Annotated in this window: 55 protein-coding genes (1 of these 55 only partly in view); 38 read left to right on the top strand and 17 right to left on the bottom strand. The window is 72.7% G+C overall.

What is annotated here, in order from left to right:
* On the bottom strand, positions 1–153 hold the start of the coding sequence (locus AAT21_RS31975) for a TDT family transporter (protein WP_046780451.1). Its footprint begins 1014 nt before the window's first position; 153 of the gene's 1167 nt are visible here — the first part of the coding sequence; its start codon is at positions 151–153; the stop codon falls past the left edge of the window.
* Positions 154–223: 70 nt separating this feature from the next.
* On the opposite strand from AAT21_RS31975, the gene AAT21_RS31970 reads away from it, so the two are divergent.
* Positions 224–1147 (top strand): LysR family transcriptional regulator, encoded by a 924-nt coding sequence (locus tag AAT21_RS31970; protein WP_046780450.1) that lies wholly within the window; start codon positions 224–226, stop codon positions 1145–1147.
* A gap of 98 nt (positions 1148–1245) precedes the next feature.
* On the opposite strand, the gene AAT21_RS31965 is transcribed toward AAT21_RS31970, so the two are convergent.
* The 4 genes from AAT21_RS31965 to AAT21_RS31950 form a co-directional block, all read right to left on the bottom strand.
* Positions 1246–2052: a hypothetical protein gene (locus AAT21_RS31965; protein WP_046780449.1), complete on the bottom strand. Its 807-nt coding sequence runs from the start codon at positions 2050–2052 to the stop codon at positions 1246–1248.
* 99 nt (positions 2053–2151) lie between these two features.
* Entirely contained in the window at positions 2152–2859 is a 708-nt protein-coding gene (locus AAT21_RS31960) for a gamma-glutamyl-gamma-aminobutyrate hydrolase family protein (protein ID WP_046780448.1), read from the bottom strand.
* Positions 2860–2904: 45 nt separating this feature from the next.
* A complete protein-coding gene (eat, locus tag AAT21_RS31955; protein WP_046780447.1) occupies positions 2905–4386 on the bottom strand; it encodes an ethanolamine permease in 1482 nt (493 codons plus the stop codon).
* A gap of 135 nt (positions 4387–4521) precedes the next feature.
* Positions 4522–5268, bottom strand: coding sequence for a FadR/GntR family transcriptional regulator (locus tag AAT21_RS31950; RefSeq protein WP_046780446.1), 747 nt, complete (start codon positions 5266–5268; stop codon positions 4522–4524).
* 77 nt (positions 5269–5345) lie between these two features.
* On the opposite strand from AAT21_RS31950, the gene AAT21_RS31945 reads away from it, so the two are divergent.
* The 4 genes from AAT21_RS31945 (at position 5346) to AAT21_RS31930 (ending at position 10337) form a co-directional block, all read left to right on the top strand.
* Positions 5346–6716, top strand: coding sequence for a glutamine synthetase family protein (locus tag AAT21_RS31945; RefSeq protein ID WP_046780445.1), 1371 nt, complete (start codon positions 5346–5348; stop codon positions 6714–6716).
* A 37-nt stretch (positions 6717–6753) separates the two neighbouring features.
* On the top strand, positions 6754–8133 hold the full coding sequence (locus AAT21_RS31940) for an aldehyde dehydrogenase family protein (protein WP_046780444.1): 1380 nt from the start codon (positions 6754–6756) through the stop codon (positions 8131–8133).
* Positions 8134–8138: 5 nt separating this feature from the next.
* A complete protein-coding gene (locus AAT21_RS31935; RefSeq protein ID WP_046780443.1) occupies positions 8139–8930 on the top strand; it encodes a 3-oxoacyl-ACP reductase in 792 nt (263 codons plus the stop codon).
* 111 nt (positions 8931–9041) lie between these two features.
* Positions 9042–10337 carry a haloacid dehalogenase-like hydrolase gene (locus AAT21_RS31930; protein ID WP_046780442.1) on the top strand — a complete coding sequence of 432 codons (1296 nt, stop codon included), beginning with the start codon at positions 9042–9044 and terminating at the stop codon, positions 10335–10337.
* A 16-nt stretch (positions 10338–10353) separates the two neighbouring features.
* On the opposite strand, the gene AAT21_RS31925 is transcribed toward AAT21_RS31930, so the two are convergent.
* Positions 10354–11556, bottom strand: coding sequence for an amino acid deaminase/aldolase (locus tag AAT21_RS31925; protein WP_046780441.1), 1203 nt, complete (start codon positions 11554–11556; stop codon positions 10354–10356).
* Positions 11557–11793: 237 nt separating this feature from the next.
* On the opposite strand from AAT21_RS31925, the gene AAT21_RS31920 reads away from it, so the two are divergent.
* Genes AAT21_RS31920 through AAT21_RS31910 form a run of 3 tightly spaced genes read left to right on the top strand, consistent with a single transcriptional unit; the run spans position 11794 to position 14627 of the window.
* The gene (locus AAT21_RS31920; protein WP_052758080.1) at positions 11794–12618 is read left to right on the top strand and encodes a hypothetical protein; all 825 of its coding nucleotides are present in this window, start codon (positions 11794–11796) and stop codon (positions 12616–12618) included.
* Positions 12615–13865 carry a type VII secretion-associated serine protease mycosin gene (gene mycP / locus AAT21_RS31915; protein ID WP_079026092.1) on the top strand — a complete coding sequence of 417 codons (1251 nt, stop codon included), beginning with the start codon at positions 12615–12617 and terminating at the stop codon, positions 13863–13865. Before AAT21_RS31920 ends, mycP begins: the two co-directional genes overlap by 4 nt.
* 21 nt (positions 13866–13886) lie before the next feature.
* On the top strand, positions 13887–14627 hold the full coding sequence (locus tag AAT21_RS31910) for an SseB family protein (RefSeq protein WP_046780440.1): 741 nt from the start codon (positions 13887–13889) through the stop codon (positions 14625–14627).
* A 96-nt stretch (positions 14628–14723) separates the two neighbouring features.
* Here the strand turns inward: AAT21_RS31910 and AAT21_RS31905 are convergent, their stop codons facing one another.
* Positions 14724–15107: a DUF1844 domain-containing protein gene (locus AAT21_RS31905; RefSeq protein WP_030963249.1), complete on the bottom strand. Its 384-nt coding sequence runs from the start codon at positions 15105–15107 to the stop codon at positions 14724–14726.
* A 325-nt stretch (positions 15108–15432) separates the two neighbouring features.
* On the opposite strand from AAT21_RS31905, the gene infC reads away from it, so the two are divergent.
* The 10 genes from infC to AAT21_RS31855 all read left to right on the top strand — a co-directional run bounded on the left by infC (position 15433) and on the right by AAT21_RS31855 (position 26651).
* Positions 15433–16146, top strand: a complete 714-nt coding sequence (gene infC, locus AAT21_RS31900; protein ID WP_046780439.1) for a translation initiation factor IF-3 — start codon at positions 15433–15435, stop codon at positions 16144–16146.
* A 104-nt stretch (positions 16147–16250) separates the two neighbouring features.
* The gene (gene rpmI, locus AAT21_RS31895; RefSeq protein WP_030012385.1) at positions 16251–16445 is read left to right on the top strand and encodes a 50S ribosomal protein L35; all 195 of its coding nucleotides are present in this window, start codon (positions 16251–16253) and stop codon (positions 16443–16445) included.
* Between the two features lie 106 nt (positions 16446–16551).
* Entirely contained in the window at positions 16552–16938 is a 387-nt protein-coding gene (gene rplT, locus AAT21_RS31890) for a 50S ribosomal protein L20 (protein WP_007263143.1), read from the top strand.
* A 199-nt stretch (positions 16939–17137) separates the two neighbouring features.
* The gene (locus AAT21_RS31885; protein ID WP_046780495.1) at positions 17138–17998 is read left to right on the top strand and encodes a TrmH family RNA methyltransferase; all 861 of its coding nucleotides are present in this window, start codon (positions 17138–17140) and stop codon (positions 17996–17998) included.
* A 57-nt stretch (positions 17999–18055) separates the two neighbouring features.
* Entirely contained in the window at positions 18056–19300 is a 1245-nt protein-coding gene (locus AAT21_RS31880; RefSeq protein ID WP_046780494.1) for a sensor histidine kinase, read from the top strand.
* A gap of 152 nt (positions 19301–19452) precedes the next feature.
* Positions 19453–20580 carry a phenylalanine--tRNA ligase subunit alpha gene (gene pheS / locus AAT21_RS31875; protein ID WP_046780438.1) on the top strand — a complete coding sequence of 376 codons (1128 nt, stop codon included), beginning with the start codon at positions 19453–19455 and terminating at the stop codon, positions 20578–20580.
* Positions 20580–23108 carry a phenylalanine--tRNA ligase subunit beta gene (gene pheT, locus AAT21_RS31870; RefSeq protein WP_046780437.1) on the top strand — a complete coding sequence of 843 codons (2529 nt, stop codon included), beginning with the start codon at positions 20580–20582 and terminating at the stop codon, positions 23106–23108. Before pheS ends, pheT begins: the two co-directional genes overlap by 1 nt.
* A gap of 151 nt (positions 23109–23259) precedes the next feature.
* Positions 23260–24297: a PP2C family protein-serine/threonine phosphatase gene (locus tag AAT21_RS31865; RefSeq protein ID WP_046780436.1), complete on the top strand. Its 1038-nt coding sequence runs from the start codon at positions 23260–23262 to the stop codon at positions 24295–24297.
* Between the two features lie 426 nt (positions 24298–24723).
* Entirely contained in the window at positions 24724–26064 is a 1341-nt protein-coding gene (locus tag AAT21_RS31860; RefSeq protein ID WP_046780435.1) for a hypothetical protein, read from the top strand.
* Between the two features lie 53 nt (positions 26065–26117).
* Entirely contained in the window at positions 26118–26651 is a 534-nt protein-coding gene (locus AAT21_RS31855) for an NUDIX hydrolase (RefSeq protein WP_046780434.1), read from the top strand.
* 19 nt (positions 26652–26670) lie between these two features.
* Here the strand turns inward: AAT21_RS31855 and AAT21_RS31850 are convergent, their stop codons facing one another.
* Positions 26671–27564 carry a 3-hydroxybutyryl-CoA dehydrogenase gene (locus tag AAT21_RS31850; RefSeq protein ID WP_046780433.1) on the bottom strand — a complete coding sequence of 298 codons (894 nt, stop codon included), beginning with the start codon at positions 27562–27564 and terminating at the stop codon, positions 26671–26673.
* 139 nt (positions 27565–27703) lie between these two features.
* Between AAT21_RS31850 and AAT21_RS31845 the strand changes: the two genes are divergently transcribed.
* On the top strand, positions 27704–28945 hold the full coding sequence (locus tag AAT21_RS31845) for a glycoside hydrolase family 10 protein (protein ID WP_079026091.1): 1242 nt from the start codon (positions 27704–27706) through the stop codon (positions 28943–28945).
* A 31-nt stretch (positions 28946–28976) separates the two neighbouring features.
* Here AAT21_RS31845 and AAT21_RS31840 read toward each other — a convergent pair whose 3' ends face one another.
* Positions 28977–29174 carry a DUF1918 domain-containing protein gene (locus AAT21_RS31840; RefSeq protein WP_046780432.1) on the bottom strand — a complete coding sequence of 66 codons (198 nt, stop codon included), beginning with the start codon at positions 29172–29174 and terminating at the stop codon, positions 28977–28979.
* Between the two features lie 33 nt (positions 29175–29207).
* Positions 29208–30137 (bottom strand): DMT family transporter, encoded by a 930-nt coding sequence (locus AAT21_RS31835; RefSeq protein WP_046780431.1) that lies wholly within the window; start codon positions 30135–30137, stop codon positions 29208–29210.
* On the opposite strand from AAT21_RS31835, the gene AAT21_RS31830 reads away from it, so the two are divergent.
* The 8 genes from AAT21_RS31830 (at position 30136) to AAT21_RS31795 (ending at position 38403) form a co-directional block, all read left to right on the top strand.
* Positions 30136–31593, top strand: coding sequence for an aminotransferase-like domain-containing protein (locus AAT21_RS31830; protein ID WP_046780430.1), 1458 nt, complete (start codon positions 30136–30138; stop codon positions 31591–31593). The two genes, AAT21_RS31835 and AAT21_RS31830, sit on opposite strands and share 2 nt — an antisense overlap.
* Before the next feature lie 32 nt (positions 31594–31625).
* A complete protein-coding gene (locus AAT21_RS31825) occupies positions 31626–32201 on the top strand; it encodes a histidine phosphatase family protein (RefSeq protein ID WP_046780492.1) in 576 nt (191 codons plus the stop codon).
* 278 nt (positions 32202–32479) lie between these two features.
* A complete protein-coding gene (gene argC / locus AAT21_RS31820) occupies positions 32480–33508 on the top strand; it encodes an N-acetyl-gamma-glutamyl-phosphate reductase (RefSeq protein ID WP_046780429.1) in 1029 nt (342 codons plus the stop codon).
* Positions 33505–34677, top strand: coding sequence for a bifunctional glutamate N-acetyltransferase/amino-acid acetyltransferase ArgJ (gene argJ / locus AAT21_RS31815; protein WP_046780428.1), 1173 nt, complete (start codon positions 33505–33507; stop codon positions 34675–34677). The genes argC and argJ overlap by 4 nt, the downstream gene beginning before the upstream one ends.
* A complete protein-coding gene (gene argB / locus AAT21_RS31810; protein WP_046780427.1) occupies positions 34674–35606 on the top strand; it encodes an acetylglutamate kinase in 933 nt (310 codons plus the stop codon). The genes argJ and argB overlap by 4 nt, the downstream gene beginning before the upstream one ends.
* Positions 35603–36808: an acetylornithine transaminase gene (locus AAT21_RS31805; RefSeq protein ID WP_046780426.1), complete on the top strand. Its 1206-nt coding sequence runs from the start codon at positions 35603–35605 to the stop codon at positions 36806–36808. The genes argB and AAT21_RS31805 overlap by 4 nt, the downstream gene beginning before the upstream one ends.
* Before the next feature lie 7 nt (positions 36809–36815).
* Complete coding sequence (locus AAT21_RS31800; protein WP_037925941.1) at positions 36816–37352, top strand: arginine repressor; 537 nt, start codon at positions 36816–36818, stop codon at positions 37350–37352.
* Positions 37353–37455: 103 nt separating this feature from the next.
* Positions 37456–38403, top strand: a complete 948-nt coding sequence (locus tag AAT21_RS31795) for a hypothetical protein (RefSeq protein ID WP_046780425.1) — start codon at positions 37456–37458, stop codon at positions 38401–38403.
* Here AAT21_RS31795 and AAT21_RS31790 read toward each other — a convergent pair.
* Both AAT21_RS31790 and AAT21_RS31785 read right to left on the bottom strand, forming a co-directional pair.
* The gene (locus tag AAT21_RS31790) at positions 38390–39091 is read right to left on the bottom strand and encodes a L,D-transpeptidase family protein (RefSeq protein ID WP_167350638.1); all 702 of its coding nucleotides are present in this window, start codon (positions 39089–39091) and stop codon (positions 38390–38392) included. The genes AAT21_RS31795 and AAT21_RS31790 overlap by 14 nt on opposite strands.
* 84 nt (positions 39092–39175) lie before the next feature.
* Complete coding sequence (locus AAT21_RS31785) at positions 39176–40642, bottom strand: hypothetical protein (RefSeq protein WP_052758079.1); 1467 nt, start codon at positions 40640–40642, stop codon at positions 39176–39178.
* A gap of 243 nt (positions 40643–40885) precedes the next feature.
* Between AAT21_RS31785 and argH the strand changes: the two genes are divergently transcribed.
* Positions 40886–42316: an argininosuccinate lyase gene (gene argH, locus AAT21_RS31780; protein ID WP_046780424.1), complete on the top strand. Its 1431-nt coding sequence runs from the start codon at positions 40886–40888 to the stop codon at positions 42314–42316.
* A gap of 143 nt (positions 42317–42459) precedes the next feature.
* On the opposite strand, the gene AAT21_RS34795 is transcribed toward argH, so the two are convergent.
* Positions 42460–43632: a hypothetical protein gene (locus AAT21_RS34795; protein WP_052758078.1), complete on the bottom strand. Its 1173-nt coding sequence runs from the start codon at positions 43630–43632 to the stop codon at positions 42460–42462.
* A 103-nt stretch (positions 43633–43735) separates the two neighbouring features.
* On the bottom strand, positions 43736–44245 hold the full coding sequence (locus AAT21_RS31770; protein ID WP_046780423.1) for an HAD domain-containing protein: 510 nt from the start codon (positions 44243–44245) through the stop codon (positions 43736–43738).
* A gap of 89 nt (positions 44246–44334) precedes the next feature.
* Between AAT21_RS31770 and AAT21_RS31765 the strand changes: the two genes are divergently transcribed.
* The 4 genes from AAT21_RS31765 to AAT21_RS31750 all read left to right on the top strand — a co-directional run bounded on the left by AAT21_RS31765 (position 44335) and on the right by AAT21_RS31750 (position 48592).
* Positions 44335–44886, top strand: coding sequence for a TetR/AcrR family transcriptional regulator (locus tag AAT21_RS31765; protein WP_046780422.1), 552 nt, complete (start codon positions 44335–44337; stop codon positions 44884–44886).
* A complete protein-coding gene (locus AAT21_RS31760; RefSeq protein ID WP_046780421.1) occupies positions 44883–46427 on the top strand; it encodes an MFS transporter in 1545 nt (514 codons plus the stop codon). The genes AAT21_RS31765 and AAT21_RS31760 overlap by 4 nt, the downstream gene beginning before the upstream one ends.
* Positions 46428–46666: 239 nt before the next feature.
* Complete coding sequence (locus tag AAT21_RS31755; protein ID WP_046780420.1) at positions 46667–46966, top strand: DUF6342 family protein; 300 nt, start codon at positions 46667–46669, stop codon at positions 46964–46966.
* A gap of 150 nt (positions 46967–47116) precedes the next feature.
* A complete protein-coding gene (locus AAT21_RS31750; protein ID WP_046780419.1) occupies positions 47117–48592 on the top strand; it encodes a hypothetical protein in 1476 nt (491 codons plus the stop codon).
* Positions 48593–48667: 75 nt separating this feature from the next.
* On the opposite strand, the gene AAT21_RS31745 is transcribed toward AAT21_RS31750, so the two are convergent.
* Positions 48668–49297, bottom strand: coding sequence for a lysophospholipid acyltransferase family protein (locus AAT21_RS31745; protein WP_037696105.1), 630 nt, complete (start codon positions 49295–49297; stop codon positions 48668–48670).
* A gap of 304 nt (positions 49298–49601) precedes the next feature.
* Between AAT21_RS31745 and AAT21_RS31740 the strand changes: the two genes are divergently transcribed.
* The 3 genes from AAT21_RS31740 (at position 49602) to AAT21_RS31730 (ending at position 52003) form a co-directional block, all read left to right on the top strand.
* Positions 49602–50798, top strand: coding sequence for a glycerophosphodiester phosphodiesterase (locus tag AAT21_RS31740; protein WP_046780418.1), 1197 nt, complete (start codon positions 49602–49604; stop codon positions 50796–50798).
* A 73-nt stretch (positions 50799–50871) separates the two neighbouring features.
* Positions 50872–51459 (top strand): RNA polymerase sigma factor, encoded by a 588-nt coding sequence (locus tag AAT21_RS36300; RefSeq protein WP_079026090.1) that lies wholly within the window; start codon positions 50872–50874, stop codon positions 51457–51459.
* A gap of 37 nt (positions 51460–51496) precedes the next feature.
* Entirely contained in the window at positions 51497–52003 is a 507-nt protein-coding gene (locus AAT21_RS31730; protein ID WP_046780416.1) for a GNAT family N-acetyltransferase, read from the top strand.
* 57 nt (positions 52004–52060) lie between these two features.
* On the opposite strand, the gene AAT21_RS31725 is transcribed toward AAT21_RS31730, so the two are convergent.
* Positions 52061–52480 carry a hypothetical protein gene (locus AAT21_RS31725; RefSeq protein ID WP_046780415.1) on the bottom strand — a complete coding sequence of 140 codons (420 nt, stop codon included), beginning with the start codon at positions 52478–52480 and terminating at the stop codon, positions 52061–52063.
* Positions 52473–52841 carry a hypothetical protein gene (locus AAT21_RS31720; protein WP_046780414.1) on the bottom strand — a complete coding sequence of 123 codons (369 nt, stop codon included), beginning with the start codon at positions 52839–52841 and terminating at the stop codon, positions 52473–52475. Before AAT21_RS31720 ends, AAT21_RS31725 begins: the two co-directional genes overlap by 8 nt.
* Before the next feature lie 566 nt (positions 52842–53407).
* Here AAT21_RS31720 and AAT21_RS31715 point away from each other — a divergent pair.
* From AAT21_RS31715 to AAT21_RS31705, 3 genes are all read left to right on the top strand, one after another.
* Entirely contained in the window at positions 53408–54493 is a 1086-nt protein-coding gene (locus AAT21_RS31715) for a methionine ABC transporter ATP-binding protein (protein WP_046780413.1), read from the top strand.
* Positions 54490–55158 (top strand): methionine ABC transporter permease, encoded by a 669-nt coding sequence (locus tag AAT21_RS31710; RefSeq protein WP_046780412.1) that lies wholly within the window; start codon positions 54490–54492, stop codon positions 55156–55158. Before AAT21_RS31715 ends, AAT21_RS31710 begins: the two co-directional genes overlap by 4 nt.
* A gap of 145 nt (positions 55159–55303) precedes the next feature.
* Positions 55304–56167, top strand: a complete 864-nt coding sequence (locus tag AAT21_RS31705; RefSeq protein ID WP_046780411.1) for a MetQ/NlpA family ABC transporter substrate-binding protein — start codon at positions 55304–55306, stop codon at positions 56165–56167.
* The last annotated feature ends 8 nt before the right edge of the window (positions 56168–56175 follow it).

Raw genomic sequence — 56175 nt, 5'->3', positions numbered from 1 at the left:
CTGGTACGGGAGGGCCGCGCCGGCGGTGGCGACGATCGCGGTGCCCATGACGGAGGCGTACCAGTTGGGGCCGAGGTGTCGCAGCGCCGGTGCCTTGTGGGCGGTGGGCGCGGGCTCGGTGAGGGTGCGGGGTCGCACGAGGGTGGTGGCCATGGGTCCAGCGTCATGCGGGGGCGGGCCGAACGGCAGGGATCATCTGTCTATAAGGCCATAAACTGATGTTATGGGTGAGGAGAACTTGGTTCCGCTGGCGCACCGCGTACCGGACCTGGGCGCGCTGGAGCTGCTGCTGGCGGTGGCCCGTGTCGGGAGTCTGAGCGGGGCTGCCCGGCGGCTGGGCATCACCCAGCCCGCGGCGAGCAGCCGGATCCGGGCGATGGAGACCCGGCTCGGTGTGGCGCTGGTGGACCGGTCCCCGCGGGGGTCGACGCTGACAGCCGAGGGTGCGCTGGTCACCGACTGGGCCCGGCGGGTGGTGGAGGCGGCGGAGGCCTTCGACGCGGGGGCGCAGGCGCTGCGGGGGCGGCGGGACTCGCGGCTGCGGGTGGCGGCCAGTATGACCATCGCCGAGTACCTGATGCCGGGGTGGCTGATCGCGCTGCGCGGGCAGCGGCCGGACACGGCGGTGTCGCTGCACGCGGGCAATTCGGCGGTGGTCGTGCAGCGGGTGCTCACGCACGAGGCTGACCTGGGCTTCGTGGAGGGGCTGTCGGTGCCCGAGGGGCTGGACTCGGCGGTGATCGCGCAGGACCGGCTGGTCGTGGCGGTGGCGCCGGTCCATCCGTGGGCGCGGCGTTCGCGGGGGGTGGAGGCGGCGGAGCTGGCCGCGACCCCGCTGATCCTGCGGGAGCGGGGATCGGGCACGCGCCAGGTGCTGGACGCGGCGCTCGCCGGGCACGGCGGGCTGGCCGCGCCGCTGCTGGAGCTGGCTTCGACGACGGCGGTGAAGGCGGCCGCGCTGGGCGGCGCGGGGCCGTGCGTGCTGTCGGAGCTGGCGGTGGTGGACGAGCTGGCGGCGCGCCGTCTGGTGGAGGTGCCGGTGACGGGCGCCGAGCTGGGCCGGGCCCTGCGGGCGGTCTGGCCGGCGGGAGCCCGCCCGGCGGGCCCGGCCCGGGACCTGCTCTCCCTGACCCGCGGGACCCCCTAGCAGGAAAGCGTGCGACGACGCCGGTGGTCACGGGATCGGTCTCCCGGGCGGACATGGGTGCATCGATCACGCAGCGTAGGAGGCGGGACCGGCAGGAGTCAGCCCGGGGCCTGGGAGCGGGACCGGAGGGTCTTCGTCAGCAGGGAGCCCGCGACGATCAGGGCCACGCCCAGCCACCACATGTTGTCGAAGATCAGGACGGCGATGCCGACCGGTACGAGCGTGCCCGCCAGCGGTACCAGGAACCCCGCCCACGGCGTGGGCTCGGGAGGCAGGCCGGCGGCTTCGCGGACCGCCCGGGCGCGGGCGACGTCCGGGTACCAGACGGTGAACTTCACCGCGGCGACGATCGCCAGGATCTGGATGATCCAGCCGGTCCAGATGTTGCTCGGGTCGTGCAGGACCAGGTCCCCGTACGCTCCTGCGGCGGCCGCGATCAGGAAGGCGATGCCCCACGCCCCCGTGATCATGTAGTTGGTGCGCAGGAAGCCGCGGGTGTGCCAGAGCGACGGATCGACCTGCTCGCGGGCGTACTGGAGGGTGAACGGCATCCGCACGGCCATCGAGCCGAAGGCGATCACCGCCAGCGCGATGTTGGCGACTTCGCCCGCGTACGTCTCCAGCCAGTTCAGGGTGCCCTCGCTCGCCAGGGCCCCGATCACGGCCATCGCGGCGAAGAAGACGATGTCGGCCAGCTCCAGAAGCTTCCAGGAACTGCCGCGGTTGACCACGTGGCTCAGCACGGTCAGGGCGACCGACGCGGCCAGGGCCAGTCCCACGGCCAGTTCGAACCGTCCCGGGCCGACCAGCAGCGAGAAGATGATCCACGGCGCCATGCCCACGACCGGGTTGTCCAGGAACCCGGCCACCGGCCCCTTCGTCGTGCTGTGCGCGTCGGTGCTCACCCGTCCAGCGTGCGCGCGTGCGGGGTCCGGGGCCAATCGGACGGTACGGGTCCGCCCCCGGCCCTTCCGCGGGACCGGGGGCGGGGGAGGAGGCGGCGGTCAGGCCACCGGTACCGCGCTGCGTGCCGTGGCCGCCTCGATCAGGGACGCCATCACCCGGGTGTCCTTGTCCCGCTCCGGGTGCCACTGGACGCCCAGCACCCAGCGCGCCGGGTCGGGCAGTTCGATCGCCTCCACCGTGCCGTCGAGCGCGTGCGCCGAGACGACCAGGCCGCGGCCCAGGCGTTCGACCGCCTGGTGGTGGTAGGTCGGGACCTGCGCCTCCTCCGGGACCAGGTCCGCGTACCGGGTACCGGGGACCGGGCGGACCGGGTGCCAGGACATGACGCCCGGGGTGTCGACGTGGCCGTCGATGTGCTGGACCAGCGTGCCGCCCAGGGCCACGTTCAGCGCCTGCATGCCGCGGCAGATGCCGAGCACGGGCACGTCCGCCTCCAGCGCGGCGTCGATCAGGGCCAGTTCCCACTGGTCGCGGACCGTCGCGGGGGCGCCCGTACGGGGGTCGCGTGCGGCGCCGTAGTGGACCGGGTCCACGTCCGGGCCGCCCGCGACGACCAGGCCGTCCACCCTGCTCAGCACCTCCGCCGCCGCACCGGGCGCGTCCGGGGGCAGCAGTACGGCCGCGCCGCCCGCCGCCTGGACGAGTTCGTGGTACCCGGTCGGTACGAGGGACGTCGGGACGTCCCACACGCCGTAGCGGGTGGATTCCTCGACGTAGGTGGTGATGCCGATGAGCGGCCTGGGCACGTTCGATACCTCCGGAAAGGGGCGGGGACGGACGGTGACAGGGTTTCAGTCGCGGGCCAGTTCCGCCTCGGCTTCCGCGAGGGCCGCGAACTCCTCCTCGGGGGCCGAGGCCACGAGGTGGTGCCGGCTGTAGAAGGCGAAGTACGCCAGCGCGACGGCGTACACGGCCAGCGCGATGAACGCCGCGTCCTTGTCCACCAGGAAGGTGGCGACCAGGGCCGAGAGGGCGAGGACGAAGGCCACCGAGGAGGTCAGGATGCCGCCCGGGGTGCGGTACGGGCGCTCCAGCTGTGGCTCCCGGCGGCGCAGCACGATGTGGGAGAGCGCCATCAGGGCGTAGGAGATGGTGGCGCCGAAGACCGCGATGTTGAGCATGCGGGCGCCGTTGCCGGTGGCCGCGGCCAGGGCGAAGCCGATCGCGCCGGGGATGATCAGCCCCAGGTACGGGGCCTTGCGCTTCGAGGTGAGCGAGAGGAAGCGGGGCAGGTAGCCGGCGCGGGAGAGGGCGAAGAGCTGGCGGGAGCCCGCGTAGATGAGGGAGAAGAAGGAGGCGACGAGGCCGGCCAGGCCCGCGTAGTTCACGAACCGGCTGAGGGCGGTCGGGCCGCCGTCCCCCTCCAGCGCCACGACCAGCGGGTTGCCGGCCGACTTGACGGCGTCGGCGCCCTGCGCGCCGGTCGCCGCGAAGAAGGTGATCAGGGCCAGCAGGGCGAGGACGCCCATGGAGATGGCCAGCGCCTTCGGCATGGAGCGGACCGGGTCCTTGGCCTCTTCGGCCGCCAGCGGTACGCCTTCCACACCGAGGAAGAACCACATGCCGAAGGGGAAGGCGGCCCAGATGCCGAGCAGGCCCAGCGGCAGCCAGGAGTTCGAGCCGAAGGCGTCCGGGTCGACCGGGATGTCGTTCAGGCCGTCGGCGCTGAATTCGGTGAAGGCGCCGACCGCGAAGATCAGCAGTGCGGCGACGGCCACCGCGGTGACGACGAGGCTGAAGCGCAGGGCCTCGCCGACGCCCCACAGGTGCACCCCGATGAAGATCACGAAGCAGCCGAGGTAGACGGGCCAGCTGGAGGTCAGGCCGAAGAGGCCGAGGGACTCCACGTAGTCGCCGATGAAGATGACGATCGCCGCCGGGGCCAGGATGTACTCGATGAGGATGGCGGTGCCGGTGAGGAAGCCGCCCCAGGGGCCCAGCGCGCGGCGGGCGAAGCCGTAGCCGCCGCCCGCCGTCGGCAGGATGGTGGACAGCTCCGCGAGGGAGAAGACCAGGCAGGCGTACATGGCGCCCATGAGGACGGTGGCGATGGCGAGACCGCCGAAGCCGCCCTTGTCGAGGCCGACGTTCCAGCCGGAGAAGTCACCGGAGACGACGTAGGCGACGCCGAGTCCGGTCAGCAGCAGCCAGCCGGCGCTGCCGCGGCGCAGGGTGCGGCGCTCCAGGTAGTTGTCCGGGCCGTCGCCGCCGCCGGCGGGTGACGTGGTGGGTGCGGGCACGGCTGTCAGCCGTGCCTCGATGTCGTCGGCCATCGTGCGCTCCTGCCTCAGGGCAATGGTTGTGGGGCGTACCTTTGTCCTAGTGGAGCGGAGCGCGCAAGACCTCTGCGTAAAACAGAAGTTACGAAAACCTCTCGGACACCCCCCGACCCGCCGTCCCCGTCCGCCTCAGGCGAGGAATCCGCGCAGCAGCGCGGCCGTGCCGCAGCAGTGCTCGCGCATGGTCTCGCGGGCCCCGGCCGCGTCCCGTTCCAGCACCGACTCCACCAGTGCGGTGTGCTGCTGCTGCGAGTGCTCCAGGTTGCGGACCAGCAGCGGTATGCAGTCGAGCAGGTCGTTGACGGTGGCCCGGACAGCCGCGTACTGGGCGGTCAGGGTGGCGGACCCGGCGAGCTCGCACAGGGTGAGGTGGAAGAGCGTGTCCTGGCGGCGGTAGTCGGCGAGCGGGGCGTCGTGGGTGGCCCCCAGCGCGGCCAGCAGCCGTTCGGTGTCCTCCTCGGTCAGCCCCTGCGAGGCGCACAGCCCGGCCGCCCCCACCTCCAGCACCTCGCGGAAGCGCAGGACGTCCTCGATGTCCACGCCCGCCACCCGCCTGCGCAGCTCCTCCTCGGTGCCGCCGGCCGGGGTGTCGGGGCGGGGGCGTACGAAGGTCCCGCCGTACCGGCCGCGCCGCGCCTCCACCAGGCCCTGGTCCTGCAGCACCTTCAGGACCTCGCGCAGGGTGACCCGGCTGATCCCCATCCGCTCCGCCAGCTCGCGCTCGGGCGGCAGTCGCTCGCCGCCGGGCACCAGGCCCAGGCGGACCACCTGGAGGATCTGCTCCAGCGCCTCCTCGAACCCGTTGCCCGCCCGCACCTGGCGCAGCACCGGGTTCAGGCGCCGGGCGGCGTCGCCTTCGCTCGCCGTATCGGTCATCTCGGCTCCTCCCCTTCCCAAGCAATGGTTCTATTCAATACCTTAGGCCTCCTCGGCTCACCGAAGGAGAGATTCCCGTGGTAGACCGCAAGCCGCCGCTCGCGCCCGAGGAGCTCCGTGCCCTCGTCGCCAGCGGTGAGATCGACACAGTCGTCCTGGCCTTCCCCGACATGCAGGGGCGGCTCCAGGGCAAGCGGTTCGCCGCACAGTTCTTCCTGGACGAGGTCCTCGCGCACGGCACCGAGGGCTGCAACTACCTCCTCGCCGTCGACACCGACATGAACACCGTCGACGGGTACGAGATGTCCTCCTGGGACCGGGGCTACGGCGACTTCGCCATGCACCCCGACACCGCCACCCTGCGCCGCATCCCCTGGAACCCCGGCAGCGCCTTCATCCTGGCCGACCTGGCCTGGAACGACGGCACCCCCGTCGTGGCCGCCCCCCGGCAGATCCTGCGCCGCCAGCTGGAACGCCTCGCCGAGCACGGATACACCGCGATGGTCGGCACCGAGCTGGAGTTCATGGTCTTCCAGGACACCTACGAACAGGCCTGGAACGCGGGCTACCGCGGCCTGACCCCCGCCAACCAGTACAACATCGACTACTCGATCCTCGGGACCGGCCGCATCGAACCCCTGCTGCGCCGGATCCGCAACGAGATGCAGACCGCCGGGCTGACCGTCGAGTCGGCCAAGGGAGAGTGCAACCTCGGCCAGCACGAGATCGCCTTCCGCTACGACGAGGCGCTCACCACCTGCGACCAGCACTCCGTCTACAAGACCGGCGCCAAGGAGATCGCCGCCCAGGAGGGTGTCTCGCTCACCTTCATGGCCAAGTACGACGAGCGCGAGGGCAACTCCTGTCACATCCACCTCTCACTCACCGACACCGACGGACGCAACGTGATGGCCGGGGAGGGCCACGGGGAACACGGCATGTCCCCCGTGATGCGGCACTTCCTGGCCGGCCAGCTCGCCGCGCTGCGCGACTTCTCCCTTCTCTACGCCCCGAACGTCAACTCGTACAAGCGTTTCCGGCCGGGATCCTTCGCACCGACCGCCGTCGCCTGGGGCCTCGACAACCGCACCTGCGCCCTGCGCGTCGTCGGCCACGGCCGCTCCATGCGCTTCGAGAACCGCCTCCCCGGCGGCGACGTCAACCCCTACCTCGCCGTCGCCGGCCTGGTCGCGGCCGGCCTCTACGGCATCGAGAACCGCCTGGAACTGCCGCCGATCTGCACCGGCAACGCCTACACCGGCGACTACGCCCACGTCCCCGCCACCCTGCGCGAGGCCGCCGAACTCTGGGAGAACAGCGAGATCGCCAAGGCCGCCTTCGGCCCCGAGGTCGTCGCCCACTACCGGAACATGGCCCGCGTGGAACTCGACGCCTACGACTCCGCGGTCACCGACTGGGAGCTGCGCCGCTCCTTCGAACGCCTGTAGCCCCGCACACCACCGAACCGAAACTGTGAGGCACCACGTGTCCGATGCGAAGGCCCTTTCCCAGCTGAGTGTGCTGAATCCGGCCACCGAGGAACTCGTCGCCGTCGTCCCGGCCGCCACACGGGACGACGTCGACGCCGCCGTCGCCCGGGCCGCCGCGGCCCAGCGCGCCTGGGCGGCGGCCGCCCCCGCCGACCGGGCCCGCCTGCTGCGCCGCTTCGCCGCGGTCGTCGACGGGCACATCGAGGAACTGGCCCTGCTGGAGGTCCGCGAAGCCGGCCACACCATCGGCAACGCCCGCTGGGAAGCCGGCAACGTACGCGACCTGCTCGACTTCGCCGCCGGGGGAGTGGAACGGCTCTCCGGCCGCCAGATCCCCGTCGCCGGCGGCATCGACGTCACCTTCCTCGAACCCCTCGGCGTCATCGGTGTGATCGCCCCCTGGAACTTCCCCATGCCGATCGCCGCCTGGGGCCTCGCCCCGGCGCTCGCCGCCGGCAACGCCGTCATCCTCAAGCCCGCCGAGACCACCCCGCTCACCGCGCTGCGCCTCGCCGAACTCGCCCTCGAAGCCGGGATCCCCGAGCACCTCTTCCAGGTGCTCCCCGGCCGCGGGGACACCGCCGGCGACGCGCTCGTCGAACACCCCGGCGTCGCGAAGATCGTCTTCACCGGCTCCACACGCGTCGGCAAGCAGATCATGGCCAAGTGCGCCGACCGGGTGAAGCGCGTCACTCTCGAACTCGGCGGCAAGAGCCCCAACATCGTCTTCGCCGACGCCGACCTGGAGGCCGCCGCGGCAGCCGCCCCCATGGCCTTCCTCGACAACACCGGCCAGGACTGCTGCGCCCGCACCCGCATCCTCGTACAACGCTCCGCCTACGACCGCTTCCTCGACCTCCTCGCCCCCGGCATCGCGGCCGTCGCCGTCGGCGACCCGCTCGACGAGAAGACGCAGGTAGGCCCGCTGATCTCCCGGGCCCAGCTGGACCGCGTACGGTCCTTCGTCACCGACGCCCTCACCACCGTCCGCGGCACCGCCCCCGAAGGCCCCGGCTTCTGGTACCCGCCGACCCTCGTCACGGACGTCGCCCCCACCGCGCCCGTCGCCGCCGAGGAGGTCTTCGGCCCCGTCGCCGTCGTCCTGCCCTTCGACGACGAGGAGGACGCCGTACGCCTGGCCAACGCCACCGAATACGGCCTCTCCGGCTCCCTGTGGACCCGCGACATCGGCCGCGCCCTGCGCGTCTCGCGCGCCGTCGCCGCCGGCAACCTGTCCGTCAACTCCCACAGCAGCGTCCGCTACTGGACCCCGTTCGGCGGCTACAAGCAGTCCGGACTCGGCCGCGAGCTCGGACCCGACGCCCTCACCGCTTTCACCGAGACCAAGAACGTCTTCATCAGTACGGAGGCCTGAACCACATGTCCGTAGAGCCCACCGAGATCATCTGCCGCCGCCTCGTCGGCCGCACCGCCGTCATCACCGGAGCCGGCAGCGGCATCGGCCTCGCCACCGCCCGCCGCCTCGCCTCCGAAGGCGCCAACGTCGTCTGCGCCGACATCGACGAGACGGCCGGCAAGGCCGCCGCCGAGGAGGTCGCAGGCCTCTTCGTCAAGGTCGACGTCACCGACAAGGAGGACGTCGAAGCCCTCTTCAAGACGGCCTTCGACACCTACGGCTCCGTCGACATCGCCTTCAACAACGCGGGCATCTCGCCCCCGGACGACGACTCCATCCTCACCACCGAACTCGACGCCTGGCGCCGCGTCCAGGACGTCAACCTCACCTCCGTCTACCTCTGCTGCAAGGCCGCCCTGCCCTACATGCAGCGCCAGGGCCGCGGCTCCATCATCAACACCGCCTCCTTCGTCGCCATCATGGGCGCGGCCACCTCCCAGATCTCCTACACCGCCTCCAAGGGCGGCGTCCTGGCCATGTCCCGCGAGCTCGGCGTCCAGTTCGCCCGCGAGGGCATCCGCGTCAACGCCCTGTGCCCCGGGCCCGTCAACACCCCGCTCCTGCAGGAGCTGTTCGCCAAGGACCCCGAACGCGCCGCCCGCCGGCTCGTGCACATCCCGCTGGGCCGGTTCGCGGAGCCCACCGAGATCGCCGCCGCCGTCGCCTTCCTCGCCAGCGACGACTCCTCCTTCATCAACGCCACCGACTTCCTCGTCGACGGCGGTATCTCCGGCGCGTACGTCACCCCCCTCTAGACACGCGCCACCCCCCCCAGCTCCCCCCACCCGACAGCCGGGCGTCAGCACGACGCCCGGCTGTCGTGCTCCACCACCCGTGACGCCTTCACCGCCAAGGAGCGCTCACCCATGTCCCCACGCGCCACCACCCGCCGCCTCCAGGCGCTCGCCGCCGCCGCGATCACCGTCGCGGCCCTCGTCGCCGTCGCACCCACCGCGGAAGCCGCGCACCCCGGAGCACCCTGCACCACCCCGCAGCTGAAGACCGGCTGGTACGGCGACAACCGGGCGCGCCTCCAGCAGCTCATCGACCGCTACGGCCGCTGCACCCCGTACCGGCCCGCCCGCACCCGACCCGTCGCCGTCTTCGACTGGGACAACACCGTCGTCAAGAACGACGTCGGCGACGCCACCATGTTCTGGCTGCTCCGCAACTCCAGGATCCGCCAGCCCGCCCACGGCGACTGGAGCGCCACCAGCCGCTTCCTCACCCCCGCCGCGGCCGGCGCCCTCACCGACGCGTGCGGAGCCCTCGCCCGTCCCGGCACCCCGCTGCCCACCGCAGCACCCACCGGAGCCGGCTGCGCGGACGAGATCAACGCCGTCTACGGCACCGCGGCGACCCGCACCGGAGCCGCCGCCTTCACCGGCTGGGACCGCCGCACCATGGAACCCGGATACGCCTGGCTGGCCCAGCTCATGCACGGCTGGACCGCCCGCGAGATCCGCGGCTTCGCCGCTGCCGCCCGCACCGAGAACCTCGCCGCGCCCCTCGGCGCCACCCAGCAGGTCGGCACCGGCCGGGCCACCGGCTGGGTCCGCTACTACGACCAGCAGCGGGACCTGATCGACAGCCTCCGCAAGGCCGGCTTCGACGTCTGGATCAGCTCCGCCTCCCCGCAACCGGTCGTCGAGGTCTGGGCCGAGGGCGTCGGAATCGACGCCGGCCACGTCATCGGCATCCGCAACACCACGACCCGCGGCGGGACGTACACCAGCCGCCTCCAGGGCTGCGGATCCGTCGCGGACGACGCCGACACGATGATCAACTACATCGACGGCAAACGCTGCTGGATCAACGAGGAGATCTTCGGGGTGCGCGGCCCCGCCGCCGAGAGGATCCAGCCGGCCGCCCGCCGCCAGGTGTTCGCGGCAGGCGACTCCGACACCGACATCTCGTTCCTGCGGGACGCCACCGCCCTGCGGCTCGTCGTGAACCGGAACAAGAACGAAGTGATGTGCCGGGCCTACGACGACAGCGACGGCAAGTGGATCGTGAACCCGATGTTCATCGAGCCGAAGAAACAGCGGACCAGCCCCTACCCCTGCTCCACCACCGGCTACGTCGACCACGACGGCACGGCCGGCCCGGTCCGCCGCGGCGACACCACCGTCATCCCGGACCAGACGGACACCGTGTACTAGACCAAGGTGCGGCGTACTAGAGGAAGGTGCGGCCCTCACCCCGGTACGTCGGCACGCTGTCCGTGACCCGGTCGCCCTCGACGAGGTGCAGGGTGTCGAACCGTTCGCACAGCTCGCCCGCCTTGGCATGGCGGAACCAGACCCGGTCGCCGATCAGCAGATCGTCGGCCGGGCCCCCCAGCAGCGGGGTCTGCACCTCGCCGGCCCCCTCCTGCGGGTCGTAGCGCAGCCCCTGCGGCAGGTACGGCACCGGCAGCCGGTCCGGCCCCGCCGCACCGGAGGCCGGATAACCGCCGCCGAGCACCGTCACCACCCCGACACCGGGCCTGCGCACCACAGGCTGCGCGAACAGCGCCGCCGGACGCCCCCGGAACGAGGTGTAGTTGTCGAAGAGCCGCGGCACGTACAGCCCCGACCCGGCGGCGATCTCCGTCACCGCGTCCTCGGCCGCGGTCTGCTGCACGCTGCCGGTACCGCCGCCGTTGACGAACTCCAGGTCCGGTACGACGGCCCGTACGGCCGCCACCACCTCGGCCCGCCGCGCCGCCAGCTCCCTGCGGGCCGCGCCCTGCATCAGCCGGATCGCCCGGGACCGCAGCGGGCGCCCCGCCAGCGCGTCCCCGACCCCGGCGACATGGCCCTCGTACGCCATCAGCCCCACCACCCGGAAGCCGGGCCGGGCGGCGACCGTACGGGCCAGCGCGGCCAGTTGCGCGGGCTCACGCAGCGGAGAGCGGCGCGCCCCGACCCGGATCCGGCCGCCCATAAGGTGCAGGGCGGTGTCCAGCTCCAGGCAGACCCGGATCTCCTCGGCGCCGCCGTCCCGGGCCGCGTCGATCAGCTCCAGCTGCGCGGGGTCGTCCACCAGTACGGTCACGGCGCCGGCCAGCTTGGCGTCGCCGGCCAGCTCCGCGAAACCGGCCCGGTCGGCGGAGGGGTACGCGAGGAGCACGTCCCCGAACCCGGACCGGGCCAGCCACAGCGACTCGGCGAGCGTGTACGACATGATCCCGGCGAACCCGGGCCGGGCCAGCACCCGTTCCAGCAGGGCGCGGCACCGGACCGACTTGCTGGCGACCCTGACCGGCTTGCCGCCGGCCCGGCGCACGAGGTCGTCGGCGTTGGCGTCGAAGGCCTCGAGATCCACGATGGCCAGCGGCGCGTCCAGGTGCGCGGTCGCCCGGTCGTACCGGGCGCGGTCGGCGGCGGGGGAGTTCATGGTCGGCAGCTTGCCAGAGGTCTGTACCGGTGGGTAGGGGTCGGGCGGTCTCCCCCGAGGCTCCGCCCCGGACCCCGCGCCTCAAACGCCGACGGGGCTGAAATCCAGCCGGTGGCCCCGCCCCGGCCCGGCCCGTCCCGCCGGGACCGGCGGGGCGGCCGTCTCGGCAGGGCGTTCTCGGGGACCACGTAGAGTACGGACAGGCAGCCGTACGGAACGGGGGGGCGGAGCCGCCGGATGACCACGACGACACCGCGGACCACGATCCCGGGCGAGCCCGACCCCTGGTCCCCGCCGCCCCAGCCCGCCCACGCACCACCGCGCCGCCACCCCGGCCGCGTCGCGGCCGCCACCCTCTGCCTCCTCCTCGGCGGCGGCCTCCTCGGCGGCGCCGCCCTCACCACCTGGTCCGAACACCGCGCCGCGCACCGCCCCCTGCCCGCCGACGCCGCCCACCGCAAGGCCGGCTCGCTCTGGCGCTCGGCCCCCGTGGACAGCCTCTTCCCGCCCGTCCTCGCCGGCCCCTCGGCCGGCCCGGGCGGCGCCGACCGCACCTGGACCCGCATCGCCCTAGCCCCCGACGCCGACTGTCCGGCCGCCCTCGCGGCGGACTGGCAGGCCCTGCTGGCCCCCACCGGCTGCACCCGCGTCCTGCGCGCCACCTACACCGACGCCACCCGCAGCTCCCTGATCGCCGTCGGCATGGTCTTCACCCCCGCCGACGGGCCCACGATGAAGACGCTCGACGGACGCCTCACCGCCCCGCCCGGCTACGGGTTCGACGACAGCCGGCGGGCCGCCTGGGCGGCCTCCGTACGCACCGAGGCTCCCGTCGTCGTCTACGCCGTCTCCGCCTTCGCCGACGGCCGCGCCCAGGACGCCCCCCGCCCCGCCGAGGACCTCGTCAAGAAGGACGCCAAGGGCGCGGCCGCCCAGGCCGGCCTCGGCCACGACGCCAAGGCCCTCGCCGAACGCCTCGGGCACGGCCTGGCGACCCTCGCCGCACCACCCGCAACGGACGCCACCGCGCGCGCCACACCCGCCTCGAAGGCCGCACGATGACCCCCGCCCCCGACACCGCCTCCGCCCGCGTACGAACCCCCGCCTCCGCCCGCGCACGAACCCCCGCCCGCGGCGCGGCCGTGCTCGCCGCCGTCGCGCTGCTCGCGACCGCCACCGCCGCCCCGGCCGCCGCCGACACCATCCGCGACCGCCAGTGGGGACTGCTGGCCCTGCGCGCCGAGGAGGCCTGGGGGACCACCCGCGGCGACGGCGTGACCGTCGCCGTCCTCGACACCGGCGTCGACGAGTCCCACCCGGACCTGTCCGGGCAGGTCCTCGCCGGCACCGACCTCATCGGCATGGGCGCCGGCCCCGGCGACCGCGCCTGGGCCCGCCACGGGACGGCCATGGCGAGCATCATCGCCGGGCACGGCCACGGCCCCAGCCGGAGCCAGGGCGTCCTCGGCATCGCCCCCCAGGCACGGATCCTGCCGGTACGGGTGATTCTCGAAGAGGGGGACCCGGGCCGCGCCAAGGCCCGCGAGAGCAAAGGCGGCGCCCTGGCCGAAGGCATCCGCTGGGCCGTGGACCACGGGGCCGACGTCATCAACCTGTCCCTCGGCGACGACAGCGACTCCGCCCACCACGAGGCGGGCGAGGACGAGGCCGTCCAGTACGCCCTCTCCAAGGGCGTGGTCGTCGTCGCCTCGGCGGGCAACGGCGGCGAGTCCGGCGACCGCGTCTCCTACCCGGCCGCCTATCCGGGGGTCATCGCCGTGACCGCCGTCGACCGCCGCGGCCGGAAGGCCAAGTTCTCCACGCGCAACTGGTACGCCACCGTGAGCGCCCCCGGCGTCGACGTCGTCATCGCCGACCCCGACCGCTCCTACTACGAGGGCTGGGGCACCAGCGCGGCGGCCGCCTTCGTCTCCGGGGCGGCGGCCCTCGTCAAGGCCGCGCACCCCGGCCTGTCCCCGGCCCAGGTCAAGAAGCTGCTGGAGGACACCGCCTCCGACTCCCCGGCGGGTGGCCGAGACGACGCCCGCGGCCACGGCATGGTGGATCCGGCCGCCGCCCTGCAGGTCGCGGAGGCGATGCGGCCGGAGCCCGCGGTACCCGCCCCGGCCGCGGCCGGGAGCACGTACTTCGGCCCGGGTCCCGAGCGGGTCCGCCCGCCCGAGCGGTCCGCCCGGCTCGGCGCCCCCGCCGCCGCGGTCGCCGGAGCGGCGCTGCTCGTCCTGGCCGCCGTACTGGCCCGGCGGCCGCGACGGGGTACCCGGGGCGGCGACGCGCACCCGGCACAGTAGGGTCGGGTAACTGTGGCGAACATGGCGAACAAGAACATTCCCGACCCGGGCTTCTCCGACGACGACGGCTCCGCCGATCCCGAGCTGACCGCGGCCCTCGCCGCGTGGGCCGAGGACCGCACCCAGGAGCCGCGGGTGCTGGCCGCACTCAAGGGCGCCCGGCTGCTGGTCCCGGTGGTCGCCGTGCTCGGCGAGGTGGAGACCGACCCGGAGACCGGCCTCAAGCGGGAGAAGACCAGCGACATGGCCGTCCCGACGCTGCGGGCGGGCGACCGCCGGGCCCTGCCCGCCTTCACCTCCATCGCCTCGCTCGCGCTGTGGGACCCTGCCGCCCGGCCGGTGGCCGTCCCGCTGCACCAGGCCCTGGCGGCCGCCGCGCACGAGAAGGCCGACACCGTGGTGCTGGACCTGGCCGGCCCGGTCGCCTACCAGCTGACCGGCCCCGCGCTGCTGGCGCTCGCCGAGGGCCGCACGGACACCGACCCGCTGGCCGACCCGGCGGTACGGGAGGCCGTACGGGCCGCCGTGTCCGGCGAGCCGGCCGTGCTGCGTGCCCACCTCGGCCCGGGCGGGGCCGACGCCGACGGAATCCTCGCGATCGTGCTGGCCGCCGACGCGCAGGCGCCTGCCGCGGCCCGCCGCGTCGCCGAGGCCCTGGCGGCGGACACCACCCTGCGGGCCCGCCTGGTGCGCGGTCTGAATCTGGCGCTGCTGCCGGCGGACGCCCCGGTCCCGCCCGGCGAGGCGCTCTTCACCCGCTGAACGCCGAAGGAGGGGCGGGCCGCGATACACGGCCCGCCCCTCCTTCGTCGTTCCCGGTACGGGACTTCGTCGTTCCCGGTACGGGACGGCCGGTGATCAGCCGAAGACCGGGCCGGTGAACTTCTCGCCCGGGCCCTGGCCCGGCTCGTCCGGGACGATCGAGGCCTCGCGGAAGGCCAGCTGCAGCGACTTCAGGCCGTCGCGCAGCGGGGCGGCGTGGAAGGAGCTGATCTCGGTGGCGCTCGCGGTGACCAGGCCGGCGAGAGCCGTGATCAGCTTGCGGGCCTCGTCGAGGTCCTTGTGCTCGGAGTCCGGCTTGTCCAGGCCAAGGTTGACCGCCGCGGCGCTCAGCAGGTGCACGGCCACCGTGGTGATCACCTCGACGGCGGGCACGTCCGCGATGTCGCGGGTCATGGCGTCGTAGTCGGGGGCGCCGTCGGCAGCGGAATCGGTGGGGGTGGAGGGTGTCGCGTCAGTCATGCGCCCCACGATATGCCGTGCGGCGGGCTTGCAACGCGGGTGCTAGTATGTACATCGACCGGCCGGATGCTGTGGTGTCCGGCCCACAAGTGGAGGCTCCGTTCTCCCACCTGACCGCCTTCCGGGGCGGCGGGTCACCGGTCAGGCGGCATCCATCGTTCCGTACGGACGATGGAAAGCCGCCCGAGTCTGCGCCCCGCGTCTCGCATGCGGCGGTGCTCCGGTCGTATTGGAGCCCCTGCCTGTGCCCGGCGGGGCTTTTTTCATTCTCCCGCTGTGGTCGGTCTGACGGAAATACACGTCAGCGGCTGTCTGCCAGGCAGTCGTGTGGTGCTACCGAGGAGGATCCATCAGCACCGAGCCCCGCATCAACGACCGGATTCGCGTTCCCGAGGTACGACTCGTCGGTCCCAGCGGCGAGCAGGTCGGCATCGTGCCGCTTGCCAAGGCGCTTGAGCTCGCACAGGAGTACGACCTCGACCTGGTCGAGGTCGCGGCGTCCGCACGCCCGCCGGTCTGCAAGCTCATGGACTACGGCAAGTTCAAGTACGAGTCGGCCATGAAGGCCCGTGAGGCGCGCAAGAACCAGGCGCACACGGTCATCAAGGAAATGAAGCTCCGGCCGAAGATCGACCCGCACGACTATGACACCAAGAAGGGTCACGTCGTTCGGTTCCTCAAGCAGGGCGACAAGGTCAAGATCACGATCATGTTCCGTGGTCGCGAGCAGTCCCGGCCGGAACTCGGCTACCGACTGCTGCAGCGTCTCGCTTCGGACGTCGAGGAGCTCGGCTTCATCGAGTCGAACCCGAAGCAGGACGGCCGAAACATGATCATGGTCCTCGGTCCGCACAAGAAGAAGACCGAGGCGATGGCCGAAGCCCGCGAGGCGCAGGCCGCCCGCAAGGCCGAGCGCCAGGGTGCCGCCGCTGCCGACGAGGCGACTCCTTCCAAGGAGGCCGCCCCGGTCGAGGCGACGGACACCAAGGATGCCGAGGTCACCGAGGCCGACGCCGGTGAGGCGAACGCCGAGGCCTGATTTCGAGGCACCTGTCTCGAATCACCTACACACCATGACGCTCCCCACAGCCGGTCCGGTCCGGACCGGCGCGGGAGCGCCACCGACGAGGAGATAACGGCGCCATGCCGAAGAACAAGACGCACAGCGGTACCAAGAAGCGCTTCAAGGTCACCGGCTCCGGCAAGGTGCTCCGCGAGCGCGCCGGCAAGCGCCACCTGCTCGAGCACAAGTCGTCCCGTGTCACCCGCCGCCTCACCGGCAACGCGGAGATGGCTCCCGGCGACGCCGCGAAGATCAAGAAGCTTCTCGGCATCTGACATCCACCGCTCCCCTGCCGGGAGCGGATGCATGTCGAGACCGGGACCCCATCGAATTTCCGGGTCGTGTGAAGACACCCACGGCCCCGCTACAAGGAGTTAAAAAGTGGCACGCGTCAAGCGGGCAGTAAACGCCCACAAGAAGCGCCGGGCGATCCTCGAGGCGGCCTCCGGCTACCGCGGTCAGCGTTCGCGCCTGTACCGCAAGGCCAAGGAGCAGGTCACCCACTCGCTGGTCTACAACTTCAACGACCGCAAGAAGCGCAAGGGCGACTTCCGTCAGCTGTGGATCCAGCGCATCAACGCCGCTGCCCGCCAGAACGGCATGACGTACAACCGCCTCATCCAGGGTCTGAAGGCCGCCAACATCGAGGTGGACCGCAAGATCCTCGCGGAGCTGGCCGTCAACGACGCCAACGCGTTCGCCGCGCTCGTCGAGGTCGCGCAGAAGGCGCTCCCGGCCGACGTCAACGCCCCCAAGGCCGCCGCGTAAGGCCTGGCCGGCCGCTCGATCGGCCGGCACCCTCGGACCCGCAGGCGAACCGCCTGCGGGTCCGAGTGCTTTCCCCGCCCCGCAGGTGGGCGTACCGCCCGCGCTCCGCGCGTGGCGCGCGCCCCGCACCCCTGGGCCCCGCACCACCGCGCCCTGGGCGCCCGCACCCCGAGAGAGAACCGCAGAGACCATGGCTGACCTGGGTCACCCCGCCGAGCTGATCTCCCCCCGATCCCCGCGGGTGGCCGCCGCCAGGCGACTGGCGCGGCGCAACTTCCGCACCAAGGAGCGCCGGTTCATCGCCGAGGGCCCCCAGGCGGTCCGCGAGGCCGTCGAGCACCGCGGTCCCACGGGCGCCCCGACCCTGATCGAGCTGTTCGCCACGGTCGAGGCCGCCGAGCGCTACTCCGAGATCGTCGGTGCGGCCCTGGACGCGGGCGCCCGCGTGCACTACGCCTCCGACGAGGTGCTCGCGGAGGTCTCCCAGACCGTCACCCCGCAGGGACTCGTCGGTGTCTGCCACTTCCTCGACTCGCCCTTCGAGGAGATCCTCAAGGCCGGGCCCAAGCTCGTCGCGGTCCTCGCGCACGTCCGGGACCCCGGCAACGCGGGTACGGTGCTGCGCTGCGCGGACGCCGCCGGCGCCGACGCGGTGGTGCTGACCGACGCCTCCGTCGACCTCTACAACCCCAAGTCCGTACGGGCCTCCGTGGGCTCCCTCTTCCACCTCCCGGTCGCCGTCGGCGTCCCGGTGGAACAGGCCGTCGAGGGGCTGCGCGCGGCCGGCGTACGGATCCTGGCGGCCGACGGAGCCGGCGAGGACGACCTCGACGCCGAACTGGACGCGGGCACCATGGGCGGCCCCTCCGCCTGGGTCTTCGGCAACGAGGCCTGGGGCCTGCCGGAGGAGACCAGGGCCCTCGCGGACGCCGTCGTACGGGTCCCGATCCACGGGAAGGCGGAGAGCCTGAACCTGGCGACGGCCGCCGCCGTGTGTCTCTACGCATCCGCGCGTGCACAGCGGGCGCCCGGAGGGTGCCGCTCCGTGACCCCCAGCTAGTAGTGTGGCGGCCCGGAGGGGCCCACTGCGCTACTCGGAGATGTGGGGTACGGGGACATGACCGTCGGTACGAACAGCTCACCCGGAGCCGCTGACGCGGCCGAGGAGCGGTTCCGGGACGCCCCCGCAGTCCCGGCCGCGGCCGTCGACGGGCTGTGCGGAGTGCCGCCGCAGGCCGTGGACTCGGGCCGGGCGCGCGGCGCCCGGCCGCCGGTCCGGAGGACCGACCGGGCGGCCGTCGAGGCCCCGTCCGGCGGCCTCGGCTTCGCGGTGGACCCCGACAGCCTGCCCGACGGGCTCGTCGTCGCCGACGAGCGGGGCCGGGTGGTCTGCTTCAACGCGGCCGCCGCCCGGATCACCCAGCTCGCGCCGGAGCGGGCGCTCGGCGCCCCCATCGACCGGGCCCTTCCGCTGGAGGACCTCGAAGGCCGCCGCTGGTGGGCGCTGACGGACCCGTACGGGGGCCTCGCCACCCGCCGCGGGCAGCCCGAGCGCAACCTGCTGCTCCCCGGGGGCCGCGAGGTGCTCGTCTCCGCGAGCTATGTCCGCACCCACCCCACCGGCCCGGTGCGCCGCCTCGTGGTCACCCTGCGCGGCACCGAGGCCCGCCGCCGCACCGAGCGCAGCCACGCCGAGCTGATCGCCACCGTCGCCCACGAGCTGCGCTCCCCGCTGACCTCCGTCAAGGGGTTCACCGCGACCCTGCTCGCCAAGTGGGAACGGTTCACGGACGACCAGAAGCGGCTGATGCTGGAGACCGTCGACGCCGACGCCAACCGCGTCACCCGCCTCATCGCGGAGCTCCTGGACATCTCACGCATCGACTCCGGCCGGCTGGAAGTGCGCCGGCAGCCGGTGGACATCGCCACCGCCGTGGGCCGGCACGTCCAGGCGCTCACCGCGAACGGCCAGGACCCCGCACGCTTCCTCGTCAGCGTCAGCCGCCCGCTGCCCGACCTGTGGGCCGATCCGGACAAGATCGACCAGATCCTGGGCAACCTCCTCGAAAATGCGGTGCGCCACGGCGAAGGAACGGTCACCATCGGGGTGTCGCCGCATGAGAAGGGAACCGCCGTCACCGTGTCCGACGAAGGCCCCGGGATCCCCGAGGAGTCGATGGCCCGCGTCTTCACCCGCTTCTGGCGGGGAAGCAAGCGCGGCGGCACCGGCCTGGGCCTGTACATCGTCAAGGGCATCGTGGAGGCGCACGGCGGCACCATCACGGTCGGCCGCGGCCCCGGCGGCGGCGCCGAGTTCCGATTTATCCTGCCCGTGAGCGCCCCGGCCTATCTCACGCAGTAGTCCTGCGGAGGGTCTCGCCGGGCGGCCCACGGGCTCCTTCACCCCCAGCGACCTTTAGACTCGTCCTTTGGCACCTTTGTGTCCTTGTGCCGAGCGCGTCCTGCGCGTCGCGCGGGGGACCCACCAGCCAGCCATCGGAAGTACGGGAAGAGATGTCGGCACCGAACAAGTCGTACGACCCTGTCGAGGTCGAGGCACTGAAACCGGAAGAGATCGAGCGCATGCGGGACGAGGCGCTCGCCGCCTTCGCGGCCGCCGGCGACCTCGACGCGCTGCGCGAGGCGAAGACCGCGCACATGGGCGACCGCTCGCCCCTGGCGCTCGCCAACCGCGAGATCGGCGCCCTGCCCCCGCAGGCCAAGGCGGATGCGGGCAAGCGCGTGGGCCAGGCCCGCGGCGCCGTGAACAAGGCCTTCGGGGCCCGTACCGTCGAGCTCGAGGCCGAGCGTGACGAGCGGGTGCTGGTCGAGGAGGCGGTGGACGTCACGCTGCCCTATGACCGCACGCCCGCCGGCGCCCGCCACCCCCTGACCACGCTGATGGACCGCGTCGCGGACATCTTCGTCGCCATGGGCTACGAGGTCGCGGAGGGTCCCGAGGTCGAGGCGGAGTGGTTCAACTTCGACGCCCTCAACTTCACGCCCGACCACCCGGCGCGCCAGATGCAGGACACCTTCTTCGTCAAGGGGCCCGAGGGCACCGAGGGCGACGAGTCCGGCGTCGTGCTGCGCACCCACACCTCCCCGGTGCAGGCGCGCTCGCTGCTGGAGCGCAAGCCCCCCGTCTACATCGTCTGCCCGGGCCGCGTGTACCGCACCGACGAGCTCGACGCGACGCACACCCCGGTCTTCCACCAGGTCGAGCTGCTCGCCGTGGACGAGGGCCTGACCATGGCCGACCTGCGCGGCACCATCGACCACATGGTCAAGGAGCTGTTCGGCGAGGAGACCACCACCCGGCTGCGCCCGCACTTCTTCCCGTTCACCGAGCCGTCCGCCGAGATGGACATGCAGTGCTACGTGTGCCGCGGCGAGTCGGTGGGCAACCCCGACCGCCCCTGCCGTACCTGCTCCAGCGAGGGCTGGATCGAGCTCGGCGGCTGCGGCATGGTCAACCCCAAGGTGCTGACCGCCTGCGGTGTGGACCCGGAGAAGTACAGCGGGTTCGCCTTCGGCTTCGGCATCGAGCGGATGCTGATGTTCCGTCACAACGTTGAAGACATGCGAGACATGGTCGAGGGTGACGTTCGTTTCACCCGGCCTTTCGGGATGGAGATCTGATGCGGGTCCCGCTTTCGTGGCTGCGGGAGTACGTCGACCTCCCCGCCGGTGAATCCGGTCGCGACGTCGCGGCCAAGCTCGTCGACGCCGGCCTGGAGGTCGAGACGGTCGAGCAGCTCGGCGCCGGCCTCAAGGGCCCCCTCGTCGTCGGCCAGGTGCTGACCATCGAGGAGCTTGAGGGCTTCCGCAAGCCGATCCGGTTCTGCACCGTCGATGTCGGCTCCGCCAACGGCACCGGCGAGCCGCAGGAGATCGTCTGCGGCGCCCGGAACTTCTCCGTCGGCGACAAGGTCGTCGTGGTCCTGCCCGGCGCGGTCCTGCCCGGCGACTTCGCGATCGCCGCGCGCAAGACGTACGGCAGGACCTCGCACGGCATGATCTGCTCCGGCGAGGAGCTCGGCATGGGCGACGACGGCACGCACGGCATCATCGTGCTGCCGCCGGAGCACGAGACCGGCACCGACGCGATCGAGCTGCTCCAGCTCGTCGACGAGGTGCTGCACATCGACGTCACCCCGGACCGCGGCTACTGCATGTCCCTGCGCGGCATCGCCCGCGAGGTGGCCACCGCCTACGGCCTGCCGCTGCGCGACCCGGCGCTGCTCGACGTGCCCGGACCGAACTCGTACGGCTACCCGGTCAAGATCGACGACCCGGCTGGCTGCGACCGCTTCACCGCCCGCACCGTCACCGGCCTCGACCCCGAGGCCCGCTCCCCGATCTGGCTCCAGCGCCGCCTGCAGAAGGCGGGCATGCGCCCGATCTCGCTCGCCGTCGACATCACCAACTACGTGATGCTCGAACTGGGCCAGCCGCTGCACGCCTACGACCGCTCGCGGATCGACGGCACCATCGGTGTCCGCCGCGCCGAGCAGGGCGAGAAGTTCACCACCCTCGACGGCGTCAAGCGCACGCTCGACGCCGAGGACCTGGTGATCACCGACAACAGCGGGCCGATCGGTCTCGCCGGTGTCATGGGCGGCGCCAACACCGAGATCGCCGACTCCGTCACCGACCCGGAGACCGGCGCCGTCACCGGGACCACCGACGTGGTCATCGAGGCCGCGCACTTCGACTCCGTGTCGATCTCGCGCACCGCGCGCCGCATGAAGCTCTCCTCCGAGGCCTCCAAGCGCTTCGAGCGGGGCGTCGACCCGCTGGCCGCCGCCGCGGCCGCCCAGCGGACCGTCGACCTGCTCGTGCTCCTCGCGGGCGGCACCGCCGAGGCCGGCGTCACCGAGGTCATCGCCCCGGGCGCGCCGCGCACCATCGCGATGGCCGCCGACCACCCGGACCGGGTCGCGGGCATGGACTACGGGCGTGAGACCGTCGTGCGCCGCCTCCAGGAGATCGGCTGCGACGTCTACGGCCAGGACGAGCTCGTCGTCACGCTGCCGTCGTGGCGGCCCGACCTCGCCGCGCCCAACGACCTCGCCGAAGAGGTCATCCGGCTGGAGGGCTACGGGAACCTCCCGTCGACCCTGCCCCAGGTGCCCTCCGGCCGCGGCCTGACCGCCCGCCAGCAGTTGCACCGCCGGGTCGGCCGCGCGCTGGCCGGCGCCGGCTACGTCGAGGCGCTCAGCTACCCCTTCCTCGGGGAGGGCGTCTTCGACCAGCTGCAGCTGCCGGCCCACGACGCCGCCCGCCAGGTCGTCACGCTGGTCAACCCGCTCTCCGACGAGGAGCCGGCGCTGCGCACCACGCTGCTGCCGGGTCTGCTCGGCGCGCTGCGCCGCAACGACAGCCGGGGCAGCCACGACCTCGCGCTCTTCGAGACCGGTTCGGTCTTCCGGGCCGCCGCGCAACCGGGTGTCGCCGTACGGCTGCCCGTCGACCGGCGTCCCACCGACGAGGAGATCGCCACCCTGGACGCGGCGCTGCCCGCGCAGCCGCGGTACGCCGCGGTCGTGCTGGCCGGTGCCCGCGAGCAGGCCGGCTGGTGGGGCAAGGGCCGCCCGGCCGACTGGGCGGACGCCGTCCAGGCGGCCCGCGCGCTGGCCGTCGAGGCCGGTGCCGAGCTCGTCGTCCGCCAGGGCCAGTACGGCCCGTGGCACCCGGGCCGCTGCGCCGAGCTGGTCGTCACCGTCGGCGGTGTGGAGCAGGTCATCGGCCACGCCGGTGAGCTGCACCCGCGCGTGGTCAAGGCCATGGGCCTGCCGGCCCGCACCAGCGCGATGGAGCTCGACCTGGACCGCCTCGCGGCGGCCGGCGGTCAGGCCGTCCAGGCGCCCCGGATCTCCTCCTTCCCGGTGGCGACCCAGGACGTCGCGCTGATCGTGGACGCGTCCGTCCCGGCGTCCTCGGTGGAGGCCGCGCTGCGCAAGGGCGCGGGTGAACTCCTGGAGTCGCTGCGCCTGTTCGACGTGTTCACCGGTGAGCAGGTCGGCGAGGGCAAGAAGTCCCTCGCGTACGCGCTGCGCTTCCGCGCGGCGGACCGGACGCTGACCGCCGAGGAGTCCACGGCCGCGCGCGACGCGGCGGTGGCGCTCGCCGGGGAGCGGACCGGGGCGGTCCTCCGGGGCGCGTAGCCGTACGGCCTCGGACCCGTTCGAGGCCTGGTGAGGGGCCTGTCCGCCATTGGACAGGCCCCTCACTCATTCGGGTGAGAAGCTCCGCGGCCCATGTCGGGGCCCGCCGTCCGGTCGACACAATCGACCCGGCCGGAGGGGAGTCCTACGGATGATCACGCGCAGGGAGATGACCCGGGTGCGCCGGGTGTGCGTCGCCGCCTGGGGCGGTGCCGCGGTGTCCTGGGAGCTGGCCACGCCGGGGCTGCTGCTGCCGAGCCTGGCCACCTGTGCGGCGTTCCTGCTGCTGGCCACCGGGTGCGCGCTGCACACCCGGCGCGGGCTGCTGGCCGAGCTGCGCCGGTCGCAGGAGATCGCGGGCGCCGCGCAGCGGGCCCTGCTGCGGCCGCTGCCGGGCCGCGTCGACGGTGTGACCCTGGCCGCGGCGCAGCTCTCCGCGAGCCGGGGCGCCGCGGTGGGCGGTGATCTGTACGAGGCCGTGCCGACGGCGCACGGGATCCGCGTGGTCATCGGGGACGTACGCGGCCACGGGCTGCCGGCGTTGGGTGCGGCGGCCGCCGTCCTCGGCGCCTTCCGTGAGGCCGCGTACGACGAGCCGTCGCTCGGCGGCGTCCTGCTGCGGATGGAACGGGCCCTGGGCCGGCACGTACGGGACCGGGCCCGAGCGGAGCATCCGGCCGTGTGCGCGGGTGAGCCGGAGTCCCCGGCGGCCGAGGAGTTCGTGACGGTCCTGCTGCTCCAGATCGCCCCGGACGACACCCTGACGGCCCTGAACTGCGGCCACCCGTGGCCGTATGTGATCAGACCGGCCCCGGAGCCCTGCGGGGTGCGCAGCGGGGGCTCCGCCCCGGACCCCGTGTCCTGGTCGTCGCCCCGGTCGCCGGCGGGGCTCGCATGGCTCGCCGGGGAGACCCTGCCGCCGCTCGGCGTGGTGCCCTTACCGCCGGACCCGCGGCCGCAGGTGTGCGGGGAACTGCGGCCCGGGGAGACGCTGTTCCTGCACACCGACGGGGCCGAGGACGCACGGGACGCCGCCGGGCGGTTCTTCCCGCTGCGGAGCGTCCTCGCCGAGGCACCGCTCACGCCCGCGCGGCTGGTCGCAGGCGTGCACGCGGCCCTGCTGCGGCACACCGGCGGGAGACTCGCCGACGACGTCGCCCTGCTGGTGCTCCGCAACGACCGGCACTGACGACCGGCACCAAGCACGGGCACCGAGCACGGGCACCGAGCACCGGCACCGAGCACGGGCACCGACCACGCGCGCCGGGTCCGGTGGATGGGCCCGGCGCGCGTCCGGTCCGGTCCGCCGCCGGGGCCCGGCGACCAACCGGGCGCCGGCGGAACCGGAAGGCGCCGCCCGCCTGCCATGGAGTGTCGGGCAGACAGCAGGACGGGCGGCGCGGTGACGGGTCGTCGCACTGTACGAGGGGGAGCCGACGACCCGAGCTCCTCTTGGCGAGGGTCTTCAGTCAAGCGCCTCCAGGGGGCCGTGCGGCAGAGTGCGGAACGCATTTATGCGCGTACTTACTTCACACCCTGTGTGAATCGAATGCAGTACACCCCGTGTGAACCCTGCACCCACTAGCCTGATACCGACGAGCTCCGGGAGCGGCCCATGCAGCCCAATGTCCTGCTCGACGCCCTCCTCGCCGAGGCGGGCATGTCCCACGCCGGGCTCGCCGCCCACGTGAACCAGGCGGGGCGTACCCGCGGGCTGGCCCTGCGCTACGAACACACCGCCGTGACCAGGTGGTTGAAGGGGCAGCGGCCGCGCGGCCAGGTCCCCGACCTGATCTGCGAGGTGCTCGGCGGCCGGCTGCGGCGGCCCCTCGGGCTGGACGACATCGGCCTCGGCGTGCCGGACCGGCCGGTCTCACTGCACGCCTCCCCGCTCAGCGGGTTCGTGGACCGGGCCGCCGCCCTGTGGCGCTCCGACGGCCAGGCCCGGCCCCAACTGCTCACCGCCGAGGCGGTCACCGGCACCCCGGCCGTCATCCCGGTCTGGGAATGGGAGAACCCGCCCGAGGACGCCGACGTTTCCCGCGACGGGCCCCTGCGGATCGGTCCCGAGCACGTCGAGATGCTGAAGGCCGCCCGCGTCCACTACGAGCTGATGTACCGCCGGGCCGGCGGCATGGCCACCCGTGACCGGATCGTCCGCTTCCTCGGCGCCGAGACCGCGCCGATGCTGCGCGGGAGTTACCCCGACGACCTCGGCCGGCGGCTGCACCGGGCCACCGGCTCGCTGGTGGCGGTGGCGGGGATCTGCGCGTACGACTCGGACGCGCACGGGCTGGCCCAGCGCTACTTCCACCAGGCGCTGCGGCTGGCCAAGGCGAGCGGCGACCGGGGGCTCGGGGCGTATGTGATCGCCCTGATCGTCAACCAGTCCCTGCACCTGAGGGAGTACCGCCAGGCCGTCGCGTTCGCCGAGGCCGCCCTGCGGGCCGCGGGCCGGCACACCACCCCGGCGCTCGCCGCCGACCTGCACGCCATGCAGGCCAAGGCGTACGCCCAACTCGGCGACGGGCAGGCCGCACTGGCCTGCATCCGGGGCGCCGAGGCGGCCGCCGCGCGGATCCGCCCGGGCAGCGAGCCGGACGAGACCGGCTACGTGCAGCCCGGCCTCGTCAACGTGCAGGTCGCCGAGGCACTGCTCAGTCTGGGGGATCTGGAAGCCGCGCGGGTCCAGGCGGCCGCAGCCGTCGGGACCCCCGCGCACGACCGCGGCCGGGTGCACCGGCTGGCGATGCTCTGCGAGATCCAGCTCCGGCAGGGGGAGGCGGACCGGGCCGCGGCGGGTGCGGCCGAGATGGCCGAGCGGGCCCGGGGGATGGAGTCGCTGCGGCTGCGCGACCGGCTGTGGGCGGTCCGTGAACAGCTGCTGACCAGCGGTTGTTCGGACGCGCAGGAGACCGTGCGGCTCATCGACGGGGCGCTGCGCGTTCCGCTGTGACAGGGCAACTGCTGCGATGTTTGCCACCTACTCGAACGGAAGGTGGCACAGCCGTGCAGTGGACGAACCTGAGTGAGCAGACTGTGTACAAGAACCGCTGGTTCGATGTGAATCTCGCCGATGTGGAACTTCCCGACGGCCGGCACCTGGACCACTTCGTGATCCGGCTGCGCCCGGTGGCCGTGGCCACGGCCGTCAACGAGGCCAACGAGGTGCTGCTGCTCTGGCGGCACCGTTTCATCACCGACAGCTGGGGCTGGGAGCTGCCGGCGGGGGTGGTCGAGGACGGCGAGGACATCGCCGCCGCGGCGGCCCGCGAGATGGAGGAGGAGTCGGGCTGGCGGCCCGGCCCCCTCCACCACCTGATGACCGTCGAGCCGTCCAACGGTCTGACCGACGCCCGCCATCACCTGTACTGGGCGGACGGGGCCACCTACACCGGCCACCCCGAGGACGACTTCGAGTCCTCGCGCCGGGAGTGGGTCCCCCTGGGGCTCGTGCCGGAAATGATCGCGCACGGGGAGATCCCGGCCGCCAACATGGCGGCCGGGCTGCTCCTGCTGCACCACCTGCGGCTCGGCCGGTAGCCGCGGCTCACCCGGGCGGTCAGCCGTACGGGTAGAAGCCCGCGCCCGTCTTGCGGCCCAGGCGGCCGGCGTCGACCATCCGCTGGAGCAGCGGGGGTGCGGCGTACAGCGGCTCCTTGTACTCCGCGTACATCGAGTCGGCGATCGAGGCGATGGTGTCCAGACCGATGAGGTCGGACAGCTTCAGCGGGCCCATCGGGTGGGCGCAGCCCAGCTCCATGCCGTTGTCGATGTCCTCGCGGCTCGCGATCCCCGACTCGAACATCCGGATCGCGGACAGCAGGTACGGGACGAGGAGGGCGTTGACGACGAAGCCGGAGCGGTCCTGGGCGCGGACCGCGTGCTTGCCGAGCACGTCCCGCACCAGGGCCTCTGCCCGCTTGATCGTCTCCTCGCCCGTGGTCAGCGCCGGGATCAGCTCGACGAGCTTCTGCACCGGGGCCGGGTTGAAGAAGTGGATGCCGATGACCTGGTCGGGCCGCGAGGTCGCGACGGCCAGCTTGACCAGCGGGATCGAGGAGGTGTTGGAGGCGAGGATCGCGTCCGGGCGGGTGATCACCTGGTCGAGGACCTGGAAGATCTCCGTCTTGACCTGCTCGTTCTCGACGACCGCCTCGATGACGAGGTCGCGGTCGGCGAACTCGCCGAGGTCGGTGGTGAAGGTGAGGCGGGCCAGGGTGGCGTCCCGCTCCTCCTCAGTGATCTTGCCGCGCTCGGCGGCCTTGGTCAGGGAGTTCTGAAGCCGGGTACGGCCGATCTCCAGGGCTTCGCCGGTGGTCTCGGCGACCTTGACCTCAAGGCCGCTTCGGGCGCACACCTCGGCGATACCCGCGCCCATCTGGCCACAGCCCACTACGCCGACGCGTGTGATGTCGGAAGGGAGGTCAGTCACTTCGTGCCTTTCGCAGCTCATCCGTCGGCGGGTCCCCCGTGTGATTCCGGCGCCCGCCACGCCCCCCGACGTTACTCCCGACCTTGCGCGGCACGGCGGGCCGGGGCGGGCATGCTGGGCGGACACCGCGCATCGTCACTCAACGAAACGGAGGCGTCACATGGCGCACATCGGCCGACGGGCACTGCTGGCAGGAGCGGCGGGGGTGATCGCCGCCGCGACGGGGGGACCGGCGTTCGCCGGGCCGCGCAGGTCCGGCCCGCTCCCCGCGGGGGGCGCCGGCACCCCCGAGTTCCGGGGGATGTGGATCGCGACCGTCTCGAACGTCGACTGGCCCTCGCGCAGCGGGCTGTCCGCCGCGACCCAGCGCAGGGAGCTGCTCGCCCTGCTCGACACCGCCGTCCGTCGCCGGCTCAACGCCGTGATCCTCCAGGTCCGCCCGGCGGCCGACGCGCTGTGGCCGTCCTCCTTCGAGCCCTGGTCGCAGTGGCTGACGGGGCGGCAGGGGGTCCATCCGGGCTGGGACCCCCTCGGCACGGCCGTCGCCGAGGCGCACGCCCGCGGTCTGGAGCTGCACGCGTGGTTCAACCCGTACCGGGTGGCCAACCACACCGACTTCGACCGGCTGGTGCCCGAGCACCCGGCGCGGCAGGACGGCTGGACGGTCGAGTACGGCGGGAAGCTCTACTACAACCCCGGGGTGCCCGAGGTGCGCCGGTTCGTGCAGGAGGCCATGCTCGACGCGGTGACCCGCTACCCGCTGGACGCGGTCCACTGGGACGACTACTTCTACCCCTATCCGGTCCAGGGCGAGTACTTCGACGACGACGCCGCCTACGAGGAGTACGGCGGCGGCTTCTCGTCGCGGGCGGCCTGGCGCCGCGGCAACACCGACACCCTGGTCCGCGAGATGTCGCAGCGGCTGCGCGCCCTGCGGCCCGCGGTCAGGTTCGGCATCAGCCCCTTCGGGATCTGGCGCAACTCCGACCGGGACCCGGCCGGCTCGAAGACCCGGGGCCTCTCGGCGTACGACGACCTGTACGCGGACACCCGCAAGTGGGTCCGCCAGGGCTGGATCGACTACGTGGTGCCGCAGGCCTACTGGCACATCGGACATCCGACGGCCGACTACGCGGCGCTCGTCCCCTGGTGGGCCCGGACCGTCGCGGGTACCGGTGTGGACCTGTACGTGGGGGAGGGGCTGTACCGCTGCGACGCGAACAGCCCCACCGCCGCCTGGCGGGATCCGGCGGAGCTGTCCGAGCACGTGCGGTTCGCCCGCGGATACCCGGAGGTCCGCGGCCATGTCTACTTCTCGGCGAAGCAGGTGGCCGCGGACCCCAACGGGGCGATGGCCCGTGTGGTCGCCGACCATTACGGCTCGGCCGTGCCGCCGCGGTGACTCAGTGCCTGTCGGTGCCCGCCAGGACTCGTCAGTGGGTGGGCTCTGCGGGGTGGCGGACCACGCAGTCGGGTCCGGGAGCCATCAGCGCTTCGTGTCCGTCCTGGAAGCGGACCCGGTACGGGGGCGTCCCGTTCTCGCCGAGCACCTGGGTGATCTCGCCTACTTTGTCGGGTTGTCCGACGATCCTGCCGTGCTGCACCAGCTGGTCGCCCTCGGTAGCTCGCATGTCTGACCTCCTCGGTGGCGCTCCGATCCGGTGCTAGCAGTTTAGGTCGTTCCGGGGTTGTTTGACCCGTTGGGTCACCACGATGCAGACGAGAACCGCGCAGGCCGCAGCCGGTGCGGCGGGGGCGAGGTGCTCTCCGAGGAGCGCCACGGACCAGACCAGGGTCAGCAGCGGCTGCGCGAGCTGGAGCTGGCTGGCCCGGGGCGCTCCGATCTCGGCCATGCCCCGGTACCAGACGTACAGGCCGAGGAAGGTCGAGCCGGCCGCCGCCCAGACCAGCCCGGCCAGACCGTGGCCGGTGAGGTGTACCGGTTCGTACACGAGCCCGAGCACCGAGCCGGCCACGCTGAGCGGCAGGCACAGCACCAGGGCCCAGCCGATCACCTGCCAGCCCGGCAGGACGCGGGCCAGCCGGCCGCCCTCGGTGTACCCGGCCGCACACACCAGCAGCGCGGCGAACAGGTAGCCGTCGCCGGCGGAGAGGGAGCCGCCGCTCTGCGCCAGGGTGAAGCCGAGCACCACCACGGCCCCGGCCACGGCGGCGGCCCAGAAGGCCCGCGGGGGCCGGGTACCGGTGCGCAGTGCGGACAGTGCGGCCGTGGTCAGCGGAAGCAGGCCGACGACGACGGCGGCGTGCGAGGTGGTGGACGTCCGCAGCGCCAGGGTCGTCAGCAGCGGGAAGCCGACGACCACCCCGCCGGCCACGACGGCGAGCCCCGCCCAGTGCTCGCGGGCCGGCGGCGCGACCCGGCGGGCCAGCAGGAAGACGCCCGCGATCGCGGCCGCCAGGACGCTGCGCAGGGCCACGAGCGACCACGGGCCGAAGCTCTCCAGGCCCCACGCGGTGGCGGGGAAGGTCAGCGAGAAGGCGACGACGCCGAGCGAGGCGAGAGCCGTACCCCGCAGCAGCGGATTCTTCACCGCTATCGCGTTCGGGAGAGTAGCGCTATTCTGTGCTGTCATGTATGAGCGTAGCAGTGTCGCGGAACTGGCGGATTCACTGCGGTCCGAACTGAACCGCTACTCGATAGGTGGAAAGCTGCCGTCGAGCCGCGCCCTGGTCGAGCGCTACCGGGTCAGCCCTGTCACCGTCTCCCGGGCCCTCGCCCAGCTCGCCGCCGACGGGCTCGTCGTCACCAGGCCCGGAGCCGGTGTCTTCCGCGCCGCGCCCCGTACGCCGCTGCCGGCGGCCGGGGACACCTCCTGGCAGGAGGTCGCCCTCAGCGCCGAGGGGGCCGGTGACATCGTCCCGCGCTCGGTGGACGCCTCCGGGGTGCTGGCCTGCCTGGCCGCGCCGCCGCCGTCGGTGATCGCCCTCAACAGCGGATACCTGCACTCCTCCATCCAGCCCGAGCGGGCCATGGCCGCCGCGCTCGCCCGGGCCGGGCGACGCCCCGGGGCCTGGGACCGGCCGCCCATGGAGGGGCTGCCGGAGCTACGCGACTGGTTCGCCCGCGAGATCGGCGGCGCGGTCGCGGCCGCCGACGTCCTGGTGACCGCGGGCGGGCAGAGCGCGCTGGCCACCGCCCTGCGGGCGCTGGCCCCGCCCGGGGCGCCGGTCCTCGTGGAGTCCCCGACCTACCCCGGGCTGCTGGCCATCGCCCGCGCCTCCGGGTGCCGGCCGGTGCCCGTGCCGGTGGACGCCGACGGGGTCCGGCCGGAACTGCTGGCCGCCGCCTTCGAGGCGACCGGGGCGCGGGTGTTCGTCTGCCAGCCGCTCTTCCAGAACCCCACCGGCGCCGTCCTGGCCCCCGGGCGGCGCCCGGAGGTGCTGCGGATCGCCCGGGCCGCCGGGGCCTTCGTGGTCGAGGACGACTACGCCCGCGCGCTGGCCCACGACGACTCCGGGCCGCTGCCCGCGACCCTGGCCGCCGAGGACCACGACGGCGTCGTCGTGCACGTCAGGTCCCTGACCAAGGCCACCTCGCCCAGCCTGCGGGTCGGCGCACTGGCCGGCCGCGGCCCCGTGGTGGAGCGGCTGCGCGCCGTCCAGGTCGTGGACAGCTTCTTCGTGCCCCGCCCGCTCCAGGAGGCGGCCCTGGAACTGGTCGGCGCGCCCGCCTGGCCGCGCCACCTGCGCACGGTGGCCGCCGAACTGCGCCACCGCCGCGAGGTGCTCGCCGGCGCGCTGCGCCGGGAGCTGCCCGGCTTGACGGTGCCCCATCCGCCCACCGGCGGCTACCAGCTGTGGGCCAGGATGACCGGGGGCGGCGACGACGCGTCCTTCGCGGCCGCGGCCCTGCGCGCCGGTGTCGCGGTGGCCCCCGGACGCCCCTACTTCTGCGCCGAACCGCCCGCTCCGTACGTCCGGCTGAGCTTCGCCGGGGTCTCCGGCCCGGGCGAACTGGTCGAGGCCGTCCAGCGGCTGAGGGCGGGCCTGGGCGGGGAGCCGGGCGGCGGCCTCACCTCCGATGCTTGACCCACCGCCACCGCGCGGCCCACCATCACCAGATGCATGTTCGGGTCTCGCTCGTCGCCGCAGCCCGCAGTTCCTCGCTGCTCGCCGAGCGCTTCGACGACGACCGCCCGCTGGACGGAGCCGGCTGGCGGTCGGTGGAGTCCGCCGCGCAGGGCCTGGTCCCCCTGGCGGCGGCCGAGTTGCGCTACTGCTCGCCCACGCCGCGCAGCCGGGCCACCGGCGAGGCCCTCGGGTACGCGCCCCTGGCCCAGCCGGCGCTGCGCGAGTGCGACATGGGCCGCTGGCGGGGGCTGACCCTCGGCGAGGTGGCCGCGCAGGAGCCCGACGCGGTCGACCAGTGGCTCAGCGACCCGCTGGCCGCCCCGCACGGCGGGGAGTCGCTGCTCGCCTTCATCGCGCGGATCGGCGGCTGGCTCGACACCCGGCCGGCCGAGGACGGCGGCGCGATCGTGGCGGTGGCGGAGCCCTCGGTGGTCCGCGCCGCCCTGGTCTACGCCCTGCAGGCGCCCCCGCTGACCTACTGGAACGTGGACGTCCGGCCGCTGTCGACGATGACCCTCACGGGCTGCCCCGGCCAGTGGCACCTCTGCCTGCAGGCCCCGGCCTGACCAGCCCCCTGCGAACGCCCCTCGGGAACGGCCCCGAACGGCCCCTCGCGAACGGCCCGGCGCCCGGTGCGGCACCGGGCGGTCCGGTGCGGTCCAACTCCAAGGCCGGCTCCCGGCGCCACCGGCTGATGCGCCGCCGGTCCGGGACCTTTCCTGCTAGACATCTTCCGTGGGCGTGTGCCGCGCCCCGTTCCGTGCGTGACCCTCCTGCCGAGATCGAAGACATTGCATAAACGTGCGGACGTACGTATAGTCATGCCATCGATGAGGAGGGTCCGATGGTGGTACGTGCAGCGGTGGCCGGAGCGAGCGGGTACGCGGGCGGAGAAGTCCTGCGCCTGCTGCTCTCGCACCCCGAGGTGGAGATCGGCGCGCTGACCGCCAACTCCAACGCCGGACAGCTCCTGGGCTCCCTGCAGCCGCACCTCGTGCCGCTCGCCGGACGCACCCTGGAGGCGACCACCCAGGAGGCCCTCGCCGGCCACGACGTCGTCTTCCTCGCCCTCCCGCACGGCCAGTCCGCCGCCGTCGCCGCCCAGCTCGGCGACGACGTCCTCGTCGTCGACATGGGCGCTGACCACCGCCTGAAGGACGCCGCGGACTGGGACCGGTTCTACGGCGCCCCGCACGCCGGGACCTGGCCCTACGGCCTCCCCGAACTGCCCGGCGGCCGCGCCGGACTGGAGGGCGCCCAGCGGATCGCGGTCCCCGGCTGCTTCCCCACCGCTGTCTCCCTCGCGCTCTACCCGGCCTACCAGGCGCAGCTCGCCGAACCCGAGGCCGTGATCGTCGCTGCCACCGGCACCTCCGGCGCGGGCAAGGCGCTCAAGCCGCACCTGCTCGGCGCCGAGGTCATGGGCAACGTGACCCCGTACGGGGTGGGCGGCGGCCACCGGCACACGCCCGAGATGGTCCAGAACCTCAGCCCGCTCGCGGGCGAGCGCGTCTGCGTCTCCTTCACGCCGACGCTCGTGCCCATGGCCCGCGGCATCCTCGCCACCTGCTCGGCCAAGGCCCGGCCCGGCACCACCGCGGAATCGCTGCGCGCCGCCTACGAGAAGGCGTACGCCGACGAGCCCTTCGTCCGCCTCCTGCCCGAGGGCCGGATGCCGTCCACCAAGTCCGTCCACGGCTCCAACGCCGTCCACGTCCAGGTCGCCTACGACGAGTCCGCCCGGCGGATCATCGCCGTCAGCGCCCTCGACAACCTCACCAAGGGCACCGCCGGCGGTGCGGTGCAGAGCATGAACATCGCCCTCGGGCTGCCCGAGCAGCTCGGGCTTTCCACGATTGGAGTCGCGCCGTGACGGTTACGGCTGCACAGGGATTCACGGCGGCGGGCATCGCCGCCGGAATCAAGGCCAACGGCAATCCGGACCTGGCCCTCGTGGTCAACAACGGGCCGCGCCTCGCCGCCGCGGGCGTCTTCACCTCCAACCGCGTCAAGGCCGCGCCCGTCCACTGGTCCGAGCAGGTCCTGCGCGGCGGCACCGTCAGCGCCGTCGTCCTCAACTCCGGCGGCGCCAACGCCTGCACCGGGCCCAAGGGCTTCCAGGACACCCACGCCACCGCCGAGAAGGCCGCGGCCACGCTCAACGAGAACGGCCCCGGCGAAGAACACAACGCCGGCGAGATCGCCGTCGCCTCCACCGGCCTGATCGGCGTCCTGCTCCCCATGGACAAGCTGCTCCCCGGCATCGAGACCGCCGCGGCGGCCCTGTCGGAGAACGGCGGCGAGGCCGCCGCCATCGCCATCAAGACCACCGACACCGTGCACAAGACGGCCACCGTCTCCCAGGACGGATGGACGGTCGGCGGTATGGCCAAGGGCGCCGGCATGCTCGCCCCGGGCCTGGCCACCATGCTCGTCGTCCTCACCACCGACGCCGACGTGGACGCCGCCGTCCTCGACCGGGCGCTGCGCTCCGCCACCCGCACCACCTTCGACCGGGTCGACTCCGACGGCTGCATGTCCACCAACGACACGGTGCTGCTGCTCGCCTCCGGGGCCTCCGGCGAGGTCCCCGCGTACGCGGACTTCGCCGACGCGGTCCGCAAGGTCTGCGACGACCTGGCCCGCCAGCTGATCGGCGACGCCGAGGGCGCCAGCAAGGACATCCGCATCGAGGTCATCGGCGCGGCCACCGAGGACGACGCGGTCGAGGTCGGCCGTTCCATCGCCCGCAACAACCTGCTCAAGTGCGCCATCCACGGCGAGGACCCCAACTGGGGCCGGGTCCTGTCCGCGATCGGCACCACCAAGGCCGCCTTCGACCCGGACCGGCTGAACGTCGCCATCAACGGCGTGTGGGTCTGCAAGAACGGCTCGGTCGGCGAGGACCGCGACCTGGTCTCCATGAAGGACCGCGAGGTCCGCATCACCGCGGACCTGTCCAACGGCGGCGAATCCGCCGTCATCTGGGCCAACGACCTGACCGCCGAGTACGTCCACGAGAACAGCGCCTACTCCTCATGAGCGACGAGAAGGCCGGCCGGCCCGGCACCGCCCGCAAGCACACCGCCCTGCCCAAGGCGCAGATCCTCATCGAGGCCCTGCCCTGGCTCCGGCGCCACAACGGCAAGGTCGTTGTCATCAAGTTCGGCGGCAACGCCATGATCGACGAGGACCTCAAGGCCGCCTTCGCCCAGGACGTGGTCTTCCTGCACCAGGCCGGGCTCAAGCCGGTCGTCGTGCACGGCGGCGGCCCGCAGATCAACGCCCAGCTCGACAAACAGGGCCTGGTCAGCGAGTTCAAGGCCGGCCTGCGCGTGACGACCCCGGAGGCCATGGACGTCGTACGGATGGTCCTGGCGGGCCAGGTCCAGCGGGAACTGGTCGGGCTGCTCAACCAGCACGGGCCGCTCGCCGTCGGCATGACCGGCGAGGACGCCCGCACCATCACCGCGACCAAGCACAGCCCGGAGATCGACGGCGAGATCATCGACATCGGCCGGGTCGGCGAGATCACCGACGTCGACACCGGCGCCATCGAGGCACTGCTGGCCGACGGCCGGATCCCGGTCATTTCCTCCATCGCCCGCAGCGCCGACGACCACCACGTCTACAACGTCAACGCCGACACCGCGGCCGCGGCCCTCGCGGCCTCCCTCGGCGCCGAGACGCTGATGGTCCTCACCGACGTCGAGGGCCTCTACGCCGACTGGCCGAACAGCGACGAGGTCATCAGCCGGCTCACCGTCGGCGAGCTGGAGACGCTGCTGCCCGAGCTGTCCAGCGGCATGGTCCCCAAGATGGAGGGCTGCCTGCACGCCGTGCGCGGAGGCGTCGGCACCGCCCGCGTCCTCGACGGGCGGATCCCGCACTCGATCCTGCTGGAGATCTTCACGGACTCCGGCATCGGCACGATGGTCGTGCCCGACCAGCAGCCAGGGGGAGCAGCATGACGCAGGGCACCGGCAACCAGGAGTACGGCGCACGCTGGCGGGGCGCGCTGACCGACAACTACGGCACGCCCGCCGTCGCCCTCGTACGCGGCCGCGGCGCCCAGGTGTGGGACGCCGACGGCCAGCAGTACACCGACTTCGTCGGCGGCATCGCCGTCAACGCCCTCGGCCACGCCCACCCGGCGATCGTCACGGCCGTGACCGAGCAGGTCTCCACGCTCGGCCACGTCTCCAACCTCTTCGCCTCCGAGCCGGTCGTCGCGCTCGGCGAGCGGCTGCTCCAGCTCTTCGGCCGCCCCGGCAAGGTCTTCTTCTGCAACTCCGGCGCCGAGTCCGTCGAGGCCGCCTTCAAGATCGGCCGGCTGACCGGGCGGACCCACATGGTCGCCACCGACGGCGGCTTCCACGGCCGGACCATGGGCGCCCTCGCGCTCACCGGCCAGCCGAAGAAGCAGGAGCCCTTCCTGCCCCTGCCGGGCGACGTCACCCACGTCCCGTACGGTGACGTCGAGGCCCTGCGGGCCGCCGTCACCGAGGAGACCGCGCTCGTCGTCATCGAGCCGATCCAGGGCGAGAACGGCGTCGTCGTGCCCCCCGCCGGGTACCTGACGGCCGCCCGCGAGATCACCCGGGCCACCGGCACGCTGCTGGTCCTCGACGAGGTCCAGACCGGCATCGGCCGCTGCGGCCAGTGGTTCGAGCACCAGGCGCACGAAGGTGTCGAGCCCGACATCGTCACCCTGGCGAAGGGACTGGGCGGCGGCCTGCCGATCGGCGCCGTGGTCGCCTTCGGGCCCACCGCCGACCTCCTGAAGCCCGGCCAGCACGGCACCACCTTCGGCGGGAACCCGATCGCCTGCGCCGCCGGCCTCGCCGTCATCGACACTATCGCCGCCGACGACCTCCTCGACCGGGTCAAGGCACGGGGCGAGCGGCTGCGCTCCGGAATCGAGTCCTCCGGACATCCACTGGTATCCCACGTCCGGGGCGCCGGACTGCTCCTGGGTATCGTGCTGACCCAGCCGCTCGCACCCCAGGTGCAGCAGGCGGCCCAGGACGCCGGCTTCCTGGTCAACGCGCCCGCCCCGGACGTCGTACGGCTCATGCCCCCGTACGTACTCACCGAGGCCGAGGCGGACGCGTTCGTCCGGGCCCTGCCCGGCATTCTCGACGCAGCAGGTGGGGACGGATCCGGAGAATGAGACGACGATGAGCCAGGCGCAGGACAACGAGCACGGCGGGCAGGCCGTCCCGCAGACCCGCACGGCGCGTCACCGCCGGATCGTGGACATCCTCAACAGGCAGCCGGTCCGCTCGCAGAGCCAGCTGGCGAAGCTGCTCGCGGACGACGGGCTGAGCGTCACCCAGGCGACGCTCTCCCGCGACCTCGACGAGCTGGGCGCGGTGAAGATCCGCAACACCGGCGGCGAGCTGATCTACGCGGTGCCCAGCGAGGGCGGTTTCCGCACCCCGCAGGCCCCGCTCGGCGAGTCCGCGAAGGAGGAGCGCATGCGGCGCCTCTCCGGTGAACTGCTCATCTCGGCGGAGGCCTCAGCGAACCTCGTGGTCCTGCGCACCCCGCCGGGCGCCGCGCAGTTCCTCGCCTCGGCCATCGACCAGGCCGAGCTGCGCGAGATCCTCGGCACGATCGCCGGCGACGACACCCTGATGCTGATCAGCCGGGACCCGGTGGGCGGCCAGGCCCTCGCCGACCACCTCCTGCGGCTGGCGCAGAAGGAGGGCTGAGCGGGGGCAGGTCCGGGGCGGTCAGCACCGGTCCGGTGCGGTCCGGTCCGGTGCGCGGGAAATCCCGGTGCCGGACCGGAGCCCGCCCGCATAGCCTCGCGACGTGCGCCAATTCGCCCTCGCCGTCATGGTGTCCGCCGTGACCGCCGCCGTCCACGCGCCCATCGCCCTGCTGTGGTGGCGCCGTGCGCGGGTCCGCAGCCGGACGCTCCGGCTCGTCGCCGCCGTCGAGCCGGAGCCGTACCACGCGGCCGTGCTGCGCGGTGAGGCCACCGAGGCGGCCGCCGCGGAACTCGTCCTCGGCGGATACCTCCGGATCGACGGGGAAGGGGCGGCGTTCCTGACCGAGCAGGGCCGCGACCCCGCCCGTACGCCCGGCCATCCGCTGCCCGCCGCCCTGCTGGAGGCCGTCCGCCGGCACGATCCCGAGCCCGTTTCGATCGGCTGGATCCACTGGTGGGACGAGGACTACCCGGAGCGCCTGCGCGCGTACCGGCGCGAACGGGACGCCCTGCTGCCCGTCATCCCGCGGATGCCCGGAGATGAGCGGAACCTGCTGACGGCCTGCTGCGGTTGTGCGGGCATCGCCCTGGTGATGCTGTTCTGGCTGCTGGCGGGCGCGCTGCTGGTGACCGGTCGCCCGCAGGGCCTGCGGGAATGGGCCTGGACCGCGGTGGCCGCCCTCGGTCTGGCGGCGCTGCTGCTCGCCGAGAAGGCCGGCCGGGCGGTCCGGGAGCGTACGGAGCCCGGCGACCCGCTGGGCGACCTGGTCCGCGCCGAGCCGCACCCGGCCTTCGCGGCGCTGGACGAGGAGCGGCGCACGCTCGTGCTGCTGAGCCTCGGCGAGCCGGACAGGTGGCGCGGCGCCGGCACGGTCGTCCACGAGGAAGCGGACCACGAGGGTGGCGAGAGCTACGAGAGCGACGAGAGCGACGAGAGCGACGACGAGTGGCTGGACGACAAGGTCTGGTGGGAGGACGCGTACGAGTACCGGGCCTCCGACGAGGACGAACCCGACGCCACACCTCCCCGACCGGCTAGTAGCGGGTGATCGCGAGCGGTCCGTCCTGCGTGCCGATCGCGATGTGCGGGCGCCGGTCCGGGTCCGCCCAGCGCAGGATCGCCCGCATGTCCCGCTCGGGCACCGAGACACAACCGGCCGTCGCACCCTTGCCGTTGACGTGCAGGAAGATCCCGGCGCCCCGGCCGCGCACCGGACGGTCGTAGTTGAAGGCGATCAGCAGCGCGTGCGCGTACTGCTTGTCGTAGGTGACCAGGTGCTCGGCCTCACCGGGCGCGCAGTCCGCGGGCAGCGGCTCCACCCAGCGGTTGTAGGCGGCCGACGCGTTGTCCTGGCACCACCAGGAGTCCGCGGTCACCCGCCGGTAGCCGTACTCCGTCCCGGCCGGCGCCCGCCGGATCCCGAAGGCGTACGGCAGTGCGTACAGGCCCGCCGGGGTGGTGCCGGTGCCCTGCGTGCGGGCCGAGCCCTCCGTGAGGCCGCCCGCCCCGAACCGGGCGGGCGCGCTCCCGGCCTCGTACCAGCGCCCGGCCCGCCGGTCCCACCAGGTCAGGCGGCCGGTCGTGGAGCCCGGCGCGGGCGCCACGGCGGTGATCAGCTGACTGCCGCCGCCGGTGTCGGCGAGCCGGGCGGGCAGCGGCCCGGGCGCGGCCCCGGCGCCCTGCGGGAGCAGGGTGGTGACGATCAGTGAGCCCGTGACAAGAGCGGTACGCAGCACGTCCCCGACGGTACGTGCCGGAAGGGGCGGCGGCGGTGCAGGCAGGCCGTGCGGCTCGTCGCGATGCGCCCGGGCGGGGGGAATTCACCTCCTGACGCCCAACCGGTTGCGGCGCAGGCCGAGGTCGTAGTCGTGGAAGAGCTTCGCCGACCGCTCCAGCAGGGCCGCCAGTTCCGCGGTGTCCGCCTCCCCGGCGAACTGCGCAGGGTGCCACGGGCAGGCGCGTACCGCTGCCCGTGCCGTCTCGCGCGTCCTGGGGTGCCAGTCGTCGATCAGCGCGACGGACGCCCGCAGCGCGTGGATTCCGCCCCGGGCGCGCAGCAGCCGGAAGGCGGCGCGCCGGACGTGCAGCGGGCCCCGTACGTCCAGCCGCCCGGCGAGGTACGCGGGGTCCAGGCGCCGGACCGCCGGCAGCAGGGCCAGGCTCGCCTCGCGGGCCACGGACGGCGCCGGATCGTCGAGCAGCGCCAGCAGGACGGAGTCCGCCACGACGGCCTCGCGGCGCCGCAGCCCGGCCAGCGCGGCGGCCCGGACCGGCCCGGCGGGGTGTGCCACGAGCCCGCGCAGCAGGTCCGTGTCCTCGCCGCGGCCGCACTCGGCGAGTCCCGTCACCGCGTACGGGGACGGCCCGGCGGGGTCGCAGACCAGCCAGCGGTAGTGCTCGTGGGCGTCGCCGCCGTCCTGGGCGACCAGCCAGCGGGCGCACGCCCGTACGAAGCCGGAACGGTCGGCGAGGTGCAAGGCGCCCTCGGCGGCGCGGCCGGCCCGGCGCAGGGCGGTGACCCCGGCGGCACGCACGGCGGGGATCCGGGCGCCGGTCAGGAGGTCGATCACCGCGGCGTCCCCGGACCCGGGCGCGGCCAGGGCGGCGTCGGTCCACAGCGCGGCCGTCGCCGGGTCGGGTTCGGCGGCGGCCCGCCGGGCGCATTCCAGGGCGTCGGCCCGGCCGGGGCCGGTGAGGGCGAGCCGGACGGCGAACTGCCGGGCCCGCCGGTCGGGGCTCCCCAGCAGTCCTGTGAGGACGGCGTCGGCCGGGCCGGCCGGCCCGGCCGACGGCGGGGGCAGGTGCCACCAGGACGGCGCGGCGGCCTCGGCGTGCCGGCGCAGGGTCTCCTCGAACAGGTCCAGGATCCATCCGCCCCGGTCACGCCGTCCGAGCCGCAGCGCGAGCGGGGTCACCGCCCGGAGGGTGGACTCCGGGCGGGCCTGGAGGGTGCGCTCCATGAGGGCGCGGGCCCGGTCCCGTACGGGAGCGGCCCAGTCGGTGGTCAGGACCGCGACCAGCTCCACGGGGGCGTCCGGCTCGGCGAGGGCCGCCTCGCGGACCCACCCCCGCGGGTGGCAGAGCCGTAGCGCCGGGGGCGCGGGCACCGGGAACCGCCGCCCGCCGTGGCCCGTGCTGCGGACCTGTTCCGCGAAGGCCAGCCAGACGTCCGGACCCGCACCCGGCGGCGGCACCGAGGCGGCGCACCCGTCCATCAGCCCGTCGGCCAGGGCGCGCCCCGTCGCGGCATCGGTACCGGGTTCCGTACCGGGTCCCCTGCGGTCCATCTGGCGCCACCTCTCCCCAAGGCAGTTCGAGCCCTGATCGTAGGCGGCGGCCGAGGTCGCGGGCCCGGAATATCCGCCCTGCCCACCGGGGGTACGCATCGCCATCGATTGACGAAACATACGGAGCAGTGCATAGTTATGCCAATCGTTGAACGTCGGCCCGCACGAAGACGGCCTCCCCGTTACCTCCGCGGCGGGGAGGCCGTTGCACATCCATACATGCAGTCATGAGGAGCAGTAGCTGTGAGCAGCAACAACGCTGGTGACGTCCGGCTCTGGGGCGGCCGGTTCGCCGACGGCCCCGCCGAGGCCCTCGCGAAGCTGTCCGCGTCGGTCCACTTCGACTGGCGCCTCGCGCCGTACGACATCGCCGGCTCGCGCGCCCACGCCCGCGTGCTGCACACGGCGGGGCTGCTCACCTCCGACGAGCTGGAGCGCATGATCGACGGTCTGGACCGGCTGGAGGCCGACGTCGCCGACGGCTCCTTCACCGGCACCATCGCCGACGAGGACGTGCACACCGCGCTGGAGCGGGGCCTGCTGGAGCGGCTCGGCGCCGAGCTCGGCGGCAAGCTCCGCGCCGGCCGGTCCCGCAACGACCAGGTGGCCACCCTCTTCCGGATGTACCTGCGCGACCACGCCCGGATCATCGGCGGTCTGATCGCCGACCTGCAGGACGCGCTGGTCGGCCTCGCGGAGAGTCACGCCGACGTGGCCATGCCGGGCCGCACCCACCTGCAGCACGCGCAGCCGGTGCTCTTCGCCCACCACGTACTGGCCCACGTGCAGGCCCTGTCCCGGGACGCCGAGCGGCTGCGGCAGTGGGACACGCGGACGGCGGTCTCGCCGTACGGCTCCGGCGCGCTGGCCGGTTCCTCGCTGGGTCTGGACCCGGAGGCGGTCGCCGCGGAGCTGGGCTTCGAGCGGGGCTCGGTGGGCAACTCGATCGACGGCACGGCCTCGCGCGACTTCGTCGCCGAGTTCGCCTTCGTCACCGCGATGATCGGGATCAACCTGTCCCGGATCGCCGAGGAGATCATCATCTGGAACACGAAGGAGTTCTCCTTCGTGACGTTGCACGACGCCTTCTCCACCGGCTCGTCGATCATGCCGCAGAAGAAGAACCCGGACATCGCGGAGCTGGCGCGCGGCAAGTCCGGCCGTCTGATCGGCAACCTGACGGGCCTGCTCGCCACCCTCAAGGCGCTGCCGCTGGCCTACAACCGGGACCTCCAGGAGGACAAGGAGCCGGTCTTCGACTCCTGCGACACCCTTGAGGTCCTGCTGCCGGCCTTCACCGGCATGATGGCCACGCTCACCGTCAACCGTGAGCGGATGGAGGAGCTGGCCCCGGCCGGCTTCTCCCTCGCCACCGACATCGCGGAGTGGCTGGTCAAGCAGGGCGTCCCGTTCCGGGTGGCGCACGAGGTGGCCGGCGAGTGCGTGAAGGAGTGCGAGGGGCTCGGCATCGAGCTGGACGAGCTCACGGACGAGCAGTTCGCGAAGATCTCGGACCACCTGACCCCCGAGGTCCGCACCGTCCTCAACGTCAAGGGCGCGCTCGCCTCCCGCAAGGGCCGCGGCGGCACCGCCCCCTCGGCCGTCGCGGTCCAGCTGACCGAGCTGAAGGCCGATCTGGTCATCCAGCACGCCTGGGCGGTCCACAAGCAGTAGCCGTCCCCACAGCCACCGCCGCCCTGCGGCCCGCACGCCCCCCGGACGCGGTCGGGGCCTGTACGTCCGCACGCGGCGGAATGCCCGGAGGGGCGGCCGGAGCACTGTGCTCCGGCCGCCCCTCCGGCGCGTCCGCCCACGGCTCAGCCGAGCGGGTGGTCCGGCTCGTAGTTGGTCAGCACGCAGCCCTCGACCAGGGACTTCTCCAGCCGGTAGCCCGACGGGGCGGAGAAGCCGGGAATGCAGTTCAGGTACAGGAACTGCAGCTGGTAGAGGCCGTGCCGGGAGGACGGGCTGTTGGTCTCGACGGCGATGTTCTGCCCGACGAGCAGCCGGCTCGCGGTCTGCCGGAGCTTGCCGTCGTCCTTGTAGTCGGCCAACTGGGCGGCCTTCGCTTTGGTCTGGAGCAGCTTCATGTCCCCGACGGTGTCGAGCCAGCTCAGGTTCCGGGCGCGCTGCGCCCCGGCGGGCTCCCCGCACAGGGCCCGGCCCGTCACGCCCCACTCCAGCGCGCTGCCCGTCACCACCGGCGCGTAGTCGATCGACTCGATCGCGACGGCTTCGGGGTCGGTCGAGAAGTGCTTCTCGCAGTCGAGGCTGTTGCCCACGAGCGTGCGCAGCTCGGCGATGCTGCCGGCGCGCGGGAGCCCGAGACTGCCCGTCTTCGGCTGGCCCGCCTTCTCGCCCCCGCCCGCCGGGTCCTGGGGGGTTTCGAGGTTGGGGCTGCCCGATCCGTCCTCGGACCCGACGAAGTCGCTGAGGTTGCAGTGCTCGACCAGCGGCTTCTCCCGCTTGTAGCCCTTGGGGACGGGAGCACCCGGGTTGCACGTCAGGACCCGCAGGTCGGAGCGGACCAGTGCGAGGGCCGTTTTGGTGCTGGTCGGGAACGCGACGAAGCCCTTGCCGATCAGGACCCGGCTCTCCAGCCCGTACGAGCCCTCACCGCCGTCCATCCTGTCCAGGACGTACTTCTTGTAGCCCTCCTGGAACTGCTTCATGTCCGCGGGAACGGCGATGACGATCTCGCCCTGCCGGACCTTGTCGCTGCAGACGCCCAGCTCCTTCACCGACCACTGGCCGGCCTTGGGGAAGTCGGCCGCCGGTATCCGGGGGTCGTCGGGCCGATCGCTCAGGTCGTCGCAGTTGGCGAACTGGCGCAGGTACTGCTGGGCCGCGGTGAGCGGGCCCGTGTCGGTGGCCGCGGCCGAGGAGGACGCGGCGGCCGGTGTGCCCGGCTGCCCGCCCTCCTTGCACGCGGCGAGTGTGGCGAGGCATCCGAGGGCGGCGGTCGCGGCGAGGATCCGCTGAAGGCGCATGGGTCGCTTTCGTCGGTACGGGTCTGGGGGGGCATGTGCATGCTAAGTGGCGGCCGGAGCGTGATCAAAAAACCGGTCCGCGGCGGCCGTTCGCCGCTGTACCTCACGCCGCCCAGTCCGCCAGCGCGTCGAAGTCCCCGCGCACCAGGCCGATCTGCTCGTCGATGCGCAGCAGCAGGGTCCGCGCGGGGTGCCGCTGGTCGACGTACTCGCGGTCCATCGCCGTGATGTCGTCGTCGATCCAGGCGAAGGGTCGCTCGCCCGCGTACTCCAGGATGTACTGGGTCTTCCAGAAGGTGCCGCGCGGCGCCCGGCCGTGCATCACCGGCCAGTCGATGAACGGGAGCCGGGGCAGCCCCAGGTGCGGGCCGATCCAGTCGTTGGCCTCGTCCTTCCAGGTGGTCGCCCAGACCAGCTCGTACGCGTCCGTGAGCGCGAGCAGCTCCGCGCCGTGGCCGTGGTTCAGCCAGACCCGCAGCGGCTTCGCGCTCTCCTTCTCCGTCCAGCCGGTCGGCCGCATCCGGTGGGTGGAGTAGCCCGCGGGGCGGCGCTGCGGCTGGGCCGCGTAGGGGTTCAGTGGTCCGTCGACGTCGATCAGCAGCAGTGGCTTCATCTCGGCAGGATTCCGTTCCGGCCGCCCGAGGGCAGGCCATTTTTCGCAGGAATGAGACGTGGGTGTCTCATTCGGGGTATGCTTGTCTCATGGCCATGGATCGTGACCAGGTGCTCCGCGACGCGGCCGCCCTGCTCTCCCGCAAATCGACCGCCACGATGGACGAGGTCGCCCGCGCCGCCGGAATCGGCCGCGCGACCCTCCACCGGCACTTCGCCGGTCGCGACGCCCTCGTACGTGCCCTCGAAGACCTCGGAATCCGCGAGTTCGAGGTGGCGTTCGACAACGCCCGCCTCGACGAGGGCACCGCGGTGGAGGCGCTCCGGCGCCTCGTCGCCGAGGCCGAACCCAACGCCGAGCTGCTGGCCTTCCTCGTCACCGAGAACCAGCTGTTCGAGGGCGACGAGGTCAACGAGGGCTGGGCCCGGCTCGACGCCCGCGTCATCGCCCTGTTCCGGCGCGGCCAGGAAGAGGGCGACATCCGGATCGACTTGAGCCCCGCCTGGCTCACCGAGGCCCTCTACGGCCTCATCGGCAGCTGCGCCTGGGCCGTCGTGGACGGCCGGGTCGCCGCCAAGGACTTCCAATACATGATCATCGAGCTGCTGCTCGGTGGCGTCCGACGGAGTGTGGAGAAATGAGCCGTACCGAACAGCTGATACGTCCGACGGGGGTGGAGGAGAAGAGCCGTGGACGCTGGCTCGCGCTCTCCGTGCTCGTCCTGGCCGTGCTGCTCGTCGCGGTCGACGCCACGGTCCTCGGCCTCGCCACACCCTCCCTCAGCGAAGACCTGAAGCCGTCGGGCACCCAGCTGCTCTGGATCGGCGACATCTATTCCTTCGTCATCGCCGGACTCCTGGTGTCCATGGGCTCCCTCGGCGACCGGATCGGCCGCAAGAAGCTGCTCCTCGTCGGAGCCACCGCCTTCGGCGCCGTCTCGGTCCTGAACGCCTACGCCACCAGCCCCGAGATGATGATCGTCGCCCGCGCCCTGCTCGGCGTGGCCGGCGCCACCCTGATGCCCTCCACCCTCGCGCTGATCCGCAACATCTTCACCGACCCCAGGGAGCGCAGCCTCGCCATCGGCATCTGGGGCGCCACCGCCTCGGCCGGCGCGGCCGTCGGCCCGGTCGTCGGCGGAGCCCTGCTCCAGCACTTCTGGTGGGGCTCGGTCTTCCTGATCAACCTCCCCGTCATGATCGCCCTGGTCCTCGTCGGCATCAAGCTCCTTCCCGAGTCCAGGAACCCGGTCGCCGGCCCCTGGGACCTGCTCAGCGTCGGCCTCTCCCTCGTCGGGGTCATCGGTGTGGTCTACGCCGTCAAGGAAGCCGCCACGCACGGCATGAACTGGGAGGTCGCGCTCGCCGCGGTCCTCGGCGCGGCCGCGCTCTACGGCTTCGTCCGCCGCCAGTTCACCCTGCCGTCCCCGCTGCTCGACATGCGGCTCTTCCGCCACCGCGGCTTCTCCGGCGCGGTCCTCGCCGACCTGCTCACCGTCTTCGGACTCTCCGGACTGGTCTTCTTCCTCTCCCAGTTCCTCCAGCTCGTCCAGGGCCGCGGCCCGCTGGAGGCCGGCCTGGCCGAACTGCCCGCCGCCATCGGCGCGGTGGCCACCGGCCTGGTCGCGGGCCGGTACGCCCGCAGGTACTCGGTGCGCTCCGTCGTCACCGGTGGCCTCGCCGCCATCGGTGCCGCGCTGGCCGTCCTGACCATGGTCCACAAGGAGAGCGGCTACCCGCTGCTCGGCGCGGCCCTGCTCGTCGTCGGCCTCGGCGCCGGCTTCTCCTTCACCGTCACCGCCGACGTGATCCTCTCCAGCGTGCCCAAGGAGCAGGCCGGATCGGCCTCCGCCGTCTCCGAGACGGCGTACGAACTCGGCGCCGCCCTCGGTATCGCACTGCTCGGCTCCATTGTCACCGGCGTCTACCAGGGCTTCACCGCCCCGGCCTCCGTCGGCGGGCCGGTGGCCGACGCCGCGCACGAATCCCTCGGCGGAGCCGTGGAGGCCGCCAGGACGCTGGACCCGGAGACCGCCGCCCACATGGTCGGCGCCGCCCAGGAGGCCTTCGTCCACGGTCTGCGCCTCGCCTCCGGCGTCGGCGCGGCCGTACTCCTGGCCACCGCCGCGGCCGCCTGGTTCCTGCTCCGGGGGCAGCGTCTCCAGGACGGCGTCGAGCACTGATATTCAGACATCTGAAGATGTTTCGGCCTTTTGCCGCCATCCAGGCCGATTGCCCCTCATCAGGTGAATGAGCCGTGTAGTTTCTCGATCTGGCCGGGAAGCGGTGCGACGCACCCGGCTGGAAGGTTCTTTTTCGCTGGGGGAGCGGGGTGCGTCCGATCCGGGCTGCAGACATGGACCGACATGGCTGGAGATCCGCGGGAGGGGCAGCGGTCCGCCCGAACTGGAGGGGAAGGCACATGCCCGATATCGATCTTGGACTGGCGTCGGACTGGGACGAGGGCGACACCCACGGCCGCATCAAGCTGCGGCCGAACCAGGTCTATCCGAACTCGCCCAAGAAGGACGTGCTCATCAGCTCACCGGTGAGCATCGAGTTGTCGGTGAACACGAACTACTCCACCTCGCAGGAAGCGGACAAGATCTACTTCACGACCCACCACGGATCCACGAAGAAGGTCATCGCGGTGCTCGACTCCGACGGCAACCTGCACATCGCCGGCCGCCTGATCACGGAGCAGAAGGACCTCTCGTACTAGAAGGCGACGGGGGGCGGTGGCGGACTCCGCCACCGCCCCCCGTCCGCACGATCCGGCGCCTGACGAGCCCGCCGGCCGCGCCTCCGGGCCAAGGGCCGGGTTCCCGGGACGAGTTGACAGTCCGTCGAACTCCGGGACACCATCCCCGCGATGGAGATCAACGATCTGACCCCGGCCGAGCGCCGCGTATGGGAGGCCTTCCCGCGCGGCGACGGAGTCGACTTCCGGGAGCATCCCGAGGACAGCTCCGTGGACGGAGCCGGCTGGGGCCCCGACCGCACGCTGCGGGCCGAGTTCCTGCGGGCCCTGCTGCTGGGCGCCGCCCCCGCCGTGGAGGGCCGGGTCGCAGGGCTCAAGATCAAGGGCGCGAGGATCGTCGGCAAGCTCGACCTGCGCTACGCGGTGGTCGACCACCCCATCCGGATGCGCGACTGCTGGTTCGAACGCAAACCGCTCCTGTACGGCGCCCAGCTGAAGGCCCTCGTCCTCGGCTACTCGACCCTGCCCGGCCTGACCGCGGCCACCCTGCGCGTCGACGTCGTCCTGCGGCTCTCCTGCTGCCGCATCAGCGGCCCCGTCCGGCTCCAGGGCGCCAGGATATCCGGCGGCCTCTTCCTGCAGGGCGCGGTCGTCGGACCCGCGACGGGCGAGGAGGCGGACGAGCCGCCGCTCCAGCTCAACCACGTCGAGATCGGCACCGACATCATCGCCAACGACCTGACCGTCCACGGCCAGCTCCGCCTCAACGGAGCCGTCGTCGGCGGCCAGATCAACCTGGACAACGCCCACCTGCTCGCTCCGGACGGCACCGCCCTCCAGGCCGAGAGCCTCACGGTCGGCAGCAACCTCCACGTTGCGCGGGCCCGGACCCAGGGCCGCCTCAACCTCACCGGCTCCCGGATACCCGGCCGCCTCAACCTCGCCCGCGCCGTCCTCGACAATCCGGGCGGCATCGCCCTGCGCGCCTCCAGCTGCACGGTCGGCGAGATGTGGCTGCCCGCCTGCGAGGACGTACGCGGCACCGTGAACCTGCGGCGCTCGCAGTTCGACCTGCTGAACATGCGGGCCGGGACCTGGCGGGACCCGCTGCGCCTGGACGGCCTGACCTACCGCACGCTCGGGCCCCACCTGCCCGCCGAGGAGCGGCTGGCCGCGCTGGAGACCGGCGAGCCCGGATACCTCCCGTACCCGTACGAGCAGCTGGCAGCGGCCTACCGCACCGCGGGCGACGAGGAGGCGGCCCGTACGGTCATGCTCGCCAAGCTGCGCCGGCACCGCCGCACACTGCCCCGGCACACCCGCCTGTGGGGGCTCCTCCAGGACGCGACCGTCGGCTACGGCTTCCGGCCGCTGCGCGCGGCGGGCTGGCTGACGGCGCTGCTGCTCACCGGGGCGATCGCGTTCGCGCTCCAGCCCCCGCGCCCGCTCAAGCAGGGCGAGGCGCCCGACTTCAACGCCGTTTTCTACACCATCGACCTGATGCTGCCGATCATCGGTTTCGGCCAGGAACAGGCCTTCGCGCCGAGCGGCTGGCACCAGTGGCTGTCGTACCTGCTGATCGTGACCGGCTGGATCCTGGCCACCACGACGGCGGCGGGCGTCAGCCGGTCACTGCGGCGCCAGTGAGGACCGCGGAAACTGCGGGGACCGCGGGACCCGAGCGGACCACGGGACCCGAGCGGACCACGGGAAACGCGAAGGCTAGGCAGCCTTCGCCTTGGTCGCGTACATGTCGACGTACTCCTGGCCCGAGAGCCGCATGACCTCGGCCATCACCGAGTCGGTGACGGCCCGCAGCACGTACCGGTCGCGGTCCATGCCCTCGTAGCGGGAGAACTCCATCGGCTCGCCGAAGCGGACGGTGACCCGGCCCGGACGCGGCATGCCGGCGCCGCCGGGCTGGAGCTTGTCGGTGCCGATCATCGCGAACGGCACCACGGGGGCACCGGTCATCAGGGTGAGGCGGGCGATGCCGGTGCGGCCGCGGTAGAGCCGGCCGTCGGGGGAGCGGGTGCCCTCGGGGTAGATGCCGAAGATCTTGCCCTCTTCGAGGATCCTGCGGCCGGTCATCAGGGCCGCGACCCCGCCGTTGGCGCCGTCACGGTCGACGGGGATCATGCCGGAGCCGGTGAAGAACCACGCCATGAGCCGGCCCTTGAGCCCCTTGCCGGTCACGTACTCGTCCTTGCCGATGAAGTGGACCGTGCGGTCGCACACCAGCGGCAGGATCATGGAGTCGATGAAGGTGAGGTGGTTGCCCGCCAGAATCACCGGCCCGGACCCGGGGATGTTCTCGACGCCCTCCACGCGGGTGCGGAACATCGTGCGCATGACCGGTCCGACAGTGGCTTTGATGAGCTTCGTACGGAACAACGTGGGCCCCTCCGGCATCGAAAAGCGGCTCGCGCACCCACCACGCGGCGGTAGCGCAGGTGAGGACGATACTCGCGGGTCAGCTCCGAGCGCACATCGGGTTCACGTGTCGGATACGTAATGTTGACGCGCGTTTTCGCCAAGTTCCCCGGCTGTGCCTGAGAGGCACCCCCTGCGGCCACCCCCTTTGCCTACCATCGGCACGCCGATCACGGCCTTCACGGCCACGGCCTTACGGCCTTCACGACGAGGAGTGGCAGTCATGACGCAGGGTGGGGCAGCGCGGCGCACGGTCCTGGGAGCGGCGGTCCTGGCGGCGGGGACGGGGATCACCGGCCTCGCGGCGGGAACGGCGTCCGCGGCGGGGGCGTCCTCGGCGTCTTCGCAGTCCGCCGCGGGCGGCGGGCACGGCGACGGCGGCTTCCGGGGCCTGCCGTACCCCACGGTCATCGGCCACCGCGGCGCCAGCGGCTACCGGCCGGAGCACACGCTCGGCTCCTACCAGCTGGCCCTCGACCTGGGCGCGGACGTCGTCGAGCAGGACCTGGTCCCCACCCGGGACGGCCACCTGGTGTGCCGCCACGAGAACGAGATCGGCGGGACCACCGACGTCGCCGACCACCGCGAGTTCGCCTCCCGGCGTACCACCAAGTCCGTCGACGGGGTCCAGGTCACCGGCTGGTTCACCGAGGACTTCACCCTCGCCGAGCTGAAGACCCTGCGCGCGAAGGAACGTATCCCCGCAGTCCGCCAGCGCAACACGCTCTACGACGGCCAGTGGGCGGTCCCCACCTTCGAAGAGGTGCTCCGCTGGGCCGACCGCGAGGGCAGGCGGCGCGGCGAGCAGATCTGGCTGCACGTCGAGACCAAGCACCCCAGCTACTTCCGGAGCCTGGGCCTCGGTCTGGAGGAGCCCCTCGCCCGGCTGCTGCGCCGGTACCGCCGCGACGGCCGGGACGCCGCCGTCTTCCTCCAGTCCTTCGAGCCCTCCAGCATCCAGCGGCTCTCCCGGCTGGTCTCCGCGCCCCGCGTCGTCCTGCTCTCCGCCGCGGGCACCCGCCCCTGGGACTTCGAACAGGCGGGGGACCCGCGCACCGTCGCCGACCTGGTCAAGCCCGAGGGCCTCACGTGGATCGCCGGCTTCGCCCAGGGCATCGGCCCCACGATGGACCTGATCATCCCGCGCGACGCGGCCGGCCGGCTCGGCACCCCCACCACCCTGGTGAAGGACGCCCACGCCCGCGGCCTGCTGCTGCACCCCTACACCGCCCGCAACGAGAACAGCTTCCTGCCCGCCGAATACCGCAGGGGTACGGACCCGGCCGCGTACGGGGACGCCCTCGGCGCCTTCCGTACCTACTTCGAGCAGGGCATCGACGGGATCTTCACTGACAACCCGGACACCGGACTGCTCGCCGCCGAGGCCTTCCGCCCGGGCCGGCGCCCCGTCAACCGCTGAGCGCCGCTTCCCGAACGAGTGGGCCCCGCCGGGCGGGGAAACCGCCGGGCCCGGCCCACTCGTCCCGCTCGGCATGGACCTGCTGAAGGACCCCGCCCTCGTGAACGAACTGGGCCCGCTGCTCTCCGCCGAGGCGGCGGCGGAGGCCCCGGCCGCCGGAATGGACGCGGCCGACCTCGAACAGGCCGTCTGGGTCAGGCTGCTGGAGAGCGGCCGGCGCGCCCCCGACCCCGCAGACCCGGCCGAGCCGGCCCGCTGGCTGCGCCGTGCGGTACGGGCCGAGGCCCGGCTCGCCCGGCGCCGGGCGCAGCGCGAGATCCCCTACGACCACCGCCGCACCCCCGCGGACGCCCGCCGGCGCCGCTTCACGGACGGCGGCCCGCGGACCGGCGCCGCCTCCGGGCCGGCGCCCGAAGACGCCCTGCTGCACGGGGAGGAGAACCGCGCACTCCGATCGGCCGTCGCCCGGTTGCCCGGGCGCTGTCCCGAGCTGATGCGGGCACTTCTTTCGCCCAGAGACCTCACATACCGTGAAATCGCAGGAGAGTTGGGTATCTCACAAGGAAGTTTAGGGCCCGTACGTTCCCGTTGCCTGGGATGTCTGCGCAGAATGCTCGCGGCAGAGGTTGCGGCTCCTGGCCTTCGGGGAAGGGAGCGGTAGACCAACGGGCTACCAGGTGAGCTGGAGGCATGCGCACATGGGCATGAGCGTGACCATTTCGGCGGCGGTCGCCGAGGACGCCGAGCAGATCTTCAAATTGCAGTACCTGGCCTTCCAGCGCGAGGCCGAGTTGTACGGCAACTACCTCATCCAGCCGCTCACCCAGTCCCTGGACTCCCTGAAGGGCGAGCTGGCGAAGGACACCGTCCTGGTGGCCCGGCTCGGCGACGAGATCGTCGGCACCGTTCGCGGCAGCGTGGACGAGGAGGGCACCGCCAAGATCGCCAAGCTCTGCGTCCACCCGCGCCTGCAGGGCCACGGGCTCGGCGCGCGCCTGCTGCGCGCGGTCGAGGAGGCCCTCGCGGGCCCTGGCACCGCCACTCGCTTCCGTCTGCACACCGGTCACAAGAGCGAGTCCAACCTGCGCCTCTACCGCAAGGCCGGCTACGTCAAGGTCGGCGGGCGCACGGCGTCCGACGGCGTGCAGCTGGTGATCCTGGAGAAGGAAGCCAAGGACCCGACCGACTTCGCGGTCAGCGCCTGAGTCCGAGCCTGAAGAGCCTGAGGCCGAGCCCGAGGGCGAACTGGGCCGGTGTACGGCTCAGCGCCTGCGCAGCCAGAGCATCCCGGTGATCGGCAGGATCACCGGGATGAACAGGTAGCCCATCCCGAACTGCGACCAGACGGTCGTGTCGGGGAAGGACTCCGGGCGCAGCAGGGTCCATGTGCCCACCGTCAGCACGCCCGCGAGTTCCGCGGCGCAGCACACCAGCGCCGCCCTGCGCGCCGCCTCGCCGCCGCGGACCAGGGAGTACGTGATGAACGCGTAGGCCAGCGCCGCCACCGCGGACAGCGAGTAGGGCAGCGGCGCCCGGTCGAACTCGGTCGAGATCTGGAAGGCCGAGCGGGAGACCGCGCCCACCACCATCACCCCGTACAGCCACACCAGCAGCAGGCCGGGCCCGGAGACCAGCCGCCGGCGCCCGGCGGGAGTGGCGGTCGTCGTGTCAGCGTCAGGCACCGGTGGTTCCCCAGATGTCGTAGAGCCTTACTTCGAGGACGGCAAGGACCACCGCGCCGGCGGCCACGGTCACCGATCCCCACTTGGTCCGCTCTGTCAGCGAGAGCAGCCCGGCGGCCGGTACCGCGGCGAACGCGCCGAGCAGGTAGGCCACGAAGATCACCGAGCCCTCGTCGGGCTTCTCGCCTCTGGCCAGCTGGACCAGGCCGATCACCAGCTGGGCCAGGACCAGCACGGTCACCACGGCCATGCCGATGAAGTGCCAGTCCTTGGTCGGCTGGTCCCGCAGCGCGGCGTAACCGCACCAGGCGGCGAGGGCGAGTGCGGCCACGCCGATGGCGACCGTCAGGGCGTCGAGCATGCAGCGAGGGTATTACGGGCCGAAAGACCCGATGCGCGCGCCCCGCTCCCGGCCCGCGCCGAGGCAGTGGTCTTGACCACAGAGTCCCTTGCGGGCGGACCCCGCGGCGCCCTCCGGGCGCGGGCCCGCGGGGCGGCGTCGGCGCAGGTCGGAGGGGAGGCCGGGGGGTGGGGCGGATGGTCGGGACCGACCGGTCTTGTCCGCTATGCGGTCGAATCTCGTCCGCTATCCGGACAGCTTTGATCGGTGAGGGGATACGTCTGCTTTACTGGGGCCCATGACCACGACGAGCAGCCGCACCCTTGCGACCGAGGCGACGATGACGCCCGGTGCTCGCTGTATGTGTCGAATGCGCGCCTTCTGAGGGCCCCTTCCTGAGCCTCGCGCCCCGAAGCGAGACCAGCCGCGCCAGTGCGTCACCACCTGATGGACAGCACGGCCCACTCATGCCCCGCGCACGCGTCGAAGCCAACGATTTCTGACGGTTCGTCCCGTATCGCGTCCCAGATGTATGCCCCGTGCCCGGCACTCCGCTGCGCCGCGCACTCGACAGCGACGGAATTCCTGTGATCACCACATCGGGCCTCACGAAGGTCTACCAGTCCCGTGGCCGCGAGGTCACCGCCCTGGACGGCGTCGACCTCCACGTCCGTGAGGGCGAGGTCTACGGAGTCATCGGCCAGAGCGGCGCCGGCAAGTCCTCCCTGATCCGCTGCGTGAACCTGCTGGAGCGCCCCACCACCGGCACCGTGCACGTCGACGGCGTCGACCTCACGGCGCTCGCCGGCCGTGGCCGCCGCGCCGGCAAGGAGCTGCGCGATGCCCGCAGCCGCATCGGCATGGTCTTCCAGCACTTCAACCTGCTGTCCTCGCGCACTGTCCAGGCCAACATTGAGCTGCCCCTGGAGATCCTCGGCGTCTCCGGCCGCGAGCGCTCCCGCAAGGCCCTCGAACTGCTCGACCTGGTCGGCCTCGGCGACAAGGCCAAGGCCTACCCCACCCAGCTCTCCGGCGGCCAGAAGCAGCGCGTCGGCATCGCCCGCGCCCTGGCCGGCGACCCCAAGGTGCTGCTCTCCGACGAGGCCACCAGCGCCCTCGACCCCGAGACCACCCGCTCCATCCTGAAGCTGCTGCGCGACCTCAACGAGCAGCTCGGCCTCACCGTGCTGCTCATCACGCACGAGATGGACGTCGTCAAGACCGTCTGCGACTCGGCCGCCCTCATGAAGAAGGGCCGGATCGTGGAGTCCGGCACCGTCGCCGAACTGCTCGCCACCCCCGGCTCCGAGCTCGCGGGCGAGCTGTTCCCGGTCACCGGCGCCGCCTCCGGCCCCGACCGCACGGTCGTCGATGTCACCTTCCACGGCGAGGCCGCCGCCCAGCCCGTCATCTCGCAGCTCGCGCGTACCTACAACATCGACATCTCGATCCTCGGCGCCGCGATGGACACCGTCGCCGGCCGGCTCATCGGCCGCATGCGCATCGAACTCCCCGGCCGCTACGAGGACAACGTCGTCCCGGTGGGCTTCCTGCGCGAGCAGGGCCTCCAGGTCGACGTCGTCGACGAGGAGACCGACACGGCCGACGGCGCCGACGGGATCGACAACGAACTGGCCGAACTGGCCGCACTGGTCAAGGATGGTGCCAAGTGACCTGGTCCGAGATGCAGCCCCTGCTCACCCAGGGCACCTACGACACCCTCTACATGGTGCTGTGGTCCACCCTGGTCACCGTGCTCGGCGGACTGCCCATCGGCATCCTGCTGGTCCTCACCGACAAGGGCGGCCTGCTGCAGAACCAGCCGGTCAACAAGGTCCTCGGCGTGATCGTGAACATAGGCCGCTCGCTGCCGTTCATCATCCTGCTGATCTTCCTGATCCCGGTCACCACCGCGGTCGTCGGCACCTTCATCGGTCCCACCGCCATGATCGTCCCGCTCGCGATCGGCGCCATCCCCTTCTTCGCCCGGCTCGTCGAGACCGCCGTCCGCGAGGTGGACCACGGCCTGATCGAGGCCGTCGAGTCCATGGGCGGCGGCATCCCGACCCTGGTCGGCAAGGTGCTCCTGCCGCAGGCCCTGCCCTCCCTGGTCGCCGGCGTCACCACCACCGTCATCACCCTCGTCGGTTACTCCGCCATGGCGGGCGCCGTCGGCGGCGAAGGCCTCGGCTCCAAGGCCATCACGTACGGCTTCCAGCGCTTCGAGACCGGCTTCATGGTCGCCACCGTCGTGGTCCTCATCGTCCTCGTCACGGTCGTCCAGCTGATCGGCGACGGCGTCGTACGCCTCCTGGCCCGCCGCGGCCGCACCGCCTGACCGTCCGACCGTCCGACCGTCCGGCCGCCTGACCGGCACCCCGGGCAGCCGCCCCCGCCGATTTCCCCCATAGAGCCCGCACTTGTCGTGCTTGGGCCACCACCAGCAAGTCCTCGGTACTTGTTCCGCAAGAAAGGCACTCTTCGTGCGTAAGAACATCAAGCTCACCGCCCTCGCCGCCACCGCCACCGCGCTGACCCTCGGCCTCACCGCCTGCGGCAGCTCCTCGGACCCGTCCTCCGCGAAGGCCGACGGCGGCAAGGCCGACGAGAGCAAGCCGCTCGTCATCGCGGCCTCCCCGAGCCCCCACGCCGACGTCCTGAACTTCGTCAAGGACAAGCTCGCGGCCAAGGAAGGCCTCAAGCTGGAGGTCAAGGAGTTCACGGACTACGTCCTGCCCAACACCGCCACCGAGCAGGGCCAGGTCGACGGCAACTACTTCCAGCACAAGCCGTACCTCGACGACTTCAACAAGAAGAACAACACCCACGTCGTCCCCGTCGTGAACGTGCACCTGGAGCCCCTCGGCCTCTACTCCAAGAAGGTCACGTCGCTCTCCGACATCAAGGCCGGCCAGACCATCGCCGTCCCCAACGACACCACCAACGAGGGCCGTGCGCTCCAGCTGCTGGCCGCGAACAACCTGATCACCCTCAAGGAGGGTGTCGGCACCGGCGCCAAGCTGTCCGACATCACCGACAAGAAGGGCCTGGAGTTCAAGGAGCTGGAGGCCGCCACGGTCCCGCGCGCGCTGAGCGACGTGGACGCCGCGGTCATCAACGGCAACTACGCCCTGGAAGCGAACCTGGCGCCCGCCAAGGACGCACTCGCCCTGGAGAAGGCCGAGGGCAACCCCTACGCCAACTTCCTCGCGGTCAAGGACGGCACCCAGGACGACCCGCGGATCCAGAAGCTCGCCAAGCTCCTGAACTCCGACGACGTCAAGAAGTTCATCGAGGAGAAGTACCAGGGCTCGGTCGTCCCGGCCTTCGGCACCCCCGCCTCCTGACCCCGTCC

It is taken from the genome of Streptomyces yangpuensis (assembly GCF_001005295.1).
GTDB classification, from domain to species: domain Bacteria; phylum Actinomycetota; class Actinomycetes; order Streptomycetales; family Streptomycetaceae; genus Streptomyces; species Streptomyces yangpuensis.
Note: the sequence above shows the minus strand (reverse complement) of the source record. Positions and strands in the feature narration are given on the sequence as shown.

Excerpts from the sequence above, each read along its gene's own strand:
- AAT21_RS31785 (WP_052758079.1), bottom strand. The coding sequence starts at position 40,642 with ATGGACCGCAGGGGACCCGGTACGGAACCCGGTACCGATGCCGCGACG.
- AAT21_RS31760 (WP_046780421.1), top strand. The coding sequence starts at position 44,883 with ATGAGCCGTACCGAACAGCTGATACGTCCGACGGGGGTGGAGGAGAAG.
- AAT21_RS36300 (WP_079026090.1), top strand. The coding sequence starts at position 50,872 with ATGGACCTGCTGAAGGACCCCGCCCTCGTGAACGAACTGGGCCCGCTG.
- AAT21_RS31770 (WP_046780423.1), bottom strand. The coding sequence starts at position 44,245 with ATGAAGCCACTGCTGCTGATCGACGTCGACGGACCACTGAACCCCTAC.
- eat (WP_046780447.1), bottom strand. The coding sequence starts at position 4,386 with ATGGCCGACGACATCGAGGCACGGCTGACAGCCGTGCCCGCACCCACC.
- AAT21_RS31800 (WP_037925941.1), top strand. The coding sequence starts at position 36,816 with ATGAGCCAGGCGCAGGACAACGAGCACGGCGGGCAGGCCGTCCCGCAG.
- AAT21_RS31745 (WP_037696105.1), bottom strand. The coding sequence starts at position 49,297 with ATGCGCACGATGTTCCGCACCCGCGTGGAGGGCGTCGAGAACATCCCC.
- AAT21_RS31765 (WP_046780422.1), top strand. The coding sequence starts at position 44,335 with ATGGCCATGGATCGTGACCAGGTGCTCCGCGACGCGGCCGCCCTGCTC.
- AAT21_RS31905 (WP_030963249.1), bottom strand. The coding sequence starts at position 15,107 with ATGACTGACGCGACACCCTCCACCCCCACCGATTCCGCTGCCGACGGC.
- AAT21_RS31920 (WP_052758080.1), top strand. The coding sequence starts at position 11,794 with ATGACCACGACGACACCGCGGACCACGATCCCGGGCGAGCCCGACCCC.
- AAT21_RS31910 (WP_046780440.1), top strand. The coding sequence starts at position 13,887 with ATGGCGAACAAGAACATTCCCGACCCGGGCTTCTCCGACGACGACGGC.
- AAT21_RS31925 (WP_046780441.1), bottom strand. The coding sequence starts at position 11,556 with ATGAACTCCCCCGCCGCCGACCGCGCCCGGTACGACCGGGCGACCGCG.
- AAT21_RS31930 (WP_046780442.1), top strand. The coding sequence starts at position 9,042 with ATGTCCCCACGCGCCACCACCCGCCGCCTCCAGGCGCTCGCCGCCGCC.
- AAT21_RS31830 (WP_046780430.1), top strand. The coding sequence starts at position 30,136 with ATGTATGAGCGTAGCAGTGTCGCGGAACTGGCGGATTCACTGCGGTCC.
- rpmI (WP_030012385.1), top strand. The coding sequence starts at position 16,251 with ATGCCGAAGAACAAGACGCACAGCGGTACCAAGAAGCGCTTCAAGGTC.
- pheT (WP_046780437.1), top strand. The coding sequence starts at position 20,580 with ATGCGGGTCCCGCTTTCGTGGCTGCGGGAGTACGTCGACCTCCCCGCC.
- argB (WP_046780427.1), top strand. The coding sequence starts at position 34,674 with ATGAGCGACGAGAAGGCCGGCCGGCCCGGCACCGCCCGCAAGCACACC.
- argC (WP_046780429.1), top strand. The coding sequence starts at position 32,480 with ATGGTGGTACGTGCAGCGGTGGCCGGAGCGAGCGGGTACGCGGGCGGA.
- AAT21_RS31835 (WP_046780431.1), bottom strand. The coding sequence starts at position 30,137 with ATGACAGCACAGAATAGCGCTACTCTCCCGAACGCGATAGCGGTGAAG.
- AAT21_RS31840 (WP_046780432.1), bottom strand. The coding sequence starts at position 29,174 with ATGCGAGCTACCGAGGGCGACCAGCTGGTGCAGCACGGCAGGATCGTC.
- AAT21_RS31755 (WP_046780420.1), top strand. The coding sequence starts at position 46,667 with ATGCCCGATATCGATCTTGGACTGGCGTCGGACTGGGACGAGGGCGAC.
- AAT21_RS31750 (WP_046780419.1), top strand. The coding sequence starts at position 47,117 with ATGGAGATCAACGATCTGACCCCGGCCGAGCGCCGCGTATGGGAGGCC.
- AAT21_RS31970 (WP_046780450.1), top strand. The coding sequence starts at position 224 with ATGGGTGAGGAGAACTTGGTTCCGCTGGCGCACCGCGTACCGGACCTG.
- AAT21_RS31850 (WP_046780433.1), bottom strand. The coding sequence starts at position 27,564 with ATGAGCTGCGAAAGGCACGAAGTGACTGACCTCCCTTCCGACATCACA.
- AAT21_RS31730 (WP_046780416.1), top strand. The coding sequence starts at position 51,497 with ATGGGCATGAGCGTGACCATTTCGGCGGCGGTCGCCGAGGACGCCGAG.
- AAT21_RS31825 (WP_046780492.1), top strand. The coding sequence starts at position 31,626 with ATGCATGTTCGGGTCTCGCTCGTCGCCGCAGCCCGCAGTTCCTCGCTG.
- AAT21_RS34795 (WP_052758078.1), bottom strand. The coding sequence starts at position 43,632 with ATGCGCCTTCAGCGGATCCTCGCCGCGACCGCCGCCCTCGGATGCCTC.
- AAT21_RS31740 (WP_046780418.1), top strand. The coding sequence starts at position 49,602 with ATGACGCAGGGTGGGGCAGCGCGGCGCACGGTCCTGGGAGCGGCGGTC.
- AAT21_RS31950 (WP_046780446.1), bottom strand. The coding sequence starts at position 5,268 with ATGACCGATACGGCGAGCGAAGGCGACGCCGCCCGGCGCCTGAACCCG.
- AAT21_RS31865 (WP_046780436.1), top strand. The coding sequence starts at position 23,260 with ATGATCACGCGCAGGGAGATGACCCGGGTGCGCCGGGTGTGCGTCGCC.
- AAT21_RS31935 (WP_046780443.1), top strand. The coding sequence starts at position 8,139 with ATGTCCGTAGAGCCCACCGAGATCATCTGCCGCCGCCTCGTCGGCCGC.
- AAT21_RS31720 (WP_046780414.1), bottom strand. The coding sequence starts at position 52,841 with ATGCTCGACGCCCTGACGGTCGCCATCGGCGTGGCCGCACTCGCCCTC.
- AAT21_RS31860 (WP_046780435.1), top strand. The coding sequence starts at position 24,724 with ATGCAGCCCAATGTCCTGCTCGACGCCCTCCTCGCCGAGGCGGGCATG.
- mycP (WP_079026092.1), top strand. The coding sequence starts at position 12,615 with ATGACCCCCGCCCCCGACACCGCCTCCGCCCGCGTACGAACCCCCGCC.
- AAT21_RS31880 (WP_046780494.1), top strand. The coding sequence starts at position 18,056 with ATGACCGTCGGTACGAACAGCTCACCCGGAGCCGCTGACGCGGCCGAG.
- AAT21_RS31805 (WP_046780426.1), top strand. The coding sequence starts at position 35,603 with ATGACGCAGGGCACCGGCAACCAGGAGTACGGCGCACGCTGGCGGGGC.
- pheS (WP_046780438.1), top strand. The coding sequence starts at position 19,453 with ATGTCGGCACCGAACAAGTCGTACGACCCTGTCGAGGTCGAGGCACTG.
- AAT21_RS31845 (WP_079026091.1), top strand. The coding sequence starts at position 27,704 with ATGGCGCACATCGGCCGACGGGCACTGCTGGCAGGAGCGGCGGGGGTG.